Raw genomic sequence first — 57,671 nt, forward strand, 5'->3', positions numbered from 1 at the left:
GGCTGTACTTCAAAATGCTGTGTATCCATGTTGTCCGGGAACTACCATCTGAAGAGTTAGCCGTATGACCGGTGTGATCAAATTGTTTCGCCTGTCCGGCCCTTATATTACCCGATGCATCAACCCACCAAAAGACAGTAGCCCCCGGCCAGCGGCTCCCGGAAGTGCCTATCTTATAGCGCTGGGTCAGTTCACTGGTCATATTAGCGCCGAAAAGCGAATGCAGGTAGGTTACAAATCGATTGGTTTCATAGCCTTGCAGGCTTTGTGTAAGGTGGGGTAAGGTTTTGGGGAATATTTCGCTTAATCTCCCTCTACCTCCTTTTCCTTCTCTTTCCTCCGAAACCCACGTCCATAAATGAAAAACGCCCAAACTTAGTAAAGCTAAGTTTGGGCGAATAAGCGTTTTTGTAGTCCCGACAGGGATCGAACCTGTATCTAAAGTTTAGGAAACTTCTATTCTATCCATTGAACTACGGGACCATCCTGATTCCCTTCCGGGGTATCGGGTTGCAAAAGTAAGGGTTTTAAATTAATATTTAAAGACTTTCTATATCAACTTTTCCACCCGAAGGGGCATAAATACCGTCTATTTCCTTCTTGTACTTTTCGAGGATCACTTTTCTTTTGGCTTTCAGGGTAGGGGTAAGCTCTCCTGCGTCTACCGACCACTCACGGGGCAATAACTGGAATTTTTTGATCTGCTCGATATGGTTGAAGAACTGGTTGTACTTATCCACGGTTTGTTTGTAGAGGTCCAGCACTTCCTGGCGCTTTAGCAGTTCCTCGTTGCTGCCGGCGGAAATACCTTTTTTCTGCGCCCAGTTGCGGAGGTTGTTGAAGGCAGGCACTATCAGCGCTGCGGTGAATTTGCGGTCTTCGCCCACCACCATGATCTGTTCTATGTAGGGAGACTCCTTGAATTTGTTTTCTATAGGCTGGGGGGCCACGAACTTGCCACCGGAGGTTTTGAACAGTTCCTTTTTCCGGTCGGTGATTTTCAGGAATTTATGATCAATCAGCACGCCGATATCGCCGGTATGGAACCAGCCGTCGGTGATAGCGTCGGCGGTAAGGTCGGGGCGTTTGTAGTATCCCATGGTGACGCTGGGGCCTTTACAGAGTATCTCTCCGTCTTCTGCAATTTTTACCTCGACGTTGCTGATGACGGGGCCTACGGTGCCGAACATACGGTCCTCCTCGTTGTAGCGGTTTACACTGATGACGGGAGATGTTTCTGTAAGGCCGTATCCTTCCAGGATGGGGATGCCGGCGGCGGTGAATATCTTCAGCAGTCTTACCTGGCAGGCGGCGGCGCCGTTAACGATACACTGGATGTTGCCGCCGAGGGCAGCGCGCCATTTGCTGAAGATCAGCTTGTTGGCCAGTTTCAGCTGGAAGTTGTACCAGAAACCGGCGTTGTGGTTGATCTCATAACGTTTGCCCAGGTCTACGGCCCAGAAAAACAGGGCGCGTTTAATCCCTTTCAGCTCAAGGCCGGTAGTCATGATCTTTTCGTACACTTTCTCCAGCAGCCGTGGTACTGTGGTGAAGATAGTGGGTTTTATCTCTCTCAGGTTGTCGGCGATGGTGTCCATGGTTTCGGCGTAATAAACAGGCACGCCGGCGGTCAGATAGAGATAGGTGACCATCCGTTCAAAAATGTGATTGAGCGGCAGGAAACTGAGCGCACGGGCGTTTTGGTTGACCGGCAGGTAAGGCTGACAGGCCAGCACGTTGCTGATTACGTTTTGATGGGAGAGCATAACCCCCTTGGGAGTGCCGGTGGTACCGGAGGTATAGATGATGGTCACCAGTTCCTCCGGAGATATGTTCTGCTGCGTTTCTTCTATCACCGGATAATTGCTTTCGTCGGCCATCGCCGGCACTTCAGACCAGTGGCGGGCGCCGGGTACCTGCTGGAACGTAAAGATCTCCCGGATGGTAGGAAATTTGTCCCGTGAAGCCAGTACTTTATTCAGCAGTTCCTGATCACTGACAAACAGGATACGGGCTTCGGCATCATTGAGCACATATTCAAGTTCCTGTTGACTGATCGTCGGGTAGATGGGGGTGAGCACGGCGCCGATCTGCTGACAGGCGAGGTCGGTCAGCAACCACTCCGGCCTGTTGGGTGAGATAATAGCGATCTTGTCTTTCTCCTCATTTGTTTTGATACCTGCCCGGATACCCAGCTTCAGTAAGCCTGAGCTGAATTTGCGGGTAATGGCAGCTACTTCCTGTGTGCTGTATTTTCTCCATTGTCCGTTTTCCTTGCCGGTAAGCATATCCTCTCTGGGATAGTTTTCCAGCTGATACCGGATGACGTCAAATAGTCGCTGCGGTCGGTCCATTATGCTGTTTTTTGAGTGTGCTGTGCGTATTATATTCTTTTCAGCGTATTATCGAAAGTGTCTTTGTGATAAGTATTAAAGTATTGAAGGGCGAGTGCAATGCCCCAGCCTAATGAGGGGCCCAGTGGCCAGGGAGCGCTTCCGGGCATGTCCCGGTCAGAAAGAAACCATACCATCCACAATCCCATATTGATCACCAGGTAGATGATGAGATGACATTTAAAGCCGGCCCTGGCCTTTGCAATGCGCCAGAGACGTTCATCTCTTTGCTGGGTAGTTTCCATAACAGGTGGTTTTATCTGTGAAGCGGCTTTACTCAATTTAAAATATTTTATCGGCTTTCCGGCGGAAAAAACAAGAAATATGAGTTATCGGGAGGCGCTGATATTAAACCCTATGTTTACCTGCGAATTAATCAGTTTGTCCTGTAGTGACTTGTCAGCGCGATAGTTGATGCCCCATAGGGTACGATCAATATTAAAATTAGCGACTGCGGTAAGATGATGTTCGTCCACGCTGATGCGTACGGGGAAAGAGATATTTTTAGTGATGGTCTTAAGGGTCAGGTTGCCGGACATGACATGTGTGGCATCTTTTAACGTTACCTCTTCTCCTACAGCAGGGTAGTAAGTGTTGATACCCGTCATTTCAAAAACGGCGGTAGGATATTGCTCTACATCGAAAAAAGAACTGCCTTTCAGTTCCCGTTCCAGTTTGTTCTTCATGGCGCTGTCTGCGGCGAGGTCTATATTCTGCAAACTGTGCATGTTGATCACCAATCGGCCACCGGTGACCAGGGAGTCTTTTACATAGATTGCTCCGCCGGCGAGCCGCAGGGTACCGTGATGTTTACCGGTAGGTTTGGTGCCTATCCACGATATCAGGCTGGCAGCGGTGTCCGCGAGGTAAGCGTTGCCGGTAGCTGCCTTTACTTCCTGAGGATTGCTGGCAGCGGCTTTGTCGGCCTTGGGCGCCTGCTCACAGGCCACCAGGATACCGGACAGTAAAAGAAGGTATACAATACTTTTCATAAATATCTCCCTGCATTTATAATGCCCGGCATTCCGGAAAAACCGGAACGCCGGGATGATCAATCTATTCTATCAGTTCCCGGTTGCCCACCCATACAAACCGCTTGATAATAAATTCCTGGTTGGTGAAACTGGCGTTGCCGGCCGGATTGCCTCCGCTGACGTGGAAGTCGGAAAAGGCGGCATGCTGGTTCACCCAGATGAAACCGGTCAGATTAAAGGAAACAGGTGTAAACACACTGTTCATTTCATCTGTGATCTTCTCTTTGGTGGCGGGATCTGTGGTGTAGGCCGCACAGGTAATGGCGCCGTGCTTCTGCGCCATCTGTTTGGCCAGCTGAATGGTATGTGCCGTGTCTTTGGTTTTAACAATCAGCACAACGGGGCCAAACAGCTCTTTTTCATAAATATTGGTATCGGCGCTGCTGACTTCGATGACGGTAGGCGCCATCACCCTGGCTTTGCTGAATTCTTCATTGTTAACGGGTGCGCCCGCCAGTATCACTTTACCGCCCAGCTGTTGCGCTTCCTGCGCACGCTGCAGGGTGCTTTCGTTCTGCAGTGCGCCCAATGTGCCGGCGCCCATTTTCGGATTGTTGGCCAGCGCTACGATCGCGTCCCTGAACTTTTGCACCACCTCATTGAAACTTACCTGCCCCGCTGCGGTGGCAATACCGGTTTCAGGAATAAAGAAGTTCTGCGGCGCGGTACACATCTGGCCGGAATACAGGCTCACGGAAAAGGCGAGGTTCTGTATCACCGCGTCCAGGTCTTTTACGCTGTCAAGCAGTACGGAGTTGACACCTGCTTTTTCGGTAAAAACCGTTTTCCCGGGAAGGGACTCTACATAATTGCCGAAGGCGCTGCTGCCGGTATAGTCAATCAGTTTTACGTCCGGGTGTTCTGACAGCTTTTTGGCGATCAGGTTTTCGGAACTGTCCGGCGCCAGCTGGCATAGCAGCGGGTCGTGCCCGTTTTCCTGCAGCACCTGCTGTATGGCGGCTACCACAATGGCGATAGGCAGGATGGCCCGTGGGTGTGGCTTTACAATGACCGGGTTACCGGTGATCAGGTTGGCGTACATGCCGGGCAGGGTGTTCCATACCGGGAAGGTGGAGCAACCGATTACCACGCCGATACCTTTCGGGATGGCGCGGAATGTCTTGCGGAGCCGGATAGCAGTTTTGCCCATAGGCTTTTCCCATTCCAGCTCGGCAGGGTACCGTTGCAGCTCATGATAACCGGTGGCAATGGCTTCGAGGGCACGGTCGTTGGCGTGCGGACCGGAAGCCTGGAAGCTCATCATAAAGCTCTGGCCGGTAGTATGCATGGTGGCATTGGCGATATCAAAAAAGTAGTCCTTAATACGTTCAAGCGTTTCCGTTAGTACGCCGGCCCTTTCGGCCACCGGGGTACGGCCCCATGCAGCAGCGGCGTCCCCGGCTCTTTTGACCAGGTCGTCCACAGCGAAAAAAGGATAGGTAACGCCCAGCACCTCCTGGGTATAGGGTGACACTTCTTCTCCCGCCCAACCGGTTTCTCCGGTTTGCAGCAGTTGTTTGAAAGGTTTGTTCAGCAGCTGCTGATAGCTCTGTACTCCTTTTGCATGGGCTTCTTCCCCGTAAGCTTTGGGGTGCTCCGGATAGTGCGAATAGAAAGTTCTTTCGTGGTTCGCTTTAACAGCGGCATCAATCGTGTTTTGGTGTTTCGTGGCGAGCATTATTCAGATTTTGAGATTATTCAGACAGCCGGGATGGTTATCATCCCGGCCGGAAAAAGCTTGAAATAACGGCTCTCTTGCTAATCCAATGCTGCATTTTTCACATCGTGGCCCGGGCTTCAGCCGGGAACTCAATACCCCGCGTTGATCAGCGTGAATTTTCCGTCATTGTAATATTCATCGGGCCTGGGTTTCAACGGATGATTACGCTGATATTTCAGAAAGTCGTCATAGTCCTGTTTATGCAGCGTTACCCATGCTTTGTAAGAGGCCTGATTGGCGGCAGGACCAAAAAGCCAGTGATTGTATGATTCAAACATACCCTGCTGCAGCATCTTCTGCTGAAAATCAAAGAGCGCATAGGGATAGGTGTTGCTATAGGAATTGTACCAGTCCAGCAGAAAACGGGTGCGGGCCATGATCAGCGCGTCCGGGTCTACACCACCGGTGATCACACTCAGCTGTTTGCCCATGCACTGTTTGAATGCCTGTGAAAAACCGCCGTCACCCTTGCTTTTTTTACCCTTTTTACCCTCTTCTTCAGGCACCATGCTGTCGAACAGGCTCGGATCGTTGAACAGCTTTTTGTACGATTCCAGTACAATGTTTCTGATTTCAGCGGTCCGGGTGGTGAAACTCTCCATGTTCATGAAGGTTTCTCCATATAAGATACACCACAAAGGGCTGTTGCTGTAATAATAGGTTTTGGTGGCATTGTAATAGTTGCCCGGAAAAGTAGGGTCCTGTTCAATGCCTTTCAGCCAGGAGCGCAGCGCGCCGTCGTACATCTTGAAGTTCATCGCCAGCGTACCGTTGTCGTTGTACAGCTCACCACTGTTGGGGAATTTGCGGATGGCTTTTTCATACATCCGCTGCGCTGTTTTCCATTCTTCGCGTCCCTGGTAGATGTTGCCTGCAATCTGGAATACCTGTATGTCCGCTTCTTTCCTGTTGAGCAGCGGTTCTATCACACCTTTCGCTTTGTTAAGGTCTCCTTTCAGGTAAAAGGTGAAACCCAGCTGTTTCCTGTATTCGAAATTGTCCGGATCCAATTGTAACGCCTGGTTTAATACCAGCACAGCATTGGAGTAATCCCCGTTACGCATGAAGTTGGTAGCGGTCCTGTATAATTCATTTGCATCCTGCGCCACTGCCACTTGTGAAAATAATACCCCCGCAACAAATACTGCTTTCAATAAAGAAGACCTCATATGCATTCCTGTCTGTCGTTTGTTGTAAAAGTAAGGAAAATGGGGTAATGTGCCGCTGATCAATCTCCGGGCAGGAACAAATAAGAACAGGAAATTTTATATTATGTAATTAATTTATTTGTTTGAAACGATATCTTTTAAGATAAGGGGGTAGGCAGACCAGCACAGCAGGCATTGTCAGGGCAAAAAAAATTCCCCTGATGGCAGTGCATCAGGGGAAGTATATTATTTAAAAATATGTTGATTAAATCACATGCGTGATCAGGCCGTCCCGCAACTTGGGTTCAAACCAGGTGCTTTTCGGAGGCATCACATTGCCGCTGTCGGCAATATCAAACAACTGCTGAATGGTAACGGGGTACAGGGCGAAAGCGACTTTCATCTCTCCGCTGTCTACCCGTTTTACCAGTTCCTGTAAGCCACGGATACCGCCTACGAAGTCGATCCGTTTGTCGGTACGCTGGTCTTTGATGCCCAGGTGTTTGTCCAGGATGTTGTTGGACAGGATGGTCACGTCCAGGATACCGATAGGATCGGTGGTATATGTACCTTCTTTGGCTACCAGGCGATACCAGGTTCCTTCGAGGTACATGCTGAATTCATGCAGCATGGAAGGCTGCTGGGGTTGGTGACCAATTTCTTCTACGGTAAAATCGTAGTCCAGGCGGGACAGCAGCTCCGCTTTGCTCAGGCCGTTGAGGTCTTTCACCAGGCGGTTGTAGTCCAGGATGGCGAGCTGACTGGCAGGGAAGATGGTGGTCAGGAAATAGTTCACCGGATTTTCCACCGAAGTGATGGTGCCTTTTTCCTGGAATTCTTTCTGTACCAGGCTGGCGGACGCTGCGCGGTGGTGACCGTCGGCGATGTAGGTGCAGGGCACTTTTTCGGCGAAGAGGGTAGTGATTTCCTGTACGGCAGCCGGGGTATTGATCACCCAGATGGTATGCTGGATGCCGTCATCTGCGGTGAAGTCGTATGCTGGTTTGTTGTTGTTTTGCCAGTGGTCGATCAGGGCGTTGACTTCCGGTACGTCGTTATATGCCAGGAAAACGTTGCCTGTCTGGGCCAGCGTGGTTTTAATATGGTTGATACGGTCCAGTTCCTTGTCCGGGCGCGTAAACTCATGTTTTTTGATAATGCCTTTATTGTAGTCATCTACCGAGGATGCGCATACCAGGCCTGTTTGGGCGCGGCCGTTCATCACCAGTTTGTAGATGTAGTAGGCGGGTTGCGCCTCCTGAAACAGCACGCCTTCCTTTACGAGGCGTTGCAGGTTTTCAGCTGCTTTATCGTATACCTGCTGGCTGTGGGTGTCTATCCCTTCCGGCAGATCTATTTCAGATTTGGAAACATGATAATACGAATACGGATTACCGGCAGCGGCAGCTTTAGCTTCGTCCGAACTGAGTACGTCATAAGGCCTTGCAGCTACTTGTGCTGCTAGTTCTTCTTTGGGCCTTAATCCTTTAAAAGGTCTGATAATAGCCATGATAAAAATGTAGATGAGGGTAAAAGTAATAATAAAAATTACGAAATACGAATAACGATGATCAAACTGAAATGATGGTTCAGTTAAATCATCGTTATCCAATTTCGTATAGCTGGTGGCTTAAGCTTTCTTCAGGGAGAAGTATTTCATGGCTTCTACCATTACTTCTACGCTTTCGTAGGGCAAAGCATTGTACATGGATACCCGGAAACCACCGGAGAGGCGGTGTCCCTTAATGCCAACAATATCTTCTTTCTTACAAAATTTCAGGAATTCCTCTTCCATCTCAGGCTTGTCCATGATGAAGCAGGCGTTCATCAGGCTGCGGTCTTCTTTGGCCACCGTACCGCGGAAGAGCGGATTGTGGTCAACTTCATCATACAGCAGGGCTGCCTTTTTCTCGTTGATTTTTTCGATGGCCGGTATACCGCCCTGCTCTTTTAACCAGCGAAGGGTGAGCATGGAGATATACACCGCAAATACGGGAGGGGTATTCAGCATAGACCCGTTGTCTATATGGTTCTTGTAATCCAGTATAGCCGGGATTTTACGGGATACTTTACCGAGCATGCTCTTACGGATGGCTACCATGGTAGCGCCGGCTGCGCCCATGTTCTTCTGAACACCGGCATAGATCAGCGAGTATTTGTTGAAATCCATGGAGCGGCTCATAATGTCGCTGCTCATATCCGCAATCAGGGGAACGTCTGTTACCGGGGTCATATGCCACTGGGTACCGTAGATGGTATTGTTAGTGGTAATATGCAGGTAGCTGGCCTGTGGGGGAATGTTGAACTGCTTGGGGATGTGGTTGTAGTTACTGTCTTTGGAGCTGGCTACTACATCAACGAAGCCAAACAATTTCGCTTCCTTGATAGCCTTGTTGGACCATACGCCGGTATCTACATACGCCGCTGTCTCACTGCTTTCCAGCAGATTCATGGGCACCTGCATAAACTGCGTGGTGGCACCGCCATGCAAATACAGCACCTCGAAGTCATCATCAAGCTGCATCAGTTCCCTAACCAGGTTACGCGCCTCTTCCATCACCGCTACAAACGGCTCCGTTCTGTGGCCTATCTCCAGTATAGACATCCCTGATCCCTCAAAGTCGATCAGCGCTTTACTGGCTTTGTATAATACCTCGTTGGGCAATACAGAAGGACCTGCGTTAAAATTATGCACCTTCATGTTACGATCTAGATTAAATTCATTTTTTGATCTTTCCACTTTGTTTTGGTTTTTCTAAGGAAACGGAAAAAAAACGGCACGGGTGTTTTAAAACCTGTAAGGCGCGTGGTGTAGGATAGGTTAAAAGACGGTAGGGACAAAGATAAAATTTCTTTTCCAATTATTCTGTATCAGCCGAAATATTTTGCCCCTTTATTCTGCTCTGCCCAGCATGCGTCCCTGTGTCCACCGTTGTTGCAGCTGTTCAAACTCCTGTAACTCGCTCTCCGTAAGACTTGTGTGATGAAGCTCCTTCAGAGAGGGCTGTCCTGCGTTTACCCAGGCAGTATACCAGCAGGCCGCCACGGCGGCTATAGCCTGTTTCATCCGCCGCGCTGTCATGCCTTCCAGTAACTGGTGATATGCTTTCGTATAACCTTCAGCGTAAGTCCTCGTTAACACACCGTTCCTGATCTCATATGCATAACGCCGGGCCGGTGGCGTCTGTTCACATAACCGCTTTTCTTTTTGTAAAACAGTATCTGCTGCAAGACCGCTTTCGGTGACGATCTGCCAGACATATGCCCGCCAGTCGCTGATATAATGCGCTTTACCGGCCCAGTAGTCAAACTCCGCGTCTGCCAGCAACTCCGGGATGCGCGACTCCCACAGTCCGTGAATGCCCGTTTGCCCGGTAAACTGCCCGTTGTGATTGGAGCAGGCATGCAGCGGCACATGCGCGTCCGCCACATAATGCCCGGCTTCTGCCGACAATTGCAGTATCCGCTGCTGGTCCCGCTCCCGGAAAGCCTTCGTCAGCATATACATGATCTTTTCGAGGTGCCAGGGCAATATGCCGTTGCACTGCAGTGAATCGGCGCCGTACCGTGCTACCGCCTCCTGCCAGCTGCGTGGTATCTGCCGGTAAGGCGGCCGGTCCAGCACGTCGATGTCCAGATAGTGCCGTGGCGCTTCGGCAGCCACCATATAGCGCCGCTTATCCGGATCTGTAGCATGCACACGGATATATTCCAGCTGCGGCTTGTACAGCACCAGCATTTCCGGCGGCAGACAAAAAACTGCCAGCCGGTTGATCCGCTCATGAGCAAAGAAGCCCCAGCCACCGGCCTCGCCGGCATACATCAATAATATACATGTGAAACTTACAGCGAGCCGCTGTTTCAGGATACGGGTTAACATAACAAACAATTTAGAGATTTCTTGATTTGGGAATTTAGTTATTTATTTCAAGTGAACCAACGCCCTGCCTTACATAAATAACTGAATTCCCAAATCAGGAAATCCCTAAATATTGGTGACGCCGCCGCTGACAGCGAATTTCATCGCCTCTCCGGCTGAAACGTTTTCCAGGGGCTTCACCCGCTCTTTCGGCACAATAAATACTTTGCCGGTAATAGCGTAGGCATGCGGGACATAAACGGCCATATAGCCTTCCATGCCGAGACTGGTCACGTCTGTCTGGGTGATAAAGCCCATCTCCCATACATCCACGCCGTAAATCTGTACCAGCACAGGATGATCGAACTTTTTCTTCTCGCCCACAAAAGCGTCGAAGACGTCCTTAATGGAGGTGTAAATGTACTTGATAAAAGGAGTGCGCTCCAGCAAATGGTCAAACAGATCAAAGATCCGCCCGATAATAAAGGAAGAACTCAGATACCCCACCACTACCACTAATGCCAATACCAGCGCAAATCCTACGCCCTTGTATTTTAAAAAGTTGAACGAAGTGTCGTCCGGAATGATCTCCTTCGGAATAAGATTGTCGATAGTAACAAACGCCCAATATAATGTCAGTGCAGTGATCCCGATAGGGGCCAATATCAGCAGGCCCTGAAAGAAATACCGCAATAAACGGGACGCAAACACTTTTAATCTGAGTTTTGGCGACATGGCAAAAGGAATGAGGCACAAAATTAGACAAATAAGCGGAAGATTACCCGCCCTCCACATTGCCTGTTTGTAAAGATCACCCGAGGCCCCCTCCGCCACTGCCAGGACCTCCTTTGCTCCGATGCTCCACATTTCCCTGTCCGGGGCAGCCGGCTGCCCCCTCCGCTAATGTCCCCAGGCAACTCGCTCAAATGATATCCCCGCTCACATTCCCACCTACATCCCCCGCTTACATTCCCGCTCACAACCCCCGCTTACATCCCCCGCTCACCGGAAGAATCAGTAAAATCATGAAAGTCACAGTTCCGTGTTGCCACATATAAAAAATAAATACTGGAAACTTTGGAAGTTTAAAAAGTTTCCATAGTTTTGTCTTCGCATCACAAAGCCTGTTAAAGCACTCTTATGGAACCGCAGGAACGTATCATGGACACGGCTTTTGGCCTGTTTCGACAATATGGCACCAGGTCAATCACCATGGATGACATCGCTGAGAAAATGGGCATCTCCAAAAAGACACTCTACGCCCATTTTATGGATAAGGACGACCTGGTCACACAGGCGCTTACCCGTTTTATCGGCCTCGTCGAGGCGGAATGCCTGACAGACCGCGATAAATCAGCAGACGCCATCGAGGAACTGTTCCTCGTCATGGATATGCTGGACCGCCGGATGCGCAACATGAACCCCGTGATCCTGTTAGACCTGCAAAAGTTCCACGCGAAAGCATACCAGGTTTTTTTGAACTATCAGAACAACTCACTGACCAACACGATCCGCGAAAACATCGAGCGTGGCATCAGTGAAGGACTCTACCGACCGGACCTCGACATCAGAATTCTGACTCAATACCGCGTTTACGGATGTATGCTTAGCTTTCAGCCTGAAGCGTTTCCGGGCAACTCTGACATGAACAGGGTACAAAAAGTACTGCTGGAAAATTTTCTGTACGGAGTAGCCTCCGCTAAAGGGTACAAGCTTATCGAAAAGTACAAACAACTATCGCAAAACATATAACACTATGCAACGTATCAGAAGGCTCACCGGCATGGCTTCCATGGTGGGACTGCTCGCGCTGGCCGTCAACGCCGGCGCCCAGACCATCTCCCAGGAGCCTGTCCGTCTGTCGGCCCGGGAAGCAGTGGACTATGCCCTGGCTAACCAGTCGGCGGTAAAAACAGCCAGACTCGATGAACTGATCCAGCTGGCCAAAAATAAAGAAGTCAGCGGCCTGGCCCTCCCCACCATCACCGGTACCGGTCAGTATCAGTACAACCCGATCGTCCAGAAACAAATGTTCAGCGTGGGCAATTTCATGCCGGGAGCGCCCAAAGATTCCTTTGCGGCAATCAGCTTCCAGCTCCCCCAAAACCTCATGGGCGAAGTAAGGCTTACACAGACCCTCTTCGACCCCAGCGTACTGGTAGCCCTCCAGGCACGTAAAACCCTGGAAGACCTGGTCTCAAAAAATGTGGCCAAATCACAGATAGACGTTAAAGCCAACGTCTATAAAGCCTATTATAATGTACTGTCAGCCCGTAAAGCACTGGCCATCCTGACCAACAACATCAATACACTGGAAAAACTGCTCAACGATACCAAAGAAATTAATAAAAACGGCCTCGTCGAAAAACTGGACGTAGACCGCCTCGTCGTACAGTACACCAACCTCCAGACAGAACAGACAAAACTCCGCAACCTCGTGGAAATAGGCGTGGCTGCACTCAAATACCAAATGGGCATGCCGCTGAAACAGCCGGTAGCACTCACCGATACCCTGTCCACCGAAAGGATCGCCGAAAGCATCCCCGATATGGACAAGTTCGACTACTCCCAACGCGTCGAATACCAGTTGCTCGAAACACAAAAGAAAGCCAACGAATACGACCTGAAAAGATATAAACTGAAAGGTCTGCCTTCCCTGCAGCTCTTCGTTGCTACCGGCGCACTCCGCGGCAGTGATAAATTCGACTACCTCAAAAGCCAGATGTGGTACGGCTACCTCAATACCGGCCTTAACCTCTCTGTGCCCATCTTTAGCGGACTGCAACGCAGAAGACAGGTAGACCAGGCCCTGCTGGCGGTAAAGAAAAGTGAAGTGGCCATCGAAAATGCCAAACTGGGCATCGATCTCGAAAGAGAACAATCCGCTTCCACCTTCCGCAACAACGTGCTCTCCCTGCAGGCGCAGGAAAAGAATATGCTGCTCGCAGAAGACGTACACAACACCACCCAGATCAAATACCGCGAAGGCGTGGGTTCCAGCCTGGAAATGACGACAGCCGAAAATGACCTGCTCACCGCCCAGAACAATTATTTCACCGCACTGTACAACGCCATCGTTGCCAGGATAGACCTGCTCAAAGCTTATGGCAAACTATAGTGCAAAACCTTTTCAATCACCTATCACTACTAGCTATATGAACAAAAAATATCTTTTCATGGTCCCGGTGCTCGCTGTCGTAATAGCTGCCTGCGGCGGCGGTGGCAACAAAGCAGAACAACTGGAAAAACTGAAAAAGGAGAGAGCGGCCCTCGATACCAAAATCGCCGATCTTGAGAAGGAAGTTGGCAAAAAAGATACAGTAGCCAGGATGAAAGATGTTACCGTGTCTGAAGTAAGAGACACCGTGTTCGAACATTATATCGACGTGCAGGGAAGCGTGGACGCCCGCGAAAACGTAAACGTGTCCGCCCGTACCATGGGTGTTATCACCGCTATCTACGTGAAAGAAGGCCAGCAGGTAAGCAAAGGCCAGACACTGGCACAGGTGGACGATCAGGTGCTGAAAGCCAATATGGCTGAACTGCGCACCCAGATGGACCTGGCCAACACCCTCTTCGAAAAACAGAAAAACCTCTGGTCACAAAAAATAGGTTCCGAAGTACAGTACCTCAACGCTAAAAACCAAAAGGAATCACTGGAAAGGAAAATGGCCACCCTGCAGGACCAGCTGGCCCAGACCCGCATCATCGCCCCCATCAGCGGCACCGTAGACGCGGTGATCGCTAAAGTAGGCGATAACGCAACGCCCGGTAATCCTACTTTCCGCGTGGTGAACGCCAACAACCTGAAAGTGACCGCCAACGTGGCGGAAGCGTATGCCGGCCTCCTGAAAACAGGCGACCGCGTTATCCTCTCTTTCCCGGATATCAACCGCGAGATCAAAACAAACATCTCCTTCGCTTCCAGGACCATCGATCCCCTCAGCCGTACCATCAAAATCGAAGTGCCGCTGAAACCCGATAACGCGCTGCGCCCTAACATGATCGCGCATATCAAAATAGTAGACTACTCCACCAGCAACGCTGTCGTAATTCCGGTAAACCTCATCCAGTACTCCTCCGGTAAACCCTTCGTGATGGTGGCTGCATCCAAAAACGGACAGCTGGCCTCCCTGCGCAGGACCGTCGAAGTGGGACGCACCTATAACGATAAGGCTGAAATCAAAGACGGCTTAAAAGCCGGTGATAAAATCATCACCACCGGTTATCAGGGCCTCAATGATAATGACCTGATCAAACTGTAATGCTGACCACTAACAGCCAAAACCAAGTTTATGCAAGACAATCTCCATAAAGAATTTAAACCCACCAGCTGGTCGATTGATAATAAGGTGAGCATCTACGTTGCCACCATTATCATTGCGCTGGCGGGTATATTTTCCTATATCAACCTGCCCAAGGAACAGTTCCCGGAAGTAGTGTTCCCACAGTTCTACATCAACACCATCTATGCCGGCACTTCCCCGGAAGATATGGAAACACTGGTGACAAAGCCCATTGAGAAACAGCTCAACGGCATCTCCGGCGTGAAGAAGATCAAAAGCACTTCCATGCAGGACTTCTCCGCCATCACCATCGAATTCAATGCCAACGAAGACATCGAAGCGGCCCGTCAGCAGGTAAGAGAGAAAGTGGACGACGCAAAAAAGGACCTGCCGAAAGATCTGACACAGGAACCGCAGATCGTAAAAATCGACGTGTCCCAGATCCCCATCATGAACGTGAACCTCTCCGGCGACTTCGACCTGCAGACGCTGAAACGTTATGCAGACGATATGAAAGACCGCATCGAGGCACTGAATGAAATTACCCGTGTAGACCTGGTAGGGGAGCTGGAAAGAGAAATACAGATCAACGTTGATAAATATAAAATGGATGCCGCCAGGATCGGTTTCGAAGATATCGTAGGCGCCATCCAGGGAGAAAACATCACCATCTCCGGCGGCCTGGTAACCATGGACGGCCAGAAACGTACCCTCAGCGTAAAAGGAGAGTACAAAGACCCGTCAAAGATCGGTAACATCATCGTCCGTGGCCAGTCCGGCGCCACCGTTTACCTGAAAGACATAGCAAACGTGGTGGACGGTTTCCTCGAACAGGAAAGCTACGCCCGCCTCGCCGGCAAAAACGTAATCACCCTCAACGTCATCAAACAAAGCGGTAAAAACCTGATCGACGCGTCTGACAAAATACAGGCGATCAAGGCAGACATGGAGGCCAACTACTTCCCGAAAGGACTGCATGTGACCATCACCGCCGATCAGTCCAAATCCACCCGCGTTACCCTGCATGACCTGATCAATACCATCATCATCGGCTTCATCCTGGTAACCGTTATCCTCATGTTCTTCATGGGCGCGGTGAACGCTATCTTCGTGGCGCTGTCGGTGCCTATCTCCATGTTCATCGCCTTCCTGCTCATGCCGGTATATGGGTTCACCCTCAATATGATGGTGCTGTTCTCCTTCCTGCTGGCACTGGGCATCGTTGTAGATGACGCCATCGTGGTGATTGAAAACGTACACCGTATTTTTAACGAACGAAAAGACCTGGGTATAGTAAGAGCCGCCAAGATAGCGGCGGGAGAGGTGTTTTTGCCGGTATTGTCAGGAACCCTGACGGTGTTGGCGCCTTTCGTACCGCTGTTATTCTGGCCCGGCGTTATTGGTAAGTTCATGTTCTACCTGCCGGTGACTTTGATCACTACCCTGGGCGCTTCGCTGGTGGTAGCGTATATCATCAACCCTGTGTTTGCGGTGGATTTTATGGACCGCCATGAAGGGGAAGATCATCCCAAACCTAAATTTGACCGTAAGTTCAAAATACTCACCGCTGTATTCGCTTTGATCGCCTTGCTGGGATATGCCAACGGCAGCGTAGGCGTAGGCAATTTTGTGATCTTCGCTTACGGGATGATCGCACTGGAACGCTTCTGGCTGGGCGGTGTGGCCCGTCACTTCCAGCACACTTTCTGGCCTAAAGTACAGGAACGTTATAAACATGTGCTGAAATGGTGCCTGGTGGGCTGGCGCCCCGTATGGATCCTGGTAGCGACTTTTGCGCTGTTGATCTTCAGTATCATCCTCACCGGTATCCGCAACCCGAAAGTGGTATTCTTCCCGCAGGCAGATCCGAACTTTATCTACACCTACATAGAGTTGCCCAATGGTACCGACCAGAAATACACCGACTCCATCACCCACATCGTGGAAGACCGCATTACGAAAGTAGTAGGGGCCAACAATCCTATCGTGGAGTCCATCATCTCCAATGTGGCCAAAGGCGCCGGCGATCCATCGCAGATGGACATGAGCACCCAGCCACAGAAAGGCAAGGTGACCGTAGCTTTTGTTGAATTCGGCGCCCGTAACGGACAGTCCACCGTACAATACCTCGACAAGATCCGTACGGCCGTAAAAGGCATCCCCGGTACTAATATCACCGTAGAACAGGAGCAGGGCGGTCCCCCCACCGGTAAACCGATCAACATTGAAATTTCCGGCGATAACTTTGACGAGCTGACCAGCTCTTCGTTCAGGCTTAAACGTTACCTCGATTCGCTGCGGGTGGACGGCGTGGAAGAACTGAAAAGCGACTTCGAGGCCAACAAGCCGGAGATCGTGGTGAACATTGACCGCGAAAGGGCCAACAACGAAGGCATTTCCACCCGCCAGATCGGTGGCGCCCTGCGTACCGCCTTGTTTGGCTTTGAAGCGTCTAAAATCAGGGACGCCAAAGATGAATACAAGATCATGGTAAGATTGCAGGAAAATCAGCGTAACAACATCAATAACCTGATGAACCTCAATCTGGTATACCGGGATATGAATATGGGCGGCGCCGTACGACAGGTACCATTGTCGGCAGTGGCAGACATTCATTATTCCAATACCTACGCCGGTATCAAACGTATTGACCAGAAACGGGTTATCACTTTGTATTCCAACGTGTTGACGGGCTTTAACGCCAACGAAGTAGTACAGCATATCCAGACAGCGCTGAATGATTTCAGTCACCCTAACTCCGTGACAATCAAGATGACGGGTGAGCAGGAAGACCAGCAGGAAACCATGAACTTCCTCCTGATGGCCATGCTGGGCGCATTCGGGTTGATCCTGATGATCATGGTGACCCAGTTCAACTCTATCGGAAGGCCGCTGGTGATCTTTATGGAGATCCTGTTCAGCATCATCGGGGTGTTCCTGGGCTTCTCCATCTTCAAAATGGATATTTCCATTGTAATGACCGGGGTGGGTATTATGGCGCTGGCCGGCATCGTGGTGCGGAACGGTATCGTACTGGTAGAGTTTACCGATTTGCTGGTAATGCAGAACATGCCGGTGTATGAAGCCGTAGTGGAAGCAGGTAAAACCCGTATGACGCCGGTGTTGCTGACCGCAATTGCCGCCATCCTGGGGCTGATCCCGCTGGCAGTAGGCTTTAACATTGACTTTGCCACCCTGTTCAGCGAATTCAAACCACATATATTCTTCGGTGGGGACAACGTGGCCTTCTGGGGCCCGCTGGCCTGGACAATGGTGTTTGGGTTGATTTTTGCGACCTTCCTGACCCTGATCCTGGTGCCGGTAATGTATGCCATGAACAAACGTTCCATTGATGTGCTGGACCGCTATAAAATGTCCAGGACACTGAAATATGTGCCTTTCCTGGTGCTGATATTAAAAATATTTATGAAGAAAGACGAGGTGAAGAAGCTGCATGATCCGAAGTATATGTCACCGAAGCCTTATAATTTCTTCCCGGCCCCTGAAAAGGAACAGCAGGAGGAGATTCACCGGAAAAGCGCCAAGGCAGGGATTTCGGTGAATTAATAACATGATAATTACATCTTTTTAGTAATACAGTGTAACAGTTGTAGGTTAACAGTCTCCGTCCTGATTCTTCAGGACGGATTTTTTTTGTATATTGTGGATGAAACCATATTTTTATTGTTGTTAACAAATTTTAACAAACAGGATGGTGGGCAATTCGATAGCTATTGTTACATTTGACCCTCAGAGCGTTCACGTTACTAGCTATATACAGCCTTAGCCTTATATGCCATATGATTATCGGACGTTAATTTTTGACAGAAGACGGTCTGTTTTAAACAGTTATACAGGTTTGCCTGTTTTATTGGATGTAGAATCATACAGAATTTAGATTTTAGCGAAGGAAAGATACCGGTATCAGCAGGCGATACCCTCAGCCATTAAAAAGAAGGATTGGCTAAAGATTGGAAGACCATGGAGTACGTAGCAACCTTAGCATTTGCTAAAGAGCAGGACCGGCAGGATCCATTAAATAAATTCAGGGAGCAGTTTTATTTCCCCCAAAGAAAAGGAAAGGACGCAATTTATTTATGTGGCAATTCACTCGGATTACAGCCTAAAAATGTAAAATCAGCGATAGAACAGGAATTGGCAGATTGGCAGCAGTGTGCAGTGGAAGGATACTGGGCAGCCAAGAATCCCTGGCTCTATTACCAGCAGTATTGCAGTCAGCCGCTGACCGGAATGATGGGAGCGAGCCGGCAGGAGCTAACGGTGATGAATACACTCACTGTTAACCTCCATCTGATGATGCTGAGTTTTTACCGGCCAACCAAACAGCGGTTTAAAGTGTTAATGGAGGCGGGAGCTTTTCCAAGCGACCAATACGCAGTGGAAACGCAGGTCAGGTTTCACGGTTTTGACCCGGAAACGGCCATTATTGAGGTTTCCCCCAGGGCTGGAGAACAATTAATAAGATTAGAAGATATTTTAGATATTATTAACAAGGAAAGTGATAGCTTAGCATTAGTTTTATTCGGAGGGATTAATTATTACACCGGACAATATTTTGATATACCCGCTATTACGGCCGCTGCTCATAAGGCAGGTGCTTATGCCGGTTTCGATCTGGCGCACGTAGCAGGAAATATTCCGGTGTCTTTGCACAATTGGGACGTAGATTTTGCCGTTTGGTGTTCGTATAAATACCTGAATGGTGGTCCCGGCGCAGTAGGAGGCGCCTTTGTGCATGAAAAACATGCCAGCGACCGCGGATTTCTCCGCCTGGGTGGCTGGTGGGGCAACGAAGAGAGTGCACGTTTTAAAATGGAAAAAGGGTTTGTGCCTAAGAAAGAAGCCGAAGGATGGCAACAAAGTACCGCTCAGGTCTTTAACATGGTAAGCCTGAAAGCATCCCTCGAACTATTTGAAGCAGCCGGTATCGGCGCTTTGAGAGAAAAAAGCCAGGGACTGACCAATTACCTGGAGTTTTTGCTGCAGCAGTTGAAAGGCATTAATTTTGAAATTATTACACCTAAAAATTGTAATGAACGTGGCGCACAACTATCTTTGCTGTTCCTGGAAAAAGGAAAAGAGATACATCAGCAAATGACAGATGCCGGTATAATCGTTGACTGGAGGGAACCCGGAGTCATCAGGGTTTCGCCGGCGCCGATGTATAACTCTTATCAAGATGTGTTTCATTTTTATGAAATCATAGCTAATATTGCTTCAAACGCTTAATTAAGTAAGATGAATTTTGAGAGAAACGAACGCCCCCGCAGGCCCTACTCTTCTGATACCAACAAAGAGAATGATCCCAACAAGGAGAGAGGTGACTACAGACCCAACTTAAACAATGAGCGGGAGGGTGGAAAACCCGACTACAACGGTGGAGACGGAGAACGTCGTCCACGTACTGATTACAATCGCGAGGGTGGGTATCGCCCCCGTACTGAGTACAACCGCGATGGCGGTTACAATCGTGAAGGTGGCTACGATCGTGGCGGCGGCGGATATGACCGCGGCGGCGGTGGTGGTTATGATCGCGGCGGTGGCGGCTATGATCGTGGTGGTGGATACAACCGCGACGGCGGTGGCGGAGGCTATAACCGCGAAGGCGGTGGTGGCGGCTACGATCGTGGCGGTGGTGGTTACGACCGCGGTGGCGGTGGTGGTGGCTATAACCGCGAAGGCGGTGGTGGTTACGATCGCGGCGGCGGTGGTGGCGGCTACAACCGCGGTGGCGGTGGTGGTTACGACCGTGGCGGCGGTGGCGGAGGCTACAACCGCGGTGGCGGTGGTGGTTACGACCGTGGCGGCGGTGGCGGAGGCTACAACCGCGGTGGCGGTGGTGGTTACGACCGTGGCGGCGGTGGCGGAGGCTACAACCGCGGTGGCGGTGGTGGTTACGATCGCGGCGGCGGTGGCGGAGGCTATAACCGCGGTGGCGGTGGTGGCGGCTACAATCGCGGCGGCGGCGGCAGACCAAGACCCGGTGGCCAGAACAGACGCTTCGAACCCAAACCAGATAATAAAATTTACTTTATCGCACTGCTGCCCACTGCAGAAGTAGGTAAGGAAATCATCAAAATAAAACAGGAATTTGCTGAACAATACGGGCCAATGTACGCATTGAAAGTATTGCCGCACATCACCCTGCAGGTACCCTTTACAGCCGATCCGGCACTGGAAAAAGCCTTCTGCGATGAACTGACGGAATTCGCTAAAACACAGGCTCCCTTCGAAGTGTCCCTGAAAAACTTCGGTACCTTCCCGAACAAACAGAACCGCGTCCTGTTCATCAACGTGGAAAAAAGCGAAACCATGGCTACCATGCATCGCCAGCTGATCAACTTCCTGCGTAAGGAATTCGGATTCAGTACCATGCTGGCACGTACCGGCTTTACACCGCACGTAACCGTAGCGTTTAAAGACCTGGACGACGAACAGTTCAACAAGGCCTGGCCCGAATACGAAAACAAGGAATACGAGGCTACTTTCAAAGTAAACAACCTCTACTTCCTGCGTCATAACGGCAAATCCTGGGAAGTACTGCAGAAATGCAAACTGGGTGGCGCATAATCATTTAGAAATTTAGAAATTTAGTTATTTCGATATTTAGCCATTTGGGTTTTCCAAATGGCTAATTTTTTTTTGGGAATGCCTATACTCCCATCACTATAACGCCACTGCTCCCTAAACCCAATAACCAAATACCAAAATATCAAAATTCCTAAATGAAAAAGGGCCTCCGCTACAGCTGCAGAGACCCTTCCAGTGTATATACTGTGAATTACCACAGTCTAACAGTGCAGGTTATACGAATCAGATCTTTTTTACCTTACCTGATCCTTTAATGTCCGTTTGTACTTTCTGCGGATTACCGGTATAAGTTACGTCGCCACTGCCGTAAATGCCTACAGAAAGCTGGTCCCGTACGCGTATGGTGTGGTCGCCGGAACCCTTGATGGTAATATCGGCCCGCTGTGTGTCGAGGTCAAGCGCTGCCACCTGACCACTGCCGTTTATGGCGCTGTTGAGGGAAATGGCCTTGCCTTTAAGATCGAGGTTGCCCGAACCGTTGATCCGGGTATGCAGTTCCTGCACAGTGAGCGCCAGCGTAGCATTGGCGCTGCCATCAATCTGGTAGGAAAAAGTATTGCCTTGTAAGGTGTCCTTATTATCCAGGCTGCCGGAGCCGGCGAAGTTAATACGCTGGTAGTTGCGGCTATGCACATACACCTGTATAGGCATATGACGCCACAACCTCACCCGGTTCCGCAGGCGGATGAACAGGGTATTATTGCTGGTATTGGTCTCTACAGCGCCAATAACATTATCTTCCGCCCTGATCTCTACAGCGGCGGTACTGTCCTGCACCAGGTGAACTTCAAAAGGACCGGATATTTCCACTTCTGAAAAAGGAGCGGTGTTGCGGGTTTCCGCTACGATATGGCCTGATCCGGCAATCTGGTCCCGGGCGCAGCCGCTCAGGATCAGGGTAAAGATCGCCAGCATCAGCAATAACCAGCTCACACTGAGACTGGTGTAAGTTATGATAGCTTGTTTCTTCATAAAAGTCATTTTTAGGGGGCTATGCAAAAATGACGGCTGAAGAAACAATTACCCCTACGGACGTACCCAAAAAAAATAAGCCGGCCGTACAGACGTACGGAACCGGCTTTTGATTAACCCCTATGAAAACCAACTATTGCTCTTGATTAATTTGTCAGTTTAATTTCTCCCAAATCAGTCGCCTTTCCATCTTCTACTTTCACATCTGCGATGGTGGCAGGTTTAAAAGGCGCCTTGGCACCTACGATCACCGTATAGGTTCCTGATTTGGCATTCTGAAAGCTAAAAGCACCGTCGTTGACAGGTGATTTTAACGTGTCTGTTCCAGTGATAGCCAGTGCTTCAGTAGCGGCATCTGCAGGTGTTACTTTACCTGTGACGGAGCCACCTTCTATTCCTTTGAAAGCAAAGGTTCCAAACGCTACTGCTGCCAATGCCAACATGGTTACTTTCAATTTTTTCATAGCACACGATTTAACAGTTAAACAATAAAGATTCTATGGTTAAAGTAAAGGTGTCAGCATATTGCTATCAATTTTTTGATGTAAAGAACTGATGGTAGTTTTGCAAACACGGTGCCATAAAACCGCAGGTATATCCCCTTTAACAATTCTTTTGGAAGACATTAACAAAACAAAAAAAGTCTCCCGGTTTGCCGGGAGACTTTTAACTATAAAGAAAAAACGATCGTTTATCTTCTGTTTAATTTGCTCAGCAAACGCAGGATTTCAAGGTACAACCATACCAGCGTCACCAGCAGACCGAAAGATGCATACCATTCGAAGTACTTGGGTGCGCCCATGGCCGCGCCCTGCTCAATCATGTCGAAGTCCAGTATCAGGTTCAGCGCAGCAATAGCCACCACGATAACGGAGAATACAATACCGAAAGTACCGCTGCTGTGGATCAATGGCATTTCAATATGGAATAAACGCAGCACCATGGCAATCAGGTAAAAGATACCGATACCCAGGGTAGCCGTCATCACGATAGATTTAAAACGTTCGGTAGCACGGATAACGCCCGTGCGGTACAGTACCAGCATAGCGATGAAGGTGCCGAAAGTGAGGCCTACCGCCTGCAGCACAATACCCTGCCACTGCGCGTTAAACATCGCGGAGATGCCGCCGAGGAAAAGACCTTCCGCCAGCGCATAAGCAGGGGCCAGATAACCGGACCATTCTTTCTTGAAAATAATAACCAGTGCCAGTATAAAGCCGCCAATGGCACCGCCGATCACCAGCGGAAAGACATTGGAGCTGCCTTTTACAAATTGACCATAGGAGAAAACAGCTGCTGCCATCAGCATGATCAGCAGGAAAGACATTTTGTTAACAGTACCACGGATGCTCATGGTAGCGCCATCAGAATGAGCAGCCTTGTCAAAAATACTTTCTTTGAGTACAGGGTTGTTCGATTGAAACAGTGCCATAAAATATAGTTTAAAATTATTAACGGAATAAAAGTACGATTTGATTTGACATCCAGCTCCCGTTGCCACTGAATTTGTATTAAAATTAGCAATTATTAGTCAATAACCTGTAGTTATCACCCATAACAAGAAGTAATGTGAAAGCCCTTTTCTGACAGTAATAGTCTACTGGATTTGTGTACTTTTGTAGGTAAATAGACATGATTTTGCGCAGGTTTGGCCATAACATCCGCCGATTGCCTAAATTTACACCTGTTTTATACAGAATACCTTATACTAAGATACCTTAAAAGAATAATAGATGTCTAATACTTCGATTCAACAACTGGATGATGTAGTGATAAAATTTGCAGGCGATAGTGGAGACGGGATGCAGTTGACAGGTACCCAGTTCTCCAATAATACCGCGCTGATCGGCAATGACCTGAGCACATTTCCGGACTTTCCTGCCGAAATACGGGCCCCGCAGGGGACCCTGGCGGGTGTGAGCGGTTTTCAGCTTCATTTTTCTTCCAACAGAATATTTACCCCGGGCGATGCCTGCGACGTGCTGGTAGCCATGAACGCCGCCGCCCTGAAAGCCAACCTGAAAGGACTTAAAAAAGGCGGTATCATCATCGCCAATACGGACGGTTTCGATGCCAAAAACCTCCGGCTGGCCAACTATCCCGAAGGCGTTAATCCGCTGGAAGACGGCTCCCTGGCCAATTACCAGCTCCACGTCATGGACGTTACCAAAATGACCCGCGAAGCCCTGAAAGAGACTTCACTGGGCATGAAAGAGAAAGACCGCGCCAAAAACATGTTTGTGCTGGGCTTCCTCTACTGGCTGTACGACCGTAATATGGAAAGTACAGAAGCTTTCCTGCAGGAAAAATTCGGCAAAAAACAGGAGATCCTGGACAGTAACCTGAAAGTGCTGCGCGCCGGTTACAATTTCGCCGATACCGTAGAAGCCTTCACCACCCGTTACCGCGTGGAAAAAGCCCGCATGGAGCCGGGCACCTACCGCAGCATTACCGGTAACACCGCCCTGGCTTACGGCCTGGTAGCGGCCTCCCAAAAAGCCAATCTGCCGATATTCCTGGGTACCTATCCCATCACACCGGCTTCTGATATCCTGCATGAGCTGAGCCGCTTCAAAAATTTCGGTATCCGTACCTTCCAGGCGGAAGACGAAATTGCTGGTATCACTTCCGCCATCGGAGCCTCCTACGGCGGCCACATGGGAATTACCACCACCTCCGGCCCGGGCATGGCCCTGAAAGGCGAAGCCATGGGACTGGCCGTGATGCTGGAAATACCGCTGCTGATCGTAGATATTCAGCGTGGCGGCCCTTCTACCGGCCTGCCTACGAAAACGGAACAATCAGACCTGTTACAGGCTTATTACGGCCGTAACGGCGAATGTCCCATGCCGATCATCTCCGCTTCTACGCCGGCCGACTGCTTCGACGCCATCTTTGAAGCCTTCCGCATCAGCGTACAGCACATGACACCGGTCATCTTCCTCAGTGACGGCTACATCGCCAACGGCGCCGAGCCATGGCGCTTCCCGAAAAGCGCTGACCTGCCGGCCATCGAAGTGAAATTCAAAAAACAACTCGAAGAAGGAGAAGAACATTTCCTGCCCTACCACCGCGATGAAAACCTGGTACGCCCCTGGGCCGTACCCGGCACTCCCGGCCTGGAACACCGCATCGGCGGCCTCGAAAAACAAAATATCACCGGCAACGTTAGCTACGATCCTGAAAACCACCAGCTGATGGTGAAAATCCGCCAGGAAAAAGTAGATAAGATCGCAGACCATATCCCCCCGCAGAAAATTGAAGTCGGCCCGGAAAAAGGTAAAGTGCTGGTACTCGGCTGGGGCTCCACCTTCGGCGCCATTAAAAGCGCCGTGCTGGACCTGCTGGCAGAAGGCCACCAGGTTGCCCACGCCCATATCCGCCATATGCGCCCGTTCCCGAAAAATCTGGATGAAATCCTCCACAGCTACGATAAAGTACTGATACCGGAAATCAACAATGGTCAGCTGATCAAAATTATCCGCGATCAATACCTGATCGATGCACAAGGGTATCATAAAATCATGGGCGTTCCTATCACCAAGGGAGAGCTCATTACCCGCATTAAGGAAATGTTATAAGATAATAGACGCTAATGCGTTGGATAGGCCAGGGGCGCAATGGAGACCATCTCCGCTGCGCCCCTGCTGTATTAAGAGTTGAGACAGGCGCCAAACTTCAGGGATTTTTTGTATTTTCAACAAGGGGACTATTACAGCTACCTCCCCGCTGATGTTTAATTTTTAGTTTAAGCCTCCTATTTATGAAATGCCTTTTTCGTGTATTGTTATGCGTTGCAACGGTAGCTGTATCCTGCCCCCCGGCACATGCCCAAACGACCACTTTTGAAGTACGGATCGCCAATCATGCAGTGGGCACTATCGAAGCACAACGTAAAGTAACCGGATCTGCCAAGAGTATCACGATTAAAACCCGTATCCAGACACTACTGGCAAAGGTCAACAGCGACATCCTCAACGAGTACGATAACAACGTGCTCACCCTGGCCAGGTCCACCCGCGTGGCAGGGAAAAAAGGAGAAGACAAGGAAACAACGACGCGCCGTAACGGAAACGACTACACGGTACTGCTGAACGGCGCCCGCTCTGTGATCGACAACACAGAAATAGCACATTGTGTTGCTGATCTTTACTTTTCAGAACCCAAGCAGGTGTCCCGTATCTTTTCGGAAGCGCTGGGCAAATTCCTGCCCCTCCGCGCGCTGGGAAGCGGCCAGTATGAACTGGGACTGCCGGAAGGGAAAAAAAACATCTATAAATATACCAACGGCGTATTAACGGAGGTAGAGGTTAACCACACTTTGGGGAGAGCACTGTTTGTTAAAACCATCTGAAAAAAAAATGCAGCGAAGCATAGCCCCGCTGCATCGTAAGTTCAAAAATTATAAGCTGAAAAATCAGGCGGTTTTTTGCGTTGTTTTGTCCTGGAAGAGCAGCATGAACAGCACCAGCACAGCAGCGGCGATACCGGCAGGAATCAGCCAGATACCTTGCCAGTTGTGGCCGGAAGCGGTTTTGTAAGACTCTACGATAGGACCGGAGATCAGGAAGCCGATCAGCATGCCTACGCCATAGGTGGCGAGGGTAACGAAGCCCTGCGCAGAGCTTTTGAATTCTTCCCCCGCCAGTTTATCGGTGTAAATCTGACCGGTAACGAAGAAGAAGTCATAGCAGATACCATGCAACACGATACCCACGATCAGCATCCAGTAGTTGGAATCCACATTGCCGTAGGCAAACAGCACGTAACGCAGTACCCAGGCCAGCATACCTAGCGCCAGCATCTTTTTCACGCCCAGGCGGACGAAGAAGAGCGGCATCACCAGCATGAAGAAAAATTCTGACATCTGCCCGAGGGACTGTTTACCCGCGGCGGCAGTCATCCCAATCTCGTTGAGGAATGGGTTGGTGAAGTTGTAATAAAACGCCAGGGGAATGCAGATAGCGATGGAAGCCAGGAAAAAGAGCAGGTAGGAGCGGTTTTTCAGCATCCGGATGGCATCCAGGCCGAGGATTTCTTTTACAGAGATCTCTGTGCCTTTTTTGGCCGGTGGCGTCTTTGGCAGCGTGAAGCTGAAGAGGCCCAACAGCAGGGATGCGCCGGCAGCCATCTTAAACGTGAGGCCCAGCGTGTTGGATTTTTCCCAGTTGAGCCAGCCGATCAGCAGTCCGGCGATGATCCAGCCGAAGGTGCCGAACACGCGGATGGTGGAGAACTCCTTGCTGGGATCGCTCATCTGCCGGAAGGAGATGGAGTTTACCAGCGCCAGCGTTGGCATGTACAGGATCATGTACACCAGCAGTACAGGGTAGAAGCTGTCGAAGCTGGTCATGCCGGAGCAGGTCCATAAAAGCGCTGCCCCGATCAGGTGAATGGCGCCGAGGATCACCTGGGCAGAAATAAAACGGTCCGCAATAATACCCACGATGAAAGGTGCGATGACAGCCCCGATCGATTGGGTGAGGAAAGCAACGCTCACCTGGTTGGCATTGGTGTCCTGCAGATTTTTTAATACGAACGTACCTAATGTCACAAACCATGCTCCCCAGATAAAGAACTCGAGGAACATCATGAAGGACAATTGTACTCTTACGGCTGATTTCATAACGTTTTTTTAGCTTTTTAAATGCATCTGAATGAACTGCTTAAGATAGCAAATTATTGTAAATCGTCTGGGAAATTTATGATGGAAGAAAAAAACGTAATGGGTTTCCGGCGGTTCAGGACCGCAGTTTACGGCCATGCATCACCGCGATGGGAGAGCCATTGGCCAGCAGGGCCGACAACGGCGCCTGTTCGAGTACCGGGCCGAAGGCCGGGCCATACAGGCGGGAGGCATGGCACCGGTAATCGTAGTCAATCACCGGGTGGAGGTCCCACCTGGGGTGGGCCACTTCATATTCACCGGTGGTACGATGGTCCAGCCGGGTGTAGCCCCAGTAATGCTCTGTGATAAAAGCGGCTTCGCTGCCCTCTTCCAGCGGCCGGGGCTTCGCTGCGGCGGTAGCCTTGAGGTAGTTCATCTGGCCGGCCACTTCCCATTCGTATTGCACATGAAGGGTGTCGGCATCCGGTTGCCCCCATTGGTGACGCATCCGGTGGGTGGCGTAGTTTTCTTTGTAGAGGGTATTGGCTACCAGCGTGATCAGTGGTTTGGGCACCAGTTCCCGGATAAATACCACCCCCCGTTTCCACTGGCCCTGGTCTTTATAGCGGACATAAAAACGAAGGTTCACTTCCTCAAAGGTGCGATGGCCGGGGAAGCCGATACCTTTGACTTTCGTGTCCTGGAAAAGGAAGCCAACGAGGCTGACGTAATGGATGTTGTTAAAGGTGTCCGGTTCGGTGTGTGCCGGGAGATATGGCCGCAGCGTGTTGGCATCTGCGGCAAAATTGAGCATCAGCAGATTCCGCCAGCTGGCAGTCAGGAATGGGCGCATACGGAAGATTTAGGTATACTGAATATACGTAATTGTTACTGAGCCTTTGTGATTTGTTGATAGTATTTACACGCCGGCCGCAGGCCACATTCACCGCATTTGGGATTCCTGGCGATGCAGATATAGCGGCCGTGCAGGATCAGCCAGTGATGGGCGATATACACCTTTTCCTTCGGGATATATTTCAGCAGCTGCAGCTCGGTTTGTAACGGTGTTTTAGCATTGGTGGTAAGGCCGATACGGGCGGATACCCTGAATACGTGCGTATCTACGGCCATATTGGGTTGCTGGTGCACCACAGAGGTGATCACGTTGGCGGTTTTACGCCCTACGCCGGGTAATTTTATCAACTCCGGTACCGTAGCCGGTATTTCGCCGTTGAAATCGTCTATGACCATCTGCGCCATCCCGATGAGGTGTTTGGTCTTATTGTTAGGATAACTGATACTGCGGATCAGGGGAAACAGCTCCTCAAAGGTGGCGTGGCTGAGCGCTTCCACATCCGGGTAACGTTCAAAGATGGCAGGAGTGGTCAGGTTCACCCGTTTGTCGGTACATTGGGCGGAGAGGATAACGGCTACCAGCAGCTGGTAAGGATTGTCATAAATCAGTTCGGTTTCGGCATTGGGTGCATGTTGCTCGAAATAGCTGATAACGAATGCAAAACGCTCTTTTTTGGTCATGCCGTAAAAATAGGAAAAATGAGTCGATAACCGCACGTGGAACTTGCAGTACAATCGACAGGCAGTAAAGTCAGTACAAGTGTGCCGGATTATGGTTTTTCCGGCTTACTGGCAGCGTAATCAAAGATTAACCGGAGCGTGGCGGCCCTGGGAGAAAAACGAACAGTGTCAAGGACGGCTTTCGTGTCCTCGAAACAAGCCTGCTCTTCCCGGGTCAATGATGCTTCCTGTTGTGAACGTTTGAGATCGCTATCAGTAACAAGACACAGGTGGGAGAGGGTAGATAGTGTAAAATTACTCATGCAATATAGATTTGATAAGAGAATTGTATCCTACTTTATAACGATAGAAAGGTGCAATGTATTGTTAATTTAAGATAAATTTTTATGATCCGCAGGGAGATGGGAACCAATTACTGCTGGGGAGCGGGGCTGATAATGAACAGGTCTTCATTATCTTTTTTCATATAGTATTTCTCTCGGGCGAATTTCTCCAGTTTCTCCGGGCTGGACAGCAGCTCCTGTTGTTCTTCCCGGGTTTGTCTGATCTCTTTGATGAAAAATTCCTTCTGGTCTTCCAGTTTATTCACTTCTGACTGGAACTGATATTGGTACATGAGGTTGGTCTTGTCCAGGAAGGCGATCCATATCACGAAAGCAAGGGCTGTAATAAAGAACTTGTTCTTTATGTAGCGCGGCAGTTTTATGGATTTCAGAAAAGACATAATGCAATTTAGGGATTTTTTGATTTACGATTTTGAAATTTAACTGAAGCAGATCGTCGCAGCATTTTAAATTCCAAAATCGTAAATCAAAAAATCCCTGAATATTAGATTTTATTTTTTTACGCTGATGGCGTTGGTAGGATAGATCGCTACTTCACCCAGTTCTTCCTCGATACGGAGCAGTTGGTTGTATTTGGCCATACGGTCGGTGCGGGAAGCAGAACCGGTTTTGATCTGGCCGCAGTTCAGCGCTACTGCGAGGTCAGCGATGGTAGTATCTTCTGTTTCACCGGAGCGGTGGCTCATGATAGAGGTGTAACCTGCTTTGTGGGCCATGTTCACTGCATCGATGGTTTCAGTGACAGTACCGATCTGGTTTACTTTGATCAGGATGCTGTTGCCGATGTGTTTATCGATACCCTCTTTCAGGCGTTTTACGTTGGTTACGAACAGGTCATCACCTACCAGCTGTACGCGGCTGCCTACAGATTCGGTCAGTTTTTTCCAGCCTTCCCAGTCGTCTTCTGCCATACCGTCTTCGATGGAAACGATGGGGTATTTGGCACACCATTCTGTCCAGTAAGCCACCATTTCGTCGCTGGTGATTTCTTTCTGGGAACTCTTATAGAACTTGTATTTTTTGGTTTCTTCGTTGTACATCTCGCTGCTGGCGGCATCCAGGGCAATAGCGATCTGTTCGCCCGGGGTATAACCGGCTGCTTTGATGGCTTCCAGTACAGTTTCGATAGCTTCTTCGTTGCTCTGGATTTCAGGAGCGAAACCGCCTTCGTCGCCTACGTTGGTGCTGTAGCCTTTGCCTTTCAGTACGGATTTCAGCTTATGGAACACTTCCACGCCCCAGCGGAGACCTTCGGAGAAAGTGGCAGCGCCGATCGGAACGATCATAAACTCCTGGAAATCAATTTTATTGTCCGCGTGCGCACCACCGTTGATGATGTTCATCAGGGGAATAGGCAGGGTGAATGCGTTTACGCCGCCCAGGTAGCGGTACAGCGGCTGGTTGCATTCTTCAGCGGCAGCTTTGGCTACGGCCATGCTCACCGCCAGGGTAGCGTTAGCGCCCAGTTTCGCTTTATTGGGGGTTCCGTCCAGGGAAATCAGCAATTTGTCAATACCTGCCTGGTCAGTAACTTCCCAGCCGATCAGTTCTTCTGCGATGATTTCGTTTACGTTTTTAATAGCTTGCAGTACGCCTTTCCCGCCATAAACGCTCTTGTCGTTGTCACGCAGTTCTACGGCTTCGTGTTTACCGGTAGAAGCGCCGGAAGGAACGGCAGCACGGCCGAAATGACCGTCTTCGGTGGTTACGTCTACCTCAATTGTAGGATTACCGCGGCTGTCGAGGATCTGCCTGGCATGGATTGCTGAAATGGTACTCATAATTCGAAAGTTATAAATTGTTAGCTATTAGCGGTTAGCAGCGGGCATTTCACCCATCGGGTCCACACGCTTTGTTATTTCCCGGAAAATAGATTCCAGGCTTTGTGAATTGCTCTGCAAAGAAAGGATGTTCCGGTTATTAATCAAAGCAAATTGTAACAGGTTTTTTCGCACAGCATCTACCTCGCTGGTATACAGCTGCCAGGTGTTGTTTTCCAGGGCAGCCACCCGGGAAATACCGGGTATCTGCAACAGTTCGGCTTCGGTGGCAGGCTCTCCGAAGGCCACCTGCAGGTAGCCGCCGGTGGCGTTTTGCTGCTGGAGGTTGGCCAGCTGGTCGTCCGCCACTATTTTCCCTTTGTTGATGATGATCACCCGCCCGCAGAGCGCTTCTACTTCCTGCATAATGTGAGTGGACAGGATCACGGTCTTGTCGGTCCCCAGGTTTTTGATCAGCTGCCGGATATCGGCCAGCTGGTTAGGGTCCAGCCCGGTCGTAGGCTCATCCAGGATCAGCACTTCAGGATCGTGCAGCAGGGCCTGTGCCAGCCCCACCCGCTGTTTGTAGCCGTTGGACAACGCCCCGATCTTCTTGCGGCTCTCCGGCGATAAGCCGGTCATGTCAATCACCCGGCGGATACGCTCAGCACCGGTTTTACCCAGCTGATGCACGCCGGCGACAAACTCCAGGAACTCCTTTACATACATATCATAGTACAAAGGGTTGGATTCCGGAAGGTATCCTACTCGTTTGCGTACTTCGGGCGACTGGCGCACGATGTCATATCCGCACACGCTGGCACTGCCACTGGTAGGAGGCAGGAAACCGGTGATCATTTTCATCGTGGTGGACTTCCCCGCCCCGTTAGGGCCCAGGAAACCGGTGATTTCCCCCTTCTTCAGTTCGAAGGAAATAGCGTCCACTGCCCGTTGTTCGCCATAGACCTTGCTCAGTTGTGATACCAGGATAGACATGTAGGATATACTTGTTTTGCGGCATCTAATGTACGGAAGAAATTACGTCTGTCAATTCCTATTTTTTTTCTACCATTGCATATTATGAAGAGAGTCATTGGCTTATTTTGCTTACTACCGCATTTATTACAGGCACAATCCGTTCCCGAAAAGAATTATCCAAAAGGCTATTTCAGGAATCCTCTTGAAATTCCCATAGAACTGGCGGGTAACTTCGGTGAACTCCGACCCAACCACTTTCACTCCGGCATGGACATTAAAACCCGGCAACGTGAAAACATGGCGGTACATGCCGCGGCAGATGGTTATGTAAGCCGTATCGGTGTATCGCATACCGGCTTTGGCAACGTGTTGTACATCACCCACCCGAATGGTTATACGACAGTATATGCGCACCTGAACGCCTTCTTCCCGGCTTTACAGGCTTATGTGAAAAAACAGCAATACGCCAATGAAAGCTGGTCCAGCGACCTGTCTATCCCGGCAGATATGTTCCCGGTAAAAAAAGGCGACTTTGTAGCCTGGAGCGGCAATACCGGCGGCTCCGCCGGCCCGCACCTGCACTTCGAAATCAGAAATACTCAAACGGAAAAACCGCTGAACCCACTGCTGTTCGGCTTTAATATCGCGGATACCCGCCCACCGGACGTTTATCGTATAGCCATTTACGATAGAGACAGAAGTATCTACGAACAACAACCGGTAATACTGCCGGTGAAAAAGGTGGGAGATCACTACACCACCACCCAGCCGGTGGTGAAAGTACGGGCGCACAAAGCCGGACTGGGCATCAACGCCATCGACCGGATGAACAACGTGCCCAATACCTACGGTATCTACGAAGTGTTCATGTACAACAACGACGTACCGGATATCGACTTTCAGCTGGATGACATCGGGTACGACGAGACACGTTATCTGAACGCACATATCGACTACAAAGTGAAAAAAGGCAACGGGCCTTATCTCCAGTTGCTGTTTTCCGTACCGGGCAATGAACTGGGCATCTACCACGATCTGAAAGGAGATGGTACCATCAACCTGTCAGACGGCCAGGTACATGAAGTGAAACTGCTGGTGAAAGACGCCTACGGCAATACTTCCACCGTGAAGCTCCACCTGCAGCAAAGCGGAGACGAAGCACCGGAGAAAACCTGCGCCAACCCCATGTATCCCGACTCCCGTAATATTTTTGAAAATAACCAGGTGGAATTTTATGTAGATGAAAGAGCGCTGTACGATCAGATCTGCTTCAACTACCAGGAAGTAGCGGCTACTTCCCCTAAATGCTATTCCAATATCTACCGGCTGCATACGCCGCTGGTGCCGGTACACGATTTCTTCGATGTACGGCTGAAGCCCACCAAAACAGTTCCGGAGTACCTGCAGCCCAAAGTGGTGATGGTGCGGGAAGGACTGGGCAGCAGTAATACTTCCGCTACTGTAAAGGAAGATGGCTGGTATAAAGGTACTTTCCGCGATTTTGGCAACTTCCACCTTGAAATAGATACGGTAGCGCCCAAAGTAACGCCGGTAGCGGTAAAGCCCGGCGCCAACCTGTCCAGGGCCACCAAACTTTCTTTCGTGATGAGCGATGCCAGTGGTATCAAAGATTTCCGCGGAGAGCTGGATGGCCAGTGGCTGATGTTTTCCCGCAAAGGCAACGTGCTCACCTACACGTTTGATGAGCATTGCCCGCCAGGCAATCATACCCTCGTGATGAAAGTGACTGACGTTGCCGGCAATGAAGGCAGCTACCACCTGTCCTTCAAACGTTGATTTTTAAAGTAAAAAAAACACGATATGGTAAACTTAAAGGAAGGCGACAAAGCGCCGGTATTCAAAGGCAAAGACCAGCACGGAAAGACCGTATCACTGACGGACCTGAAAGGCAAGCGTGTGGTGCTTTACTTTTATCCGAAAGACATGACGCCCGGTTGCACCGCTCAGGCCTGCAACCTGCGCGATAACTACAGCGCACTGACGAAGAAAGGATATGAGGTGATCGGTGTCAGCACCGACAGCGAACAAAGTCATCTGAAGTTCATCGAAAAATATGAACTGCCTTTTACCCTGCTGGCGGATGATGATCATCAGATCGTGAACCAGTACGGTGTTTGGGGAGAAAAACAGATGATGGGCCGGAAATATGATGGTATTCACAGGACCACTTTCCTGATCAATGAGAAAGGAGTGATTGATCACATCATCAAAAAACCGGACACCAAAAACCACACGGAGGAGATCCTGGAACTCTGGTCTCGCAAAGAAGCTTAAGTAAGCAAAGAGCGCAAAGGATCAAATAGTATAAACAAGCAAAGAAAACAAAAGGGGCGATGATCAATTTGATCATCGCCCCTTTTGTTTTCTTATTTAAAACTTAAAAAAATCTTTGCGCTCTTTGCTCCTTAGCGAGCTTTGCGAGAACTACCGCTTCTGTCTTTGTTTCTTGAACAGGTTACCAGTCTTGAACTTGTTACCTTCAGGGCTGCCCACACGGTCCATAGCGCAACGGAAGCCTACGGTGTTGGTGGCCATATTTTCCTGCATGTAACGGCGGGTACCGGGGGAGAGCCAGTAAGCGCGGTCATTCCAGCTACCGCCTTTCACCACGTGTGATTTGTCGTTGATCAGGGTAGTGATGCCATAACCATATTCCACCTGGGAGAGGGAGTCGCCATCGAGGTAGTTGATAACGTCACCTTTCTGGTAGTTGAGACGGTTAGCACTTTCTTCGTCGGTAACGTCACGCATTTTCAGGTGGCCCAGGCTGTCTTTTTCGAACTCTTTGTTTTCGTTCTGGTAAACAGTCTGGAATTTGTTACCACGGAAGTAGTTGAAGTCCTCTCCATCGATCGGGTTGAGTGGTCTGTAAACGTCCAGTACCCATTCAGACACGTTACCGGACATATTATAGATGCCAAAAGTATTGGGGTAGAAGGAGCGGGTAGGGCCAGGGATGGACGCACGGTCGTTCAGACCACCGGCCACACCCATGTTATCACCGGAACCACGCTTGAAGTTGGCCAGGAACTGACCCTGCATGGTGCCGCGGCGGATATCACGCAGACCGCTGGTGTTGGTGCCCCAGGAATATACCTGTTTGTTCATGATCAGCTCTTCCCCGTGTTTGCCTTCTTTTTTGGAAGGGCCGGGGTTCTGGCCGATGTAACCCAGTGCCGCGTATTCCCATTCTGCTTCTGTGGGCAGGCGGTAGTTCGGCAGCATAACACCATCTTCAAACTGGGCGGTACGCGGGGTACCGTCCGGGTTTTTGAACTGGTCTTTGGTGGATTTGGACATTTTGCCCGGAGTACCTTCGTACAGGCCGGCGCTGTAGGCTTTGGTATCAAATGTATTGTCGTCTGACTGGTTGGTGACGTCTGCTTTGGAAAGCAGGCCCTTGTCCATCAGCATCTTTTCGTTGACACGGTTGGAACGCCATTTACAGTAGTCGGTCGCCTGTTTCCAGGTAACGCCTACCACCGGATAGTCGTTATAGGCAGGGTGGCGGAAGTAATATTCCACCAGCGGCTCGTTATAAGCCAGTTCACTACGCCATACCAGGGTGTCTGGCAGCGCGTTGCGGTACACGTCCGGGAAAGACTCTCCATAAACACGGGCGAGCCAGAACAGGTATTCACGATAGTGTACGTTGGCTACTTCTGATTCATCGATGTAAAAAGAGGAAACTGTAATACGACGTGGAATGTTGTTCCAGTCGCCCATTACATCCTGCTCAGTGGCACCCATGGCAAAAGTACCGCCCTGTACAAACACAAGGCCCGGTCCGGTTTGCTGGTTTTTATTCTTGGCTACACTGAAACCACCCATTTTCTGGTCGTTATAGTTCCAGCCGGTAGCAGAGGAAACTTCTTTCTTTTTGCCGAAAAGTCCTCCACCGTCCTTCTTGTTACAGGCAGTCATGGATAGCATTACGCCGGTACCTACGAGCAATGATAAAGAGGTTAATCTACGCATGCGATACAGCTTTAGTCGATTATATTTACAGTAAACGCAAATGTAATCTTTTTTATTTTATGGCGAAAAAAATTAATTTGTAATTTACCCTCATCCGACCAATCTCCGGTAACAGCCAAGGACAGGACAGCAGCGAAAATTAAGAGATATATTTCAAATTTTTATCCTATATTTTCTCTACATTACACCGGCCTTTCAGGAAGGATGGAAAAGGGCTATCAAGATAATGAAACCTTCGAATATTTTTCCGGCGCTCCTGTTAATTTTTCTATATCACTACAGCAGCGCTGTTGAACCGGTCGTTCCCCGGACCTACAAAGACCATAGCGTACTGGCATCGGGCCATTGGTATAAACTGTCAGTGACGGCCCCGGGCGTCTATAAAATAGACCTGCCGCTGCTGCGGCAGCTGGGGGTGGATACCCGGCAACTCGCCACCGGCAGCATCCGTCTGTTTGGCAACGGCGGCCAACTGCTGCCCGAGCCCAACGCCCAGCCCCGCCACGACGACCTGCCGGAAGTTCCGCTCCAGGTGCAGGACGGGGGGGACGGCCTGCTGGACGGCAACGATCACCTCCTTTTTTATACACCCGGTCCCCACCGCTGGCAGTGGGACCCGCTGCGACCCGGCTTCGTGCATCAGTATAACCTTTACAGCGATGCGGCCACCTACTTTCTGACAGTCAGCGGCAATGGCGTCCGCATTACACAGGACACCAACACACAGCCCGCCGTCGGCAAAACATATTCCTTTGATTATCATACCTTTTATGAACGCGACAGCCTGAACTTCCTCAGCAGCGGCAAACAATGGTGGGGACAGGAGTTCGGCAAAGTGGTAGGAAACAGCCGTTCTTACAGCTTTTCCCTGCCCGGACCGCCCGTTGGCCCTGTCGCCATAGGGTTCAGAGTGGCCGCCCGCGGCGCCACCGGCAGCAACTTTGGCGTAAGCCTCAACGGCGCCGCCGCCGCCAGCGCCTACCTGTTGCCCGTAGGCAGCAGCGTTTTCGAATCTTATGCCACCGCCGCCTACGCCTCCGGCACGGCTACCGTTGCGGGAGATGCGGTGACAGCAGCCGTGACCTTCCAGCCGGGGGACCTGAACGCCAAAGGGTGGCTCGACTACCTGGAGCTGATGGCCGTCTGTCCGTTACGCCTGCCCGCCGGCGGGCAGCTGGACTTCCGTAATATCACGGTGAACGGCCGTACGCAATACTTCCTGGCTAATGCCACGGCACAAACGCAGGTATGGGACGTGACCAACCCGCTGCGGCCACTGGCCATGCCTGCCCGCCTGCAGGACGATACCCTGACTTTTACGGGAGATGCCGGACCGCTGCGGGAATACATCGCTTTTAATGCAGGGGCGGCCCGGCGGCCGGTGGCCGCCGGAGCAGTGCCCAACCAGGACCTGCACGGCCAGCCGGGAGCGACGCTGCTGATCGTGACGCATGAGGCGTTCCTGGCGGAAGCAGAACGTCTCGCCGCCTGGCGCCGTGCTCACGATGGGGTCAGCGTAGCCGTGGCCACCACCACCCAGATATATAATGAGTTCGCCTCAGGGACACCGGACCCCACCGCCATCAGGGATTATGTGAAAATGCATTACGACCGTGGCGCCCATCCGGCATACCTGTTGCTGTTCGGCGCCGCCTCCTACGATTACCGCCAGCGGGTGAAAAATAATACCAACCTGGTACCTTCCTGGCAAAGCGAGGCTTCGCTGGATGCCATTCGTTCCCATGTATCGGATGACTTTTTCGGGTTCCTCGACGACGCAGAAGATATCACGCGGACAGATATATCCAACCTGCTGGACATCGGTATTGGGCGACTGCCGGTACGGAACGCCTCAGAAGCCAGGACGGCGGTGGACAAAATCATCCGTTACCAACAGCCCCGTTCCTTCGGGCCGTGGCGCAACAGCGTAACACTGCTGGCCGACGATGAAGACGACAACCTGCATCTGCAGGATGCCGAAGCTATGAGCAACATCATCGCAAAAAACAATCATCTCCCTGATATCAGTAAAATATATGTGGACGCCTATCCGCAGGAAAGCACCGCTGCCGGGACGCGCTCCCCGGAGGTGACCAGGGCCGTGAATAACAATATCAACAAAGGAACGCTGGTGCTTAACTATAACGGTCATGGCAGTTACAACCGCCTGGCAGAAGAAACCGTGATGGACGTGAACAGCGTACAGGCGTGGAAAAACGAACAACGGTTACCGTTACTGGTTACGGCGACCTGTGATTTTGCACCGTTTGATGATCCGGGTATTAACTCTTTGGGGGCGCAATTACTGTTGCAACAGCAAAGTGGCGCCATTGCGCTGATGACCACTACAAGGGCCGTTTTTGCCAATTCCAACCGCATCATGAATGCCAACTACCTTGAAGCTGTTTTCACGCCGCAGGGGGATGGCTCCATGCGTACGCTGGGCGCTGCCGTACAGGATGGTAAGAATAAAACGTACAATACTTCCGGCGATGTGATCAACAACCGCAAATTCCAGCTGCTGGGAGACCCTTCGCTGAGATTGGCTTTCCCGCAATGGCGGGTGGTGACAGACAGTATCAACGGTCGTAGGGTTACAACGGAAACGGATACCCTGAAAGGACTGCAGCACTGCATCGTTAAAGGACATGTGGAGGACGCGCAGGGAAACAAATTGCGGGAGTACAACGGTACGCTGACGACAGTCGTGTATGACCAGCCGGTTACACGCCGCACGCGGGGCAACGATCCCCGCAGCCGTGCGGTGGATTTCCAGGTACAACAGAATATCCTCTTTAAAGGTACCCAAACCGTTACCAATGGCGAGTTTACCGTTGCTTTCACCGTTCCTGCGGACCTGCCGGATGGTAAAGGCAAGGGGAAGATCAGTTATTACACCAGTAATGCCACTGCAGACGGAGGTGGTTACTTTGACGGATTTACAACGGGAGGTATGTTGTCCGGTGCACCGGCCGACGTGACGGGCCCGGATGTAAAAGTATGGCTCGACAGTAAAACATTTACCAGTGGGGATATGACCGGCCCTGATCCATGGCTGATGATAGCGCTGGCAGATAGCAGTGGGATCAATATATCGGGCAGTGATCCGGTACATAGTCTGGTAGCGATACTGGATAGTTCAGAATATTTGATTTTAAATGATTATTTTGAAGCATCTTTGGATAATTACCGGGAGGGGCAGGTGCGTTTTCAGTTGACCGGATTGCCAACAGGAGCGCATCGTATAACCATTAAAGCCTGGGATACCTATAACAACAGCACTGTAAGAACGATTGCCTTTAAAGTTGCAGCACCGGGATCAATAGCAGTAGAGGAGGTTGTCAATTATCCCAATCCTTTTCACGATGTAACAAGGTTCTCTTTTTTGCATAACCAGCAGGGGCAACAGTTGCAGGTGGATTTACAGGTATTTGCCACGGATGGAAAATTGGTAAAGAAAATGCGTAGCACAATATTTTCCGGAACAAGCCGTTTTGATGGAATCCCCTGGGACGGCAGAGGTGATTCAGGAGCAAGGTTACCCGCCGGCATTTATATCTACCGGCTGATTATAGGCAGTAATGGTCAAACCAGGGTTTTGGGTGGAAAAATGGTATTGTTATAACCTATGCATGGGAGAGCAGATTAGACATGATCCCCTTTATCAACCCTCTTTTCGTTTTAATATTAATAAATAAGTTTATTTTTACACCCTATCAAAATACGAACATTGCATGATCCGAAAGGTAGCTTTGAGCCTTGTGTTCATATACGGTACTTTCAGCAGTTTTGAAACCTCAGCACAGATTAATACAGACCAGATTGATGGCCGTACCAATACGATTAATACCGCGGTGCCTTTTCTCCGCATAACGCCTGACGCCAGAAGCGGTGCTATGGGGGATGTGGGGCTGGCTATTTCGCCGGATGCCTCTTCCATCTACTGGAACCTGTCCAAGCTGCCTTTTGCCGACGCAAAGGCCGGCGTGGCGGTAACCTATACCCCCTGGCTGAAGGAACTGGTGAACGACGTATTTCTGGCGACAGTCAGCGGGTACACGAAGCTGGATGAATACCAGGCTATTTCGGGGTCGCTGCGTTATTTTTCATTAGGGACCATCAATTTCAGGGATGTCACCAACCAGGACCTCGGGGATTTTCGCCCGCGTGAGTTCGCACTGGACGCCGGTTACGCCCGTAAATTGTCCGATAACTTCTCTATGGGATTAACCGCCCGTTATATTTATTCCAACCTTGCCGGCGGACAGTCCAACGGAAGCGCCATGATCCGTCCTGCAAAGGCTTTTGCAGCGGACCTTTCGGCCTTCTATACCAAAGAGTTTGAAAAAGACGACGGGCTGACCAACCGTTTAAGCCTCGGCGGTTCCATTTCCAATATCGGTACTAAAATCTCTTATACCAGTTCCGCACAAAACAAGGATTTCCTGCCCACTAACCTGGGTCTCGGTGCGGCCTACACGCTCGCCCTCGATGAAACCAATCAGCTGACTTTTGCGCTCGATGTCAACAAGTTGCTGGTACCCACCCCGGATTCTACCGGTGATTACAAAGAGAAAGGCGTGCTGCAGGGCATGTTCAGCTCTTTTGGTGATGCACCGGGCGGCTTGAAGGAAGAATTGCGGGAGGTGATGTTTTCCGTAGGTGCAGAATATTGGTACAACCATATGTTTGCAGTAAGGGCGGGATATTTTAACGAAAACAAATATAAAGGCAACCGTAAGTATGTGACCGCTGGTATAGGCATCAAATATGATATCTTCGGTCTGAACTTTTCTTACCTCGTGCCTTCCGGCTCCGGTATACAACGTAATCCGCTGTCCAACACGCTGCGCTTCACCCTGACGTTTGATCTGGGGGGCCGCGATGAAGAAAGCAGAACAGGCTGGTGATAAGTGCCGGTCATTATTTCTAAATAATAAAATTCCGGAATATCAGGTGATCCCTCCGTTTTTAGCGGGGGGATTTTTATATTTAAAGCCTTACCTTGCGCATTGGCATAAATGTTTTAAAATATAAGCTATGAGTACTATACGTATTGGTCTGGGAGTAGATTTTCATCAGCTGGTGGAAGGCCGGGATTTCTGGCTGGGCGGTGTAAAGGTACCGCACCACAAGGGAGCGCTGGGACACAGTGATGCAGACGTGCTGTTGCACGCTATCTGCGATGCCATGCTGGGCGCCCTGTCACTGGGTGATATCGGCGTACATTTCCCGGATACGGACAATACCTATAAAAATATTGACAGTAAGATACTGCTGGCCCGCTGTGCGCAGTTGATCGGTGAAAAAGGTTATGGTGTCGTGAATGTGGACAGCACTCTGTGCCTGGAGGCCCCTAAAATCAAGCCTTATGTAGCTCAGATGCAGGCTACCATTGCGGAAATACTGCGGATAGGGCTGGAGGACGTGTCTGTAAAGGCCACCACAACGGAAAAGATGGGCTTTGTCGGACGGGAGGAAGGCGTTACTGCACACGCAGTCGTATTATTGGAGAAAATCGCTAAATAATAATAAATTATCTTTGCCCAATGGCTGATATAATTGTGAAAATCATCAATAAGTCGGATAATGAACTACCGTCTTATGCAACAGACCAAGCAGCGGGGATGGACCTGCGCGCACACCTGGAGACAGCCTTGACGCTCCAGCCATTGGAAAGGGTATTGGTGCCTACCGGCCTCTTTATGGAACTGCCTGTTGGCTACGAAGCGCAAATCCGTCCGCGCAGCGGCCTGGCTTTTAAACAGGGCCTGACCATACCTAATTCACCTGGTACCATCGACGCTGATTACAGGGGAGAGATCAAAGTAATTATGATCAACCTGTCCAACGAACCACAAACGATACAACCCGGAGACCGTGTAGCCCAGATGATCATCGCTCCCTACGTACAGGCTGTAATGCAGCCCGTGGAAGTGCTGAACGAAACCGTTCGCGGTGAAGGAGGCTTCGGTCATACCGGTAAATCCTGATAGATGCGTGTATTCTTAACCGTTATAAGTATTGCCGGCATATTGATCACAGGCGCGTGCAGCGGGCCTAAAAAGACGCTGCGCCATCAGGCCGTGATCAAAGATCCTGCTGTGCTGGAGCAGCGGGCAGACAGCCTTTTCTTTGCTGCCCAGCGCTCTAAAATGCTCGGGGATTTCCGTACGGCGATCACCCAGTACTCCGACTACCTGCGGTTAAATAAGAATAATCCCACCGTTTATTATGAACTGGCCCGTTTGTTCATGGAAGTCCAGAACCCCGGTTACTCCCTCGGTTTTGCCCGCAGGGCGGCGGCTATGGACCCGGACAACCATTGGTTCCAGATCACCCTCGCGGATGCTTTTGCTGTCAATGAACAATTTGACAGTGCCGCCACTGTCTTTGATAAACTGACTGCCCGTTACCCCGAAAATGAGGACTACCTGTACAACAAGGCGATGTTCCTCGCCAAAGCCAATAAACCGGCGTCTGCCCTGGCGGTATTCAGTCAGCTGGAGAAAAAAACAGGGGTGGTGGAAGAAGTCATCTACCAAAAACAACGGCTGTTACTCAAAATGAGCCAGGTGGATGCGGCAGCCGCCGAAATCCGTAAACTCATTGATAACAACCCGCAGGAACTGCGCTATTATTTCCTGCTGGCAGAGGTGTATGATGCGAACGACCGCGGCGCTGAAGCTACCGCTATCTATCAGGAAGTGCTGCGCAAAGATCCCGACAATGCCAGGGCGTTGCTGGGACTCGCCTCCTATGCCCGTAAGAACAACGATAAGCCCGGTTACTGGGCTTTCCTGACCCGCGCCTTTGCAAATCCTTCTTACAGCATCGATGAAAAAGTTGCGTACGTATATCCTTATCTGCAGATGATGCAGCTGGACTCTACCAAAGTGGAAGAAGGCCTGGAGCTGACTTCCCTGATCGTAAAGGCCCATCCCAAAGACGCGAAAGCCTATGCCCTGAGAGGCGATATGTACTCACAGGCGGATATGCTGGACAGCGCTCAGCAAAATTATACCCAGGCGCTGAGCCTCGACTCCAGCCGCTTCTCCGTATGGTATCAGCTGATGTGGATCTATTCCCGCAAAGAAGATCCCAACGCGCTGCTGGCACTCAGCAAGACCGTAACAGACAAATTCCCCAGGGAATTTATGGGCTACTACTTCAAAGGGGTGGCCAGTTTCCTGTTGCAACAGTATCCCGCTGCCATCGGCGCACTCAATAAAGCGCTGGAAACAGGCAACGGAGAAAAGAAATTTATGGCCGACGTACAGTCGTTGCTGGGAGACGCCTATCACGCTACCGGACAGCACCCGCAGTCTGACAGCAGTTATGAAAAAGCCCTCCTGCTGCGGCCCGACGACCCGCTGGTACTCAACAACTACAGTTACTACCTGTCACTGCGCGGCGAAAACCTGGACCATGCCGCGGAAATGTCTAAACGGTCCCTGGAACTGGAACCGGAAAGTCCTACCTACATGGACACCTACGCCTGGATACTGTTCCGGCAGGACAAGTTCGAAGATGCCAGGCACTGGATAGAGAAAGCCCTGCAGTTTCCCGAAGCACAACAGAATCCAAATGTGCTCGAGCATTACGGGGACATTCTGTTTAACCTGAAAGATGTCACAAAAGCGGTGGAATACTGGCAGAAAGCCAAAGACAAGGGTGCTACTTCAGTAGGCCTTGTCCGTAAGATCGCAGAGAAAAAATACATTCAATAGCGTTCAGCCGGGAATGCCCGACAACACCACCGTTGGTAGCGCTGATACCGCTAAAAGCATATAGCTGCATGAAAAAAACACTACTGTTACTCATAGGAATAGCCGGTCTGGCCTTTACCGCCTGCCGTCACCCGAAAAAACTGTCACGCAACACGTTCCCGGCCACAGACACCAGCAGGGTGGCTGCCCACCGGGACTCTACCTCCGCAGAAGAACGGAACGCCTTCATCGGCAATATGCTGAAAGGAGTACGCAGTAATAACATCGATTTTAATACCTTCTCCGGCAGAATGAAACTGGCCTTTGAAAACGAAAGCAAAAGCCATAATAACCTCACCGCCACCATCCGGATGAAAAAAGACAGTATCATCTGGATATCCGTCAGCGCTCCTATCATCGACGAGGTAATGCGCGCCGTGATCACGCCCGACAGCCTCAAGCTTTATAACAGACTGGAGAAACAGCTGTTCCTGCGGCGTATGGCCGACGCGGAAGACCTGCTGAATATACCGTTTGACTTTAAGACCCTGCAGGACCTGCTCATCGGTAACCCGGTATACCTGACAGACTCCGTCTACGGCCTCGTGAAAACACCTTCCGTGATTTCTTTCACCTGCCGGAACCCCAGGTTTGTAAGCCTCTTCAACGTATTCGCGGATGACTACAGCCTCCAGCAAAGTAAAGTAATGGATGCCGACAGCACCGCTGCCAACAAACGTTCCTGTGAACTTACCTATGGCGACTATGCTAAAGTAGCCAACCGGAAATTTCCCACAGTGCGCCGTATTTTCGTAGAAGAGAAAAGTGTGACGAAAGTTGCGCTGGACTTTACCCGCTATGACTTTGACGTGCCGCTGACCTTTCCGTTCAGCACGCCGGCAAGCTATAAACGCATGTAATAAATTTTCCCGGCAAATGTCATCTTCATTAAACTAATAAACGTTGTATATTTATCGTTTATATACTTGAACCTTGGTACTTAATTGCAGTTACTTAAAATAGTCATGTTGTATTTGAAGAAGATTATCCCGTTAGTATGCATCATATGGTTGTTACCGGCTATACTGGTGGCTCAGAATACCAGCCAGCAGCAACCGACGCGGGAGGAACTGGAGCGCAGGAAAAAAGAGCTGCAGCGAGAGATTGAAGAAGCCAACCAACAGCTGAAGGATACCAAAAAATCAACCAAGGAAAGCCTGGGACAGCTCCGTGCGCTGCGCGATAAAATCACCCTGCGTAGCCGGCTGATCAATAATATCAATGATGAGATCAACTTTATCAACGGGGACATCAATACTGCCAACCGGGATGTAAAAACCCTGCAAAAAGACCTCGACACACTGAAGGCGCAATATGCACAACTGGTCGTATACGCCTACAAGAACCGTTCTTCCTACGACATGCTGAACTTTGTGTTTTCCGCCCAAAGCTTCAATGATGCCGTAAAACGTTTCCAGTACCTTAAACAATACCGCGAATACCGTCGCCGTCAGGCGGATAATATTCTGTCTACACAGGACCAGTTGAACCAGAAAATCCAGAGCCTCCAGAACCAGCGCGTAAAACGCGCCGATGCGCTGAAGACAGAACAGGACCAGCGGGCTACCCTCGAACAGGATAAGAAAGAGAAAGATGAAGTGCTCTCCAAGCTGAAAGGCCGTGAGAAAGAGCTGGTAGCGGATATCAATCAGCGTAATAAAGACGCCCAGAAAGTGCAGGCTGCTATCCGTGCGGTCATCCGCCGTGAGATCGAAGAAGCGCGCCGTAAGGCCATGGAAGAGGAAGCTGCCCGTCGTAAAGCTGCCGAAGAGAAACGTAAAAGAGAGGAAGAAGCCCGCAAAGCCGCACTGGCCGCCGCTGAGAAAGCGAAAGCAGATGCCGCTGCCGCTGCCGCTGCCAATAACGCCAATAACAATAACGCTGCCAATAACCCGCCGCCGGCAAAACCAACGCCGGCACCAGAACCGCCCAAACCTGCGCCAGAGCCACCGAAACCGGCTCCTACCCGTAGCGAAAACGTACTGGAAGCCACCCCCGAAGCGCTGGCGCTGTCTGAAAGCTTTGAGGCCAACCGTGGTAAACTGCCCTGGCCTGTGGATGCCGGCAATATCATCGAACATTTTGGTATACACCAGCATGCCGTGATGGAACATATCACCGTACCGTCCGACGGTATCGTCATCGCCACCACCAAAGGCGGCGCCGTGAAGTCCATCTTCGACGGAGAAGTGAAATCCGTGGTGGTGATGCCTGGCTCCGGCTATGTAATTATTATCCGGCACGGACAATACTTTACAACTTATGTTCGTTTGCAGACTACCCGTGTGAAGAAGGGAGATATGGTGAAAACCGGTCAGGTGATCGGTACCGCCAGTGTGAACGACCTCGAAAATACCGGTGAGGTGGAACTGCAGATCTGGAAAGGGGTTACTAAACAAAACCCTGAACAGTGGATCAGACGCAGGTAATCTGATCATTTGTGCATTTGGTTATTTGTTCATTGAAGGCAGCCCGGGCATTCATCAATGAACAAATAACCAAATGGTCAAATAACTAAATGTCTAAAACCGTTCCTTTTTGAAAAAGCTGATCCCAATTTTAATAGCTTGCTGGCTGTTACCGGCAGTGCTGTATGCACAGCGCGGTAAAAAAACCTCGCGTGCGGCGCTGGAAAGCCGTAAACGGGAACTATTGAAAGAAATACAGGAGGCTACCCGTTCCCTGCAAAATACCCGCAAATCCACCAAACAAAACCTGGGACTGCAACGGGAACTGCAGCAGAAAATCGACAACCGCAACGCCCAGATCAAAAATATCAACATAGAAATCAGTCAGCTGGACGGCGCCATCAGCAGTACTAACGATAACGTACAAACGCTGGAGAAAGAAGTGGACTCTCTGCGAGCCCGTTACGCGCAGCTGGTGGTATATGCCTATAAAACCAAACGGGAGTACGATGTGCTCAACTTCCTCTTTTCCGCCACCAGTTTCAACGACGCCCTGCGCCGGTACCAGTACCTGCGGCAATACCGCGAGAACCGCCGCAAGCAGGCAGAAAGCCTGTTGTCTACCAAAGTACTGCTGGCACAGAAACTGGAAAACCTTGAACAGGAACGTACCCGGAAAGCCGGCGCCCTGTATACCGAACAAAAACAAAGAGGCGTGCTGATGGCGGATAAAAAAGAAACTGATCAGACCATCGTACAGCTGCAGCAACAGGAGAAACAATTACAACAAAATATCCGGAAAAGCCGGGCGGAAGCCAGGCAGGTAGATCGCGCCATTCAGGATGCCATCCGCAGGGAAATAGCAGCCGCCCGCAAAAGGGAGCTGGCTGCTGCGGCCGCCCGTAAACGCGCCGCTGCGGCCAAAGCAGCGAAGCGCAAAGCTGAACAGGAAGCGGCACGCAGACGCGCCATCGCTGCAGCTAAAAAGGCAGGCCGTAAACCACCCCCGCCGCCGAAGCAGGCAGACGACAGGGAAGAAGAGGCGGCCGCACCGGCGCCGAAAGAAGATGTACTGGCGGCCACACCGGAAGCATTGTCGCTGTCCCGCGATTTTGAAGCCAACCGGGGCAGGCTCCCATGGCCCGTTGACGCCGGAAGGATCACCGGCCGCTTTGGTACCAGCACCGTAGGGAAAGTAGAAGTGGAACACAATGGCATCGTGATCGCTACGGCGAAAGGCGCCGCCGTGAAAGCGATCTTTGATGGAGTGGTGATAATGGTGTTCAGTGTTCCAGGCGCAGGGTATATGGTTACCCTACGCCATGGAAGATATTTTACCAATTATGTCAGACTGGTGGATGTGCGTGTCAAAAAAGGCATGTCCGTGAAACGTGGTCACGTGCTGGGCGCTGCGGCCGCCAGCGCGCTGGCGGGCAACGGAGAGATAGAATTACAGATCTATCGCAATATGGTACAGCAGAACCCCGAGCGGTGGATACGCAGCCGTTAGAGTAACTGCGCCTGCTGTTGCAATACCTGCTCGTACAACGCTTCGTATTTCGGAATGATATTGTCGATGTGGAAACGTTGCGCCTGCGCCAATGCTCCTTTCCGCAGTTTAGCCAGCAAGGCGTCGTCCTGCAGTAACTTAATGGCATGGGCGGCCATACCGTCCACATCTCCTACATCACTCATATAGCCGGTTTGACCGGGGATATTGATCTCCGGTAAACCGCCGGCATTGGAAGAAATGACCGGGACCTGTGCCGCCATGGCTTCCAGCGCCGCCAGGCCAAAGCTCTCATAGTCAGAAGGCAGCAGGAAAAGATCGCTGATAGACATGACGTCTTCCAGCTGTTCCTGTTTACCCACAAACCGTACATCTTCGCAGATACCCAGCTCGCGGCACAGGCACTCGATGGTAGGCCTGTCGGGACCGTCACCCACCAGCAGCAGCTTGGAAGGCACTTCCTTCCTTACTTTCGCAAATACCTTTACCACATCAGGCACCCTTTTCACTTTGCGGAAGTTGGATACGTGCAGTAATATCTTCTCGCCGTTAGGCGCGATGGCGTTGCGGAAATGAGGCATCTCGCGACGGCTGAAACGCTGTGTGTCTACAAAGTTGTAGATCACGGAGATATCTTTTTCTATCTGGAAATACTTATAGGTTTCGTCCCGCAGATTTTCAGACACCGCGGTGATAGCGTCTGATTCATTGATGGAGAAGGTCACCACCGGGGCGTAGGTCTTGTCTTTGCCCACCAGGGTGATGTCTGTACCGTGCAGGGTGGTAATAAAAGGTACTACCCGGCCCTGCTTGCTAACGATCTGTTTGGCCATATACGCCGTAGAGGCGTGGGGAATGGCGTAGTGTACGTGGAGCAGGTCCAGCTTCTGGTTCAGGATAACGTCCACCATGGTGCTACTCAGCGCCGACTCATAAGGCGGAAAATCGAAAAGAGGATAGGTGGGTACCTGTACCTCATGGTAGTATATGTTGGCGTGAAAAGCATTGAGCCTCACGGGCTGTTGGTAGGTAATGAAGTGTACCATATGGCCTTTGTCTGCCAGGGCTTTGCCCAGCTCGGTGGCCAGCACGCCACTACCTCCGTATGTCGGATAACATACTATTCCTATGCGCATGATCTTTATTTTAACGAACGGAAAGCGACAAGTAATAAAGTCCTGATAATGTGTGCCAGCGACCAGATTACTTTGCATAACGAAGGTAACGCTGAATTTCGAATTACCGGAAACCGCTAAACCATTTATTTGTTATTTGTAAGAACCCTGCCAATTAATTAGTTTTATTGCAAAATTTAGCCGCTTATATGAGAAAACGCCTTTTGCCAATGCTGCTGACCTGCCTGTTACCGGCAGTGACCAGGGCCCAGCAGTCAGACTCCCTCGTTTTACGACAGATGGCCGACGAAATCCTGAGAAACAGCACCGCTTATGAAAACCTCCGCGTACTGACAAAGACCATCGGCGGCAGGCTGGCGGGTTCTCCTCAGATGGTAAAGGCCGAACAGTGGGGCGTAAAAGCCCTGAAAGCCGCCGGAGCAGACACGGTATACCTGCAGGAATGTATGGTGCCGCACTGGGTGCGGGGCGAAAAAGAAGAAGCCCGCATCGTATCAAAGCTGCGTGATTTTGTGCCGCCATTGAATATCCTCGCCCTCGGCAATTCCATCGGCACCGGTAAAGCCGGTGTTACCGCCCCGGTACTGGAAGTAGCCTCCTTCGAAGACCTGGAAGCAAAAAAAGACCAGGTAAAGGGTAAGATCGTTTTTTATAACTATCACTTCAAGCCGGAGTTCATCAAGACCTTTTATTCTTATGGCGATGCGGTGAAATTCAGAGGCCAGGGCGCCAGCAAAGCAGCCAAATACGGCGCTGTGGCAGTGATCGTACGCTCCATGTCTCATGGCGCCAACAATTTCCCGCATACAGGCGCTATGTCATATGACCCGGCCTATCCGAAAATACCGGCCGTAGCGATTGGCCTGCAGGACGCCGACCGCCTGAGCGACCGGCTGAAGAGGGATAATTCCGCTAAAGTATTCCTGCGTACCACCTGCGAAATGCTGGCAGATGTTGTAGGGCATAACGTGATTGGTGAGATCCGCGGCAATAAAACCCCCGACCAGTACATTACGGTCGGCGGCCACCTCGATTCATGGGATGTCTGCGAAGGCGCGCACGATGATGGCGCCGGCTGCGTACAGTCTATCGAAGTATTACGCACTTTCAAGGCGCTGGGCATTAAACCTGCCCGCACACTGCGTGTAGTGCTGTTTGCCAACGAGGAAAACGGTACCCGCGGCGCTAAAAAATATGCTGAGCTGGCGAAACAACGTAACGAAAAACATGTACTGGCGCTGGAAAGCGACGCCGGAGGCTTTACGCCAAGAGGCTTCACTTCTACCATGGAACCGGAAAAAAAGGCGAAAATGATCAGCTGGAAACCCCTGCTGGAGCCTTATGGACTGTACGACCTGGAGGGACCAGGCGGCGGCACCGACGTTGGACAACTGCACGCGGCGATCGGTACCCCTATGGTTGAACTTTCTCCGGACAGCCAGCGTTATTTTGATATTCATCACGCGGCCAACGATGTGTTTGAAGCAGTAAACAAACGTGAACTGGAACTGGGTGCCTTTGGAATGGCCGGTCTGATTTATCTCGTGGATCTTTACTTTTGATCATAACGTTTACTAAACTATTCACATGGGCCGGTTTATTTTTATCATCATCACTATCATCGTCCTGGTACTGGGCGGCATCTTCCTGTACAAGTTTTATTTCGTCTTCGGCAGGGGCGTGAAGGCTGGTGAGCTCAACTATTTCGTGGAAAAAGGATATGTCTTCAAAACCTATGAAGGAAAACTTATCCAGTCCGGCTACAAAGGCCGTACCGCCGGAACCATTCAGTCCAATGAATTCCAGTTCTCCGTAGCGGATGAGCGTATCGCGCAACAGCTGATGACTGCCAGCGGTAAAACCGTGGAGCTGCACTACAAGGAATACCTGGGCGCGTTGCCGTGGCGCGGCTACAGCCCGTTTATCGTAGACAGTGTCATCAGCGTCAGGGACGCCTCCGGCAAAGATCTTCCTTAACGCCATCAGGGATAAAAAAGCGCGGGTTATCATGTTACATGATAACCCGCGCTTTTTAAGTGATCGTTGTTTATATCATACCGGCGTACAGTAAAAATATCGCCGGCCGCTTATGCAGGTCCGGCAATGCTTTCCGCCATTCTTTGATCGTTTTGGTTTTGATGAATTCTTCCGGACCGGTGATGTCAACGGCCACACACAGCCGGGTATGATCTTTACAATGGTCCAGTATGTCCTTTAGCAGTTGATTATTACGGTAAGGCGTTTCTATGAACAACTGCGTCTGTTTTTTCCTTTCAGATTCCTCTTCCAGCTGGCGCAGCGCTTTGCCTCGCTCCGGGGCTTTGATGGGCAGATAGCCGGTAAACTGGAAGTTCTGGCCGTTCATACCGGAGGCCATCAGGGCCAGCAGCATGGAGTTGGGGCCTACCATCGGAATTACACGGGCATCGATGCTATGGGCAGCCTGCACGACGAGGTGGCCGGGATCTGCGATGGCCGGGCATCCTGCCTCACTTAATACGCCGATGTCGGTGCCCGCCAATAAATGTTTTTTTGCCAGGGCTACATCTGGTGGCTGGTTTTCGTGCATAGGCAGCAACTGCAGCTCATCGATATTGATGTTTCTGTCCAGTGCTTTCAGGTAACGGCGGGCTGTCCGCTCGTTTTCTACATAAAATACGCGCAACTGCTGTGCAATCGCAGTTGTATAGGCAGGAATGCTGAACAGGGCGTCAGCGCTCAGCACAGTAGGGATCAGGTACACTTTGCCTGTAGCACTCATGGTTATATCAGTTTTTTATGTTGTAAATCGATGGTGGCGGCGATCACCGCATAGGAAGGAGCCAGCATCCAGCCAACTACAGGTACCAGCATGAAGATGTAAAACACCATGCCGTTGCCCAGCGCCATTCCGCGGTGCTGACGGATAAACTGTATGCTCTGCGCCATAGAAAGGCGGTGGCGTTCACAGCTGTAGTCCATCATGGAGAAGCCATAGAAATAAGCTTCGATGAAAAAGCCGATCATAGGGGTAATCCATCCTACCACCGGGATAAAGGACACCACCAGTAATATCAGGATGGCGCCTGTCTGGTATACGATGTTGCGGAAAGACATGCGGATGCCACGCCAGATGTCCTGCCCCAGCTGTGCCCAGCTGAAGGGAAACTCACGGTATTCGAGAATAGCTTCTGTTTTCTCCGACAGATAGGAGAAGACGGGGGACGCTACAATGAGAAAGAGATATTTGAAGTAGGAAAAGTACCAGAATACAAAAACGATGCGGACAGAGAAGGCCACCAGGATAAACAGGAAGCTTACCCAGCTGCTTTCCAGGTCTTGTACCCACTCGGTGATATGCAACAGTTTGGTCAGGTATTCCACAAAATCACCTGAATAGCCCCATACAAAATAAAATCCGGTGAAAAACAGTAAACAGTAAATGATGCCGGGTATCAGAATCCACTTCCACAACTTATGCTGCATAATGAACTGATGGGCTTTTCCGTATGATTGAATGGCCGACAGTACCTCTCTGAATGAAAACAACAACGCCTGAAATTTTTTGGTGACAGAAAATTTTACATGAATAATTTGATGATGAACGAAACTAAGGCAAAAATATTTCAAATCCGGCCAGGAATTACTGAAATCGCTGATTTTGTGTGGTTCATGATAAAAAAAAACCGTGTGGCCTAAGCAACACGGTTTTGATATATGATCAGGTGACAGACACGTATGTTAGAAACGGGGACACAGGGTTTTGTACTTGTTGTTCTCGTTCCGGGTATGGATATAGATCAGGGAGATCTCCAGGCCGCCGCGGGCGTTGGAGGCCGGTCGCAGGCTGGATACGTTGGTATCGTAAGTCATCCCTACCTGGAATCCTTTGATCTGCATCCCTACATAAGGGATGATAGCGTCTTTCATACGGTACCAGCTGCCGAGGAACAGCACGGTCGGATTGTTTTCATCCATTTCGCTGAGGGTAAAACCATAGGCGCCGCCGAAGGTGAATTCAGAGGCGGTGCTTTGCTTCATGTACAGGATGCTGGTGTGAAAACGATCTTTCCCGTTGACCGGCACCGAGCCTCCGCCGTGTAAGGTCCAGCGATAGCTGAGGCGGTTCTGGGTCTGGTCCATGAAAGATTCTACGGGTTGGGTAATATGATAATAGGAGGCGCCCAGATAGATGTTGGACGATTCTCCGATCAGGCCGTTATACAGGATCCCAATGTTGGGATCGAAGTAGGAAATTTTCGGGTTGACCAGCGTTTCATTGCTGGGAATCAGCGGGTTATACCCGTTGTTGTCCATCTGGTTTTCAAACTGCAGTTTGGTGTTGTCTATCCTCTTCTGTACCAGCGTTCCCTGTAAACCAATGGCAATGGTATGGTTGCCTTCCGGGTCCAATCCTTTGTGATAGGCAGTGCTGGCCGACAGGTAGGTAGAAGTAAGAGCGCCGCCCCCGCTTCTGTCGTACATCGCCATCAGGCCCACGCCCCAAATATCCGTATAGGAAATAACATTTTTCAGGATACCAAAATCAATGGCAGCCGTGCCGGTCACAAAGGGCGTGGAAATGCTGCGCCATTGAGAACGGTAGTTGCCCGATATACGGTAATCGCCTGAAAATAAACCTGTAAAAGCCGGGTTAAGGGTGAGCGGTGACGCAAAAAACTGCGAAAAGTGCGGGTCTTGCGCCCGCAGTGGATTTAAATAGAAGAATATGGTCAAGAATAGTAATAAAGCTCTTTTCATATGATAAGCTTAAAGCATAGGGTTTATGCAGTAAGGGTGAAGGTACACCAAATATGTTATATTTCAAATTAAATCCATGTGTAAAAATGTTAATACGGCATGAAAATCCTATCGTGCATAATAAATTTACGGATTTAACAATTTAAATAATGGTGTAAAATCGTGTGATATACTGCCATTATTTAAATCGCTAAATCCGTAAGCTGTATGCTGAAAATTCCTTTTTATTAAACGCCGGACCCGGATTATTGTTGTAATTTATTTCCGAAGGCGAGATCTCCTGCATCGCCAAGACCCGGTACAATATAGCCTTTGGCGGTCAGTTCATCATCAATATCTCCTGCCCAGATGGTAATATTGGATTTGGTATTGCGCAGCACGTATTCAATACCCACCGTACAGGCAATGGCGACTACCAGGTGAATATGACTGGGTTTGCCGATTTCCTCCAGGTGCTCAATGGTTTTTACCAGAGAGGAACCTGTAGCCAGCATGGGATCGGAGAGGATCAGCACCTGTCCTTCAATGGAAGGACTGCTCACATATTCCAGGCTGATATCGAAAGAGCCGTCGTGGTTGTGTTTGCGATAAGCGGAGATAAACGCATGATCGGCTTTGTCGAAATAATGCAGCAAACCCTGATGGAGCGCCAGCCCTGCCCGCAGAATGGTGGCGAGTACCGGCTGTGCTTTTAGCACCCGGCAATTGGCAATACCCATAGGGGTGGTCACTTCTTTCTCCACATAATCCAGTGTCTTGCTGATTTCGTAGGCGGCTACTTCGCCCAGCCTTTCCATATTACGCCGGAAGCGCATACGGTCCTGCTGTATCTCCACATTCCGGATCTCGCTTAACCATTCACCTACCAGCGAATTTGTTTCACTTAAATTGATTATCATATATCTGCTTCGCTTTGAAGCGGCAAATTACCGAAAATATATGTAACCTATTCCTGGTCCTTGCCGATCAGCTGTGCTTTTTTCACCAGCTGAATAAACTCCGCCCGGTATCCTTCTTTGTCCTGGCCTTTGGCAGAAGAAGCGAGTTGCAGCACATCATTGTACGTGATAGCGCCCTTAAAGGCGGAATTACGTAATAGCTGTCCGAAAGCCGCGGCTGCAGTGGCCATCCGGAAATCTTCCGGGGCTTCTGTGATCTGCTGCCGGTTGTAGGGCAACACCTGTTCCATCAGCCGGCTCTTGTTTTCCTGGGGCTGTTTGTAACGCAGCTTTACTGTCAGCACTTCCGGCAGATGACCTACAACGGTATGTTGCTGGTATTTCAGCGGATCTACCCAATTAACGCCCTTACCGGCCTTGTCGGTGGTGGAAATGATTTCATACAGCGCCGTCACGGTATGGCCCACGCCCATATCACCGGCGTCTTTTTTATCGTTATTGAAATCTTCATTTGCCAGCAACCGGTTTTCATAGCCTACTAACCGGTACGACTGCACGAAGGCAGGGTTAAATTCCACCTGCAGCTTCACGTCTTTCGCGATGGTAAACAATGTACCGCCGAATTCGGTCACAAAGGTGCGGCGGGCCTCCTCGAAGTTATCAATGTAAGCATAGTTGCCGTTGCCTTTGTCGGCCAGCAGCTCCAGCTTGTTGTCTTTGTAGTTGCCCATACCGAAGCCCAGTACTGACAGGAAAATGCCCTGCTGCCTTTCTTTTTCGATGAGCCGTTGCAGCGCTCCGTCGCTGGAGGCGCCGATGTTGAAATCACCGTCAGTGGCCAGGATGATACGGTTGTTGCTTTTGGCGCTGCGGTTCTCTGCGGCGATCTTGTAGGCCAGCTCTATGCCCTCGCCGCCCGCGGTAGAACCGCCAGCCTGCAGAGATTCCATGGCTTCCAGGATTTTCTTTTTCTCACTGCCGCTGGTAGAAGGCAATACCACACCGGCAGCGCCGGCATACACTACCACAGCCACCTTGTCTTCCGGGCGCAATTGCTGTACCAGCGCGGCAAAAGCACGTTTCACCAGGGGGAGTTTGTTCTCTTCGTCCATAGAGCCGGACACATCAAGCAGGAACACCAGGTTGGAAGGCGGCAGCTCACGGGCATCCACATCTTTCCCTTTAATGGCAATGCGTACCAGCTGGTGGCTGGTGTTCCAGGGGCATACGGCCATATCGGTATAGATGGCCACAGGGTCTTTGCCGGTGGGTGATTTATAATTATAGTCGAAATAATTGATCATCTCCTCCACACGTACCGCATCCTGTGGCGGCTGAACGCCCTGGTTCAGGAAACGGCGCACATTGCTGTAGGAAGCCCTGTCCACATCGATGCTGAAAGTACTCAATGGCTCATCGGTGGCGGCGTGGAAAATGTTTTCGGTGACAGGGCTGTAGTCTTCCGTATTGAAACGGCCTGCCGGCGCACGGCGCTTCCCGTTGCCGTAGTTAACGGCTACACCGGCTACTTTACCCTGCAGTGAGTATGCCATCGGTGACGCTATCGGCGTGGCAGACGGTTCTGATAACGGCTCCGGGGCCTTATGGACATAACCGGTAGTGATCACTTCTTCCAGTACCCTGTCATCTTTGGCGTTAACAGGATGAAGGATGGGCTGCATGTTAATAACAACGGATGAGAGGCCGGCAGTAATTTGTAGGGTAGTGGTCTGGTAATCGGCGGCAATGGCTTCAAGGGTTAAGGGGCCGTTGGGGACGTTCAGGGTAAACCGGCCTTTTTGATCGCTGTGGGTGATGGCTTTACCGCCTTTTTTAAGGCTGATAACAGCGCCGCTGATGGCGGCATGGGTCTTTTTGTCCTGGACACGCCCCGTAATGGTACGCATCTGCGCGGTGGCCTGCATCACCAGCAGACAACCCAGCAACAGCAGGGAGAGGTATTTTTGCATAATATGGATGTTTTCTGCCGGCATGATGCAGGGGATATCACCGATTCCATAAACCGGTTAAAAAAAATTACCGGAAGGGAAACCCTACCTTTGCCAAAATTTTAGTTGAATGGTATACAATGTAATAGGTACCATGTCCGGCAGCTCGTTGGACGGACTGGATATCGTTTTTGCTGAGCTGACGGAAATCAGGGGACAATGGACTTATGTCATCAAGGCTTCGGAAAGCCTGCCTTACGAGCCGGAATGGGTGGAAAGACTGGCGGCGGCCACCACCCTGCCTGCAAGGGAATACCTGCTGCTGCACACGGCCTACGGCCATTATGCCGGCCAGCGTATCCTGTCTTTCATTGAGAAAAATGAACTGGACCATAAAGTACATTTTATAGCTTCCCACGGACATACAACCTTCCACCTGCCAGGTCAGCAAATGACGGCCCAGCTGGGAGACGGCGCAGCCATGGCTGCGGTAACCAAACTGCCGGTGATCACTGACCTGCGGGCGGTAGACGTGGCGCTGGGCGGACAGGGAGCGCCTATTGTGCCCATCGGGGAGAAATATCTGTTGGGCGGTTATCAGTACTGGCTCAATCTCGGCGGTATTGCCAATATATCCGCGCAATTGCCGGATGGTTTCGTGGCATTCGATATTTGTCCGGCCAACCGTGTACTCAATGAACTGGCCCTGCAACTCAACAAACCCTATGACGAAGGCGGCGCACTGGCGGCTGGCGGGGTGACCGATACCGGTTTGCTGGCACAACTGAACGCATTGCCTTACTACCGGCAGTCATGGCCCAAATCACTGGCCAATGACTTCGGTACAGACACCGTGCTTCCCCTGGTCAACGGACTGCGTATATCCGTTCAGGGTAAGCTGCGGACTTATACAGAACATATCGCCGCACAGATCGCGCAGGCAGCCGGCCAACTCAAAGCAGCCATGCCGGAAGGCCCTGCTAAATTGCTGGTCACCGGTGGCGGTGCTTT

Annotated in this window: 48 protein-coding genes and 1 tRNA gene (2 of these 49 cut by a window edge); 21 read left to right on the forward strand and 28 right to left on the reverse strand. The window is 50.6% G+C overall.

What is annotated here, in order from left to right; genetic code table 11:
• The 11 genes from B5D63_RS17590 to B5D63_RS17640 form a co-directional block, all read right to left on the reverse strand.
• Positions 1-373 carry the 5' portion of a DUF6371 domain-containing protein gene (locus B5D63_RS17590; protein WP_143312953.1) on the reverse strand. 296 nt of this gene lie to the left of the window's left edge, so the window shows 373 of its 669 coding nt (coding positions 1-373); it begins with the start codon at positions 371-373; its stop codon lies beyond the left edge, outside the window.
• Between the two features lie 38 nt (positions 374-411).
• Positions 412-483: transfer RNA gene (locus B5D63_RS17595), tRNA-Arg, on the reverse strand.
• 56 nt (positions 484-539) lie between these two features.
• The gene (locus tag B5D63_RS17600; RefSeq protein WP_078670076.1) at positions 540-2,354 is read right to left on the reverse strand and encodes an AMP-dependent synthetase/ligase; all 1,815 of its coding nucleotides are present in this window, start codon (positions 2,352-2,354) and stop codon (positions 540-542) included.
• A 29-nt stretch (positions 2,355-2,383) separates the two neighbouring features.
• Complete coding sequence (locus B5D63_RS17605) at positions 2,384-2,638, reverse strand: 2TM domain-containing protein (RefSeq protein ID WP_078670077.1); 255 nt, start codon at positions 2,636-2,638, stop codon at positions 2,384-2,386.
• Positions 2,639-2,722: 84 nt separating this feature from the next.
• Positions 2,723-3,385 (reverse strand): YceI family protein, encoded by a 663-nt coding sequence (locus B5D63_RS17610; RefSeq protein WP_143312954.1) that lies wholly within the window; start codon positions 3,383-3,385, stop codon positions 2,723-2,725.
• A 64-nt stretch (positions 3,386-3,449) separates the two neighbouring features.
• Entirely contained in the window at positions 3,450-5,105 is a 1,656-nt protein-coding gene (gene paaN / locus B5D63_RS17615) for a phenylacetic acid degradation protein PaaN (RefSeq protein ID WP_078670079.1), read from the reverse strand.
• 131 nt (positions 5,106-5,236) lie between these two features.
• On the reverse strand, positions 5,237-6,316 hold the full coding sequence (locus B5D63_RS17620; RefSeq protein ID WP_159456063.1) for a tetratricopeptide repeat protein: 1,080 nt from the start codon (positions 6,314-6,316) through the stop codon (positions 5,237-5,239).
• Positions 6,317-6,560: 244 nt separating this feature from the next.
• On the reverse strand, positions 6,561-7,805 hold the full coding sequence (locus B5D63_RS17625) for a DUF1015 domain-containing protein (RefSeq protein ID WP_078670358.1): 1,245 nt from the start codon (positions 7,803-7,805) through the stop codon (positions 6,561-6,563).
• Between the two features lie 120 nt (positions 7,806-7,925).
• Positions 7,926-8,996, reverse strand: a complete 1,071-nt coding sequence (gene serC, locus B5D63_RS17630) for a 3-phosphoserine/phosphohydroxythreonine transaminase (protein WP_078670081.1) — start codon at positions 8,994-8,996, stop codon at positions 7,926-7,928.
• Between the two features lie 192 nt (positions 8,997-9,188).
• The gene (locus tag B5D63_RS17635; RefSeq protein ID WP_235021562.1) at positions 9,189-10,175 is read right to left on the reverse strand and encodes a zinc dependent phospholipase C family protein; all 987 of its coding nucleotides are present in this window, start codon (positions 10,173-10,175) and stop codon (positions 9,189-9,191) included.
• Positions 10,176-10,280: 105 nt separating this feature from the next.
• The gene (locus B5D63_RS17640; protein ID WP_078670360.1) at positions 10,281-10,889 is read right to left on the reverse strand and encodes a DUF502 domain-containing protein; all 609 of its coding nucleotides are present in this window, start codon (positions 10,887-10,889) and stop codon (positions 10,281-10,283) included.
• Positions 10,890-11,294: 405 nt separating this feature from the next.
• On the opposite strand from B5D63_RS17640, the gene B5D63_RS17645 reads away from it, so the two are divergent.
• The 6 genes from B5D63_RS17645 to B5D63_RS35455 all read left to right on the forward strand — a co-directional run bounded on the left by B5D63_RS17645 (position 11,295) and on the right by B5D63_RS35455 (position 21,031).
• Positions 11,295-11,906 carry a TetR/AcrR family transcriptional regulator gene (locus B5D63_RS17645; protein WP_078670082.1) on the forward strand — a complete coding sequence of 204 codons (612 nt, stop codon included), beginning with the start codon at positions 11,295-11,297 and terminating at the stop codon, positions 11,904-11,906.
• 4 nt (positions 11,907-11,910) lie between these two features.
• Entirely contained in the window at positions 11,911-13,272 is a 1,362-nt protein-coding gene (locus B5D63_RS17650; RefSeq protein WP_078670083.1) for a TolC family protein, read from the forward strand.
• A 37-nt stretch (positions 13,273-13,309) separates the two neighbouring features.
• Positions 13,310-14,419 (forward strand): efflux RND transporter periplasmic adaptor subunit, encoded by a 1,110-nt coding sequence (locus B5D63_RS17655; RefSeq protein WP_078670084.1) that lies wholly within the window; start codon positions 13,310-13,312, stop codon positions 14,417-14,419.
• A gap of 30 nt (positions 14,420-14,449) precedes the next feature.
• A complete protein-coding gene (locus B5D63_RS17660; protein WP_078670085.1) occupies positions 14,450-18,007 on the forward strand; it encodes an efflux RND transporter permease subunit in 3,558 nt (1,185 codons plus the stop codon).
• A 414-nt stretch (positions 18,008-18,421) separates the two neighbouring features.
• Positions 18,422-19,690, forward strand: coding sequence for a kynureninase (gene kynU, locus B5D63_RS17665; protein ID WP_078670086.1), 1,269 nt, complete (start codon positions 18,422-18,424; stop codon positions 19,688-19,690).
• Between the two features lie 9 nt (positions 19,691-19,699).
• Complete coding sequence (locus tag B5D63_RS35455) at positions 19,700-21,031, forward strand: 2'-5' RNA ligase family protein (RefSeq protein WP_235021563.1); 1,332 nt, start codon at positions 19,700-19,702, stop codon at positions 21,029-21,031.
• Between the two features lie 243 nt (positions 21,032-21,274).
• Here B5D63_RS35455 and B5D63_RS17685 read toward each other — a convergent pair whose 3' ends face one another.
• The 3 genes from B5D63_RS17685 to B5D63_RS17695 form a co-directional block, all read right to left on the reverse strand.
• Positions 21,275-22,024 (reverse strand): head GIN domain-containing protein, encoded by a 750-nt coding sequence (locus B5D63_RS17685; RefSeq protein WP_159456064.1) that lies wholly within the window; start codon positions 22,022-22,024, stop codon positions 21,275-21,277.
• 146 nt (positions 22,025-22,170) lie between these two features.
• Complete coding sequence (locus B5D63_RS17690; RefSeq protein ID WP_078670089.1) at positions 22,171-22,488, reverse strand: peptidase associated/transthyretin-like domain-containing protein; 318 nt, start codon at positions 22,486-22,488, stop codon at positions 22,171-22,173.
• Between the two features lie 227 nt (positions 22,489-22,715).
• Positions 22,716-23,456, reverse strand: coding sequence for a Bax inhibitor-1/YccA family protein (locus B5D63_RS17695; protein ID WP_200817014.1), 741 nt, complete (start codon positions 23,454-23,456; stop codon positions 22,716-22,718).
• A gap of 301 nt (positions 23,457-23,757) precedes the next feature.
• Here B5D63_RS17695 and B5D63_RS17700 point away from each other — a divergent pair, with 301 nt between their 5' ends.
• Entirely contained in the window at positions 23,758-25,605 is a 1,848-nt protein-coding gene (locus B5D63_RS17700) for a 2-oxoacid:acceptor oxidoreductase subunit alpha (RefSeq protein ID WP_078670090.1), read from the forward strand.
• A 182-nt stretch (positions 25,606-25,787) separates the two neighbouring features.
• Positions 25,788-26,378, forward strand: a complete 591-nt coding sequence (locus tag B5D63_RS17705; protein WP_143312956.1) for a DUF6134 family protein — start codon at positions 25,788-25,790, stop codon at positions 26,376-26,378.
• A 63-nt stretch (positions 26,379-26,441) separates the two neighbouring features.
• On the opposite strand, the gene B5D63_RS17710 is transcribed toward B5D63_RS17705, so the two are convergent.
• From B5D63_RS17710 to gldA, 7 genes are all read right to left on the reverse strand, one after another.
• Positions 26,442-27,650, reverse strand: coding sequence for a nucleoside permease (locus B5D63_RS17710; RefSeq protein WP_078670092.1), 1,209 nt, complete (start codon positions 27,648-27,650; stop codon positions 26,442-26,444).
• 115 nt (positions 27,651-27,765) lie between these two features.
• Positions 27,766-28,485 (reverse strand): YqjF family protein, encoded by a 720-nt coding sequence (locus B5D63_RS17715; RefSeq protein WP_078670093.1) that lies wholly within the window; start codon positions 28,483-28,485, stop codon positions 27,766-27,768.
• A gap of 35 nt (positions 28,486-28,520) precedes the next feature.
• Positions 28,521-29,168 carry an endonuclease III gene (nth, locus tag B5D63_RS17720; protein WP_078670094.1) on the reverse strand — a complete coding sequence of 216 codons (648 nt, stop codon included), beginning with the start codon at positions 29,166-29,168 and terminating at the stop codon, positions 28,521-28,523.
• Positions 29,169-29,257: 89 nt separating this feature from the next.
• A complete protein-coding gene (locus tag B5D63_RS17725) occupies positions 29,258-29,470 on the reverse strand; it encodes a hypothetical protein (RefSeq protein WP_078670095.1) in 213 nt (70 codons plus the stop codon).
• Positions 29,471-29,580: 110 nt separating this feature from the next.
• On the reverse strand, positions 29,581-29,892 hold the full coding sequence (locus B5D63_RS17730; RefSeq protein ID WP_078670096.1) for an FtsB family cell division protein: 312 nt from the start codon (positions 29,890-29,892) through the stop codon (positions 29,581-29,583).
• A gap of 111 nt (positions 29,893-30,003) precedes the next feature.
• Positions 30,004-31,293: a phosphopyruvate hydratase gene (gene eno / locus B5D63_RS17735; RefSeq protein WP_078670097.1), complete on the reverse strand. Its 1,290-nt coding sequence runs from the start codon at positions 31,291-31,293 to the stop codon at positions 30,004-30,006.
• Positions 31,294-31,320: 27 nt separating this feature from the next.
• On the reverse strand, positions 31,321-32,268 hold the full coding sequence (gene gldA, locus B5D63_RS17740) for a gliding motility-associated ABC transporter ATP-binding subunit GldA (protein WP_078670098.1): 948 nt from the start codon (positions 32,266-32,268) through the stop codon (positions 31,321-31,323).
• An 84-nt stretch (positions 32,269-32,352) separates the two neighbouring features.
• Here gldA and B5D63_RS17745 point away from each other — a divergent pair, with 84 nt between their 5' ends.
• Together B5D63_RS17745 and bcp are read left to right on the forward strand one after the other, a co-directional pair.
• Entirely contained in the window at positions 32,353-34,047 is a 1,695-nt protein-coding gene (locus tag B5D63_RS17745) for a peptidoglycan DD-metalloendopeptidase family protein (protein WP_078670099.1), read from the forward strand.
• Between the two features lie 24 nt (positions 34,048-34,071).
• Entirely contained in the window at positions 34,072-34,545 is a 474-nt protein-coding gene (gene bcp, locus B5D63_RS17750) for a thioredoxin-dependent thiol peroxidase (protein ID WP_078670100.1), read from the forward strand.
• 150 nt (positions 34,546-34,695) lie between these two features.
• Here the strand turns inward: bcp and B5D63_RS17755 are convergent, their stop codons facing one another.
• On the reverse strand, positions 34,696-36,249 hold the full coding sequence (locus B5D63_RS17755) for an SUMF1/EgtB/PvdO family nonheme iron enzyme (protein ID WP_078670101.1): 1,554 nt from the start codon (positions 36,247-36,249) through the stop codon (positions 34,696-34,698).
• Positions 36,250-36,475: 226 nt separating this feature from the next.
• Here B5D63_RS17755 and porU point away from each other — a divergent pair, with 226 nt between their 5' ends.
• The 8 genes from porU (at position 36,476) to B5D63_RS17795 (ending at position 47,936) form a co-directional block, all read left to right on the forward strand.
• The gene (gene porU, locus B5D63_RS17760; protein WP_078670102.1) at positions 36,476-39,874 is read left to right on the forward strand and encodes a type IX secretion system sortase PorU; all 3,399 of its coding nucleotides are present in this window, start codon (positions 36,476-36,478) and stop codon (positions 39,872-39,874) included.
• Positions 39,875-39,983: 109 nt separating this feature from the next.
• Entirely contained in the window at positions 39,984-41,159 is a 1,176-nt protein-coding gene (porV, locus tag B5D63_RS17765; RefSeq protein ID WP_078670103.1) for a type IX secretion system outer membrane channel protein PorV, read from the forward strand.
• Between the two features lie 130 nt (positions 41,160-41,289).
• Positions 41,290-41,778, forward strand: coding sequence for a 2-C-methyl-D-erythritol 2,4-cyclodiphosphate synthase (gene ispF / locus B5D63_RS17770; RefSeq protein WP_078670104.1), 489 nt, complete (start codon positions 41,290-41,292; stop codon positions 41,776-41,778).
• 20 nt (positions 41,779-41,798) lie between these two features.
• Positions 41,799-42,242 carry a dUTP diphosphatase gene (dut, locus tag B5D63_RS17775; RefSeq protein ID WP_078670105.1) on the forward strand — a complete coding sequence of 148 codons (444 nt, stop codon included), beginning with the start codon at positions 41,799-41,801 and terminating at the stop codon, positions 42,240-42,242.
• 3 nt (positions 42,243-42,245) lie between these two features.
• Positions 42,246-43,979 (forward strand): tetratricopeptide repeat protein, encoded by a 1,734-nt coding sequence (locus tag B5D63_RS17780; RefSeq protein ID WP_078670106.1) that lies wholly within the window; start codon positions 42,246-42,248, stop codon positions 43,977-43,979.
• A 68-nt stretch (positions 43,980-44,047) separates the two neighbouring features.
• Positions 44,048-44,878 (forward strand): lipoprotein insertase outer membrane protein LolB1, encoded by an 831-nt coding sequence (locus B5D63_RS17785; RefSeq protein WP_078670107.1) that lies wholly within the window; start codon positions 44,048-44,050, stop codon positions 44,876-44,878.
• A 114-nt stretch (positions 44,879-44,992) separates the two neighbouring features.
• Entirely contained in the window at positions 44,993-46,447 is a 1,455-nt protein-coding gene (locus tag B5D63_RS17790; RefSeq protein ID WP_159456065.1) for a murein hydrolase activator EnvC family protein, read from the forward strand.
• Between the two features lie 109 nt (positions 46,448-46,556).
• Entirely contained in the window at positions 46,557-47,936 is a 1,380-nt protein-coding gene (locus B5D63_RS17795) for a murein hydrolase activator EnvC family protein (protein ID WP_078670109.1), read from the forward strand.
• On the opposite strand, the gene bshA is transcribed toward B5D63_RS17795, so the two are convergent.
• Entirely contained in the window at positions 47,933-49,072 is a 1,140-nt protein-coding gene (bshA, locus tag B5D63_RS17800) for an N-acetyl-alpha-D-glucosaminyl L-malate synthase BshA (RefSeq protein WP_078670110.1), read from the reverse strand. The two genes, B5D63_RS17795 and bshA, sit on opposite strands and share 4 nt — an antisense overlap.
• 188 nt (positions 49,073-49,260) lie before the next feature.
• Between bshA and B5D63_RS17805 the strand changes: the two genes are divergently transcribed.
• A complete protein-coding gene (locus tag B5D63_RS17805) occupies positions 49,261-50,634 on the forward strand; it encodes a M20/M25/M40 family metallo-hydrolase (protein WP_078670111.1) in 1,374 nt (457 codons plus the stop codon).
• Positions 50,635-50,659: 25 nt separating this feature from the next.
• The gene (locus B5D63_RS17810) at positions 50,660-51,049 is read left to right on the forward strand and encodes a hypothetical protein (protein WP_078670112.1); all 390 of its coding nucleotides are present in this window, start codon (positions 50,660-50,662) and stop codon (positions 51,047-51,049) included.
• 70 nt (positions 51,050-51,119) lie between these two features.
• On the opposite strand, the gene B5D63_RS17815 is transcribed toward B5D63_RS17810, so the two are convergent.
• The 5 genes from B5D63_RS17815 to B5D63_RS17835 form a co-directional block, all read right to left on the reverse strand.
• Complete coding sequence (locus B5D63_RS17815) at positions 51,120-51,833, reverse strand: SAM-dependent methyltransferase (protein ID WP_078670113.1); 714 nt, start codon at positions 51,831-51,833, stop codon at positions 51,120-51,122.
• A 2-nt stretch (positions 51,834-51,835) separates the two neighbouring features.
• The gene (locus B5D63_RS17820; protein WP_317044787.1) at positions 51,836-52,603 is read right to left on the reverse strand and encodes an EI24 domain-containing protein; all 768 of its coding nucleotides are present in this window, start codon (positions 52,601-52,603) and stop codon (positions 51,836-51,838) included.
• 189 nt (positions 52,604-52,792) lie between these two features.
• A complete protein-coding gene (locus B5D63_RS17825) occupies positions 52,793-53,812 on the reverse strand; it encodes a PorP/SprF family type IX secretion system membrane protein (protein ID WP_078670115.1) in 1,020 nt (339 codons plus the stop codon).
• A 245-nt stretch (positions 53,813-54,057) separates the two neighbouring features.
• Positions 54,058-54,711 carry a uracil phosphoribosyltransferase gene (gene upp / locus B5D63_RS17830; RefSeq protein ID WP_078670116.1) on the reverse strand — a complete coding sequence of 218 codons (654 nt, stop codon included), beginning with the start codon at positions 54,709-54,711 and terminating at the stop codon, positions 54,058-54,060.
• Between the two features lie 47 nt (positions 54,712-54,758).
• Positions 54,759-56,681: a vWA domain-containing protein gene (locus tag B5D63_RS17835; RefSeq protein ID WP_078670363.1), complete on the reverse strand. Its 1,923-nt coding sequence runs from the start codon at positions 56,679-56,681 to the stop codon at positions 54,759-54,761.
• Positions 56,682-56,790: 109 nt separating this feature from the next.
• Here B5D63_RS17835 and B5D63_RS17840 point away from each other — a divergent pair, with 109 nt between their 5' ends.
• Positions 56,791-57,671 carry the 5' portion of an anhydro-N-acetylmuramic acid kinase gene (locus tag B5D63_RS17840; RefSeq protein WP_078670117.1) on the forward strand. 211 nt of this gene lie beyond the right edge of the window, so 881 of the gene's 1,092 nt are visible here — the first part of the coding sequence; its start codon is at positions 56,791-56,793; its stop codon lies beyond the right edge, outside the window.

This window comes from Chitinophaga eiseniae (genome assembly GCF_900167135.1).
In the GTDB taxonomy this organism is placed as follows: Bacteria; Bacteroidota; Bacteroidia; order Chitinophagales; family Chitinophagaceae; genus Chitinophaga; species Chitinophaga eiseniae.

Excerpts from the sequence above, each read along its gene's own strand:
- B5D63_RS17815 (WP_078670113.1), bottom strand. The coding sequence starts at position 51,833 with ATGAGTGCTACAGGCAAAGTGTACCTGATCCCTACTGTGCTGAGCGCT.
- B5D63_RS17715 (WP_078670093.1), bottom strand. The coding sequence starts at position 28,485 with ATGCGCCCATTCCTGACTGCCAGCTGGCGGAATCTGCTGATGCTCAAT.
- B5D63_RS17835 (WP_078670363.1), bottom strand. The coding sequence starts at position 56,681 with ATGCAAAAATACCTCTCCCTGCTGTTGCTGGGTTGTCTGCTGGTGATG.
- B5D63_RS17625 (WP_078670358.1), bottom strand. The coding sequence starts at position 7,805 with ATGGCTATTATCAGACCTTTTAAAGGATTAAGGCCCAAAGAAGAACTA.
- B5D63_RS35455 (WP_235021563.1), top strand. The coding sequence starts at position 19,700 with ATGAATTTTGAGAGAAACGAACGCCCCCGCAGGCCCTACTCTTCTGAT.
- nth (WP_078670094.1), bottom strand. The coding sequence starts at position 29,168 with ATGACCAAAAAAGAGCGTTTTGCATTCGTTATCAGCTATTTCGAGCAA.
- B5D63_RS17605 (WP_078670077.1), bottom strand. The coding sequence starts at position 2,638 with ATGGAAACTACCCAGCAAAGAGATGAACGTCTCTGGCGCATTGCAAAG.
- B5D63_RS17660 (WP_078670085.1), top strand. The coding sequence starts at position 14,450 with ATGCAAGACAATCTCCATAAAGAATTTAAACCCACCAGCTGGTCGATT.
- dut (WP_078670105.1), top strand. The coding sequence starts at position 41,799 with ATGGCTGATATAATTGTGAAAATCATCAATAAGTCGGATAATGAACTA.
- B5D63_RS17730 (WP_078670096.1), bottom strand. The coding sequence starts at position 29,892 with ATGTCTTTTCTGAAATCCATAAAACTGCCGCGCTACATAAAGAACAAG.
- bshA (WP_078670110.1), bottom strand. The coding sequence starts at position 49,072 with ATGCGCATAGGAATAGTATGTTATCCGACATACGGAGGTAGTGGCGTG.
- gldA (WP_078670098.1), bottom strand. The coding sequence starts at position 32,268 with ATGTCTATCCTGGTATCACAACTGAGCAAGGTCTATGGCGAACAACGG.
- B5D63_RS17640 (WP_078670360.1), bottom strand. The coding sequence starts at position 10,889 with ATGTCGCCAAAACTCAGATTAAAAGTGTTTGCGTCCCGTTTATTGCGG.
- porV (WP_078670103.1), top strand. The coding sequence starts at position 39,984 with ATGATCCGAAAGGTAGCTTTGAGCCTTGTGTTCATATACGGTACTTTC.
- B5D63_RS17785 (WP_078670107.1), top strand. The coding sequence starts at position 44,048 with ATGAAAAAAACACTACTGTTACTCATAGGAATAGCCGGTCTGGCCTTT.
- kynU (WP_078670086.1), top strand. The coding sequence starts at position 18,422 with ATGGAGTACGTAGCAACCTTAGCATTTGCTAAAGAGCAGGACCGGCAG.
- B5D63_RS17610 (WP_143312954.1), bottom strand. The coding sequence starts at position 3,385 with ATGAAAAGTATTGTATACCTTCTTTTACTGTCCGGTATCCTGGTGGCC.
- B5D63_RS17805 (WP_078670111.1), top strand. The coding sequence starts at position 49,261 with ATGAGAAAACGCCTTTTGCCAATGCTGCTGACCTGCCTGTTACCGGCA.
- ispF (WP_078670104.1), top strand. The coding sequence starts at position 41,290 with ATGAGTACTATACGTATTGGTCTGGGAGTAGATTTTCATCAGCTGGTG.
- B5D63_RS17700 (WP_078670090.1), top strand. The coding sequence starts at position 23,758 with ATGTCTAATACTTCGATTCAACAACTGGATGATGTAGTGATAAAATTT.
- porU (WP_078670102.1), top strand. The coding sequence starts at position 36,476 with ATGAAACCTTCGAATATTTTTCCGGCGCTCCTGTTAATTTTTCTATAT.
- serC (WP_078670081.1), bottom strand. The coding sequence starts at position 8,996 with ATGAAGGTGCATAATTTTAACGCAGGTCCTTCTGTATTGCCCAACGAG.
- B5D63_RS17695 (WP_200817014.1), bottom strand. The coding sequence starts at position 23,456 with ATGGCACTGTTTCAATCGAACAACCCTGTACTCAAAGAAAGTATTTTT.
- B5D63_RS17705 (WP_143312956.1), top strand. The coding sequence starts at position 25,788 with ATGAAATGCCTTTTTCGTGTATTGTTATGCGTTGCAACGGTAGCTGTA.
- B5D63_RS17745 (WP_078670099.1), top strand. The coding sequence starts at position 32,353 with ATGAAGAGAGTCATTGGCTTATTTTGCTTACTACCGCATTTATTACAG.
- eno (WP_078670097.1), bottom strand. The coding sequence starts at position 31,293 with ATGAGTACCATTTCAGCAATCCATGCCAGGCAGATCCTCGACAGCCGC.
- B5D63_RS17655 (WP_078670084.1), top strand. The coding sequence starts at position 13,310 with ATGAACAAAAAATATCTTTTCATGGTCCCGGTGCTCGCTGTCGTAATA.
- B5D63_RS17685 (WP_159456064.1), bottom strand. The coding sequence starts at position 22,024 with ATGAAGAAACAAGCTATCATAACTTACACCAGTCTCAGTGTGAGCTGG.
- B5D63_RS17810 (WP_078670112.1), top strand. The coding sequence starts at position 50,660 with ATGGGCCGGTTTATTTTTATCATCATCACTATCATCGTCCTGGTACTG.
- B5D63_RS17620 (WP_159456063.1), bottom strand. The coding sequence starts at position 6,316 with ATGAGGTCTTCTTTATTGAAAGCAGTATTTGTTGCGGGGGTATTATTT.
- B5D63_RS17650 (WP_078670083.1), top strand. The coding sequence starts at position 11,911 with ATGCAACGTATCAGAAGGCTCACCGGCATGGCTTCCATGGTGGGACTG.
- B5D63_RS17645 (WP_078670082.1), top strand. The coding sequence starts at position 11,295 with ATGGAACCGCAGGAACGTATCATGGACACGGCTTTTGGCCTGTTTCGA.
- bcp (WP_078670100.1), top strand. The coding sequence starts at position 34,072 with ATGGTAAACTTAAAGGAAGGCGACAAAGCGCCGGTATTCAAAGGCAAA.
- B5D63_RS17600 (WP_078670076.1), bottom strand. The coding sequence starts at position 2,354 with ATGGACCGACCGCAGCGACTATTTGACGTCATCCGGTATCAGCTGGAA.
- B5D63_RS17780 (WP_078670106.1), top strand. The coding sequence starts at position 42,246 with ATGCGTGTATTCTTAACCGTTATAAGTATTGCCGGCATATTGATCACA.
- paaN (WP_078670079.1), bottom strand. The coding sequence starts at position 5,105 with ATGCTCGCCACGAAACACCAAAACACGATTGATGCCGCTGTTAAAGCG.
- B5D63_RS17635 (WP_235021562.1), bottom strand. The coding sequence starts at position 10,175 with ATGTTAACCCGTATCCTGAAACAGCGGCTCGCTGTAAGTTTCACATGT.
- B5D63_RS17755 (WP_078670101.1), bottom strand. The coding sequence starts at position 36,249 with ATGCGTAGATTAACCTCTTTATCATTGCTCGTAGGTACCGGCGTAATG.
- B5D63_RS17725 (WP_078670095.1), bottom strand. The coding sequence starts at position 29,470 with ATGAGTAATTTTACACTATCTACCCTCTCCCACCTGTGTCTTGTTACT.
- upp (WP_078670116.1), bottom strand. The coding sequence starts at position 54,711 with ATGATAATCAATTTAAGTGAAACAAATTCGCTGGTAGGTGAATGGTTA.
- B5D63_RS17710 (WP_078670092.1), bottom strand. The coding sequence starts at position 27,650 with ATGAAATCAGCCGTAAGAGTACAATTGTCCTTCATGATGTTCCTCGAG.
- B5D63_RS17690 (WP_078670089.1), bottom strand. The coding sequence starts at position 22,488 with ATGAAAAAATTGAAAGTAACCATGTTGGCATTGGCAGCAGTAGCGTTT.
- B5D63_RS17825 (WP_078670115.1), bottom strand. The coding sequence starts at position 53,812 with ATGAAAAGAGCTTTATTACTATTCTTGACCATATTCTTCTATTTAAAT.